At 35.4% G+C, this 57,671-nt stretch carries 41 protein-coding genes (2 of these 41 cut by a window edge); 9 read left to right on the top strand and 32 right to left on the bottom strand.

What is annotated here, in order from left to right:
- Positions 1-477: the final stretch of a hypothetical protein gene (locus tag FF52_RS23805; RefSeq protein WP_052017614.1), read on the top strand. It extends 945 nt beyond the left edge of the window; the window shows 477 of its 1,422 coding nt (coding positions 946-1,422); the start codon falls outside the window, past its left edge; its stop codon occupies positions 475-477.
- Between the two features lie 25 nt (positions 478-502).
- On the opposite strand, the gene FF52_RS22400 is transcribed toward FF52_RS23805, so the two are convergent.
- The 24 genes from FF52_RS22400 to FF52_RS22290 all read right to left on the bottom strand — a co-directional run bounded on the left by FF52_RS22400 (position 503) and on the right by FF52_RS22290 (position 29,863).
- On the bottom strand, positions 503-712 hold the full coding sequence (locus tag FF52_RS22400; protein WP_008469188.1) for a hypothetical protein: 210 nt from the start codon (positions 710-712) through the stop codon (positions 503-505).
- Between the two features lie 30 nt (positions 713-742).
- The gene (locus tag FF52_RS22395; RefSeq protein WP_008469187.1) at positions 743-1,201 is read right to left on the bottom strand and encodes an RNA methyltransferase; all 459 of its coding nucleotides are present in this window, start codon (positions 1,199-1,201) and stop codon (positions 743-745) included.
- A gap of 147 nt (positions 1,202-1,348) precedes the next feature.
- Entirely contained in the window at positions 1,349-3,406 is a 2,058-nt protein-coding gene (locus FF52_RS23485; protein WP_008469185.1) for a DUF4157 domain-containing protein, read from the bottom strand.
- A 44-nt stretch (positions 3,407-3,450) separates the two neighbouring features.
- Complete coding sequence (locus FF52_RS23270; RefSeq protein WP_008469183.1) at positions 3,451-4,011, bottom strand: HNH endonuclease; 561 nt, start codon at positions 4,009-4,011, stop codon at positions 3,451-3,453.
- Positions 4,012-4,065: 54 nt separating this feature from the next.
- Complete coding sequence (locus FF52_RS22380) at positions 4,066-4,845, bottom strand: GH-E family nuclease (protein WP_008469182.1); 780 nt, start codon at positions 4,843-4,845, stop codon at positions 4,066-4,068.
- A gap of 28 nt (positions 4,846-4,873) precedes the next feature.
- Positions 4,874-5,449 carry a hypothetical protein gene (locus FF52_RS22375; RefSeq protein WP_008469181.1) on the bottom strand — a complete coding sequence of 192 codons (576 nt, stop codon included), beginning with the start codon at positions 5,447-5,449 and terminating at the stop codon, positions 4,874-4,876.
- 6 nt (positions 5,450-5,455) lie between these two features.
- Entirely contained in the window at positions 5,456-6,823 is a 1,368-nt protein-coding gene (locus FF52_RS22370) for an ATP-binding protein (protein ID WP_008469180.1), read from the bottom strand.
- A complete protein-coding gene (locus FF52_RS22365; protein ID WP_008469179.1) occupies positions 6,813-7,736 on the bottom strand; it encodes a hypothetical protein in 924 nt (307 codons plus the stop codon). Before FF52_RS22365 ends, FF52_RS22370 begins: the two co-directional genes overlap by 11 nt.
- Positions 7,737-7,803: 67 nt before the next feature.
- Positions 7,804-8,643, bottom strand: coding sequence for a hypothetical protein (locus FF52_RS22360; protein WP_008469178.1), 840 nt, complete (start codon positions 8,641-8,643; stop codon positions 7,804-7,806).
- Between the two features lie 12 nt (positions 8,644-8,655).
- Positions 8,656-10,602, bottom strand: coding sequence for a hypothetical protein (locus FF52_RS22355; protein ID WP_008469177.1), 1,947 nt, complete (start codon positions 10,600-10,602; stop codon positions 8,656-8,658).
- A gap of 239 nt (positions 10,603-10,841) precedes the next feature.
- Entirely contained in the window at positions 10,842-14,537 is a 3,696-nt protein-coding gene (locus FF52_RS22350; protein WP_008469176.1) for a contractile injection system tape measure protein, read from the bottom strand.
- Positions 14,521-17,235, bottom strand: coding sequence for a hypothetical protein (locus FF52_RS22345; RefSeq protein WP_008469175.1), 2,715 nt, complete (start codon positions 17,233-17,235; stop codon positions 14,521-14,523). The genes FF52_RS22350 and FF52_RS22345 overlap by 17 nt, the downstream gene beginning before the upstream one ends.
- Positions 17,235-20,954, bottom strand: a complete 3,720-nt coding sequence (locus FF52_RS22340; RefSeq protein WP_008469173.1) for a baseplate J/gp47 family protein — start codon at positions 20,952-20,954, stop codon at positions 17,235-17,237. The genes FF52_RS22345 and FF52_RS22340 overlap by 1 nt, the downstream gene beginning before the upstream one ends.
- A complete protein-coding gene (locus FF52_RS22335) occupies positions 20,951-21,385 on the bottom strand; it encodes a GPW/gp25 family protein (RefSeq protein ID WP_008469171.1) in 435 nt (144 codons plus the stop codon). The genes FF52_RS22340 and FF52_RS22335 overlap by 4 nt, the downstream gene beginning before the upstream one ends.
- Entirely contained in the window at positions 21,378-21,677 is a 300-nt protein-coding gene (locus tag FF52_RS22330; protein ID WP_008469168.1) for a PAAR domain-containing protein, read from the bottom strand. The genes FF52_RS22335 and FF52_RS22330 overlap by 8 nt, the downstream gene beginning before the upstream one ends.
- Before the next feature lie 115 nt (positions 21,678-21,792).
- On the bottom strand, positions 21,793-23,592 hold the full coding sequence (gene vgrG / locus FF52_RS22325; RefSeq protein WP_008469166.1) for a type VI secretion system tip protein VgrG: 1,800 nt from the start codon (positions 23,590-23,592) through the stop codon (positions 21,793-21,795).
- Positions 23,592-24,266, bottom strand: a complete 675-nt coding sequence (locus tag FF52_RS22320) for a hypothetical protein (protein ID WP_008469165.1) — start codon at positions 24,264-24,266, stop codon at positions 23,592-23,594. The genes vgrG and FF52_RS22320 overlap by 1 nt, the downstream gene beginning before the upstream one ends.
- A 216-nt stretch (positions 24,267-24,482) precedes the next feature.
- Positions 24,483-24,653: a DUF5908 family protein gene (locus FF52_RS23700; protein ID WP_157498672.1), complete on the bottom strand. Its 171-nt coding sequence runs from the start codon at positions 24,651-24,653 to the stop codon at positions 24,483-24,485.
- Between the two features lie 6 nt (positions 24,654-24,659).
- Positions 24,660-25,130, bottom strand: coding sequence for a phage tail protein (locus FF52_RS22315; protein ID WP_008469164.1), 471 nt, complete (start codon positions 25,128-25,130; stop codon positions 24,660-24,662).
- Entirely contained in the window at positions 25,117-25,587 is a 471-nt protein-coding gene (locus FF52_RS22310; RefSeq protein WP_008469163.1) for a phage tail protein, read from the bottom strand. The genes FF52_RS22315 and FF52_RS22310 overlap by 14 nt, the downstream gene beginning before the upstream one ends.
- Positions 25,588-25,636: 49 nt before the next feature.
- The gene (locus FF52_RS22305; protein ID WP_008469160.1) at positions 25,637-27,214 is read right to left on the bottom strand and encodes a phage tail sheath family protein; all 1,578 of its coding nucleotides are present in this window, start codon (positions 27,212-27,214) and stop codon (positions 25,637-25,639) included.
- 36 nt (positions 27,215-27,250) lie between these two features.
- Complete coding sequence (locus tag FF52_RS22300) at positions 27,251-27,937, bottom strand: hypothetical protein (RefSeq protein ID WP_157498670.1); 687 nt, start codon at positions 27,935-27,937, stop codon at positions 27,251-27,253.
- Positions 27,938-28,068: 131 nt separating this feature from the next.
- Positions 28,069-28,638, bottom strand: a complete 570-nt coding sequence (locus FF52_RS22295) for a Pvc16 family protein (protein ID WP_008469155.1) — start codon at positions 28,636-28,638, stop codon at positions 28,069-28,071.
- 364 nt (positions 28,639-29,002) lie between these two features.
- Entirely contained in the window at positions 29,003-29,863 is an 861-nt protein-coding gene (locus FF52_RS22290; protein ID WP_008469154.1) for a helix-turn-helix transcriptional regulator, read from the bottom strand.
- A 735-nt stretch (positions 29,864-30,598) separates the two neighbouring features.
- Between FF52_RS22290 and FF52_RS22285 the strand changes: the two genes are divergently transcribed.
- Positions 30,599-30,841 carry a hypothetical protein gene (locus FF52_RS22285; RefSeq protein ID WP_008469153.1) on the top strand — a complete coding sequence of 81 codons (243 nt, stop codon included), beginning with the start codon at positions 30,599-30,601 and terminating at the stop codon, positions 30,839-30,841.
- Between the two features lie 12 nt (positions 30,842-30,853).
- On the opposite strand, the gene FF52_RS22280 is transcribed toward FF52_RS22285, so the two are convergent.
- From FF52_RS22280 to FF52_RS22265, 4 genes are all read right to left on the bottom strand, one after another.
- Complete coding sequence (locus FF52_RS22280; RefSeq protein WP_035692225.1) at positions 30,854-31,357, bottom strand: DNA-deoxyinosine glycosylase; 504 nt, start codon at positions 31,355-31,357, stop codon at positions 30,854-30,856.
- Positions 31,358-31,375: 18 nt separating this feature from the next.
- On the bottom strand, positions 31,376-31,927 hold the full coding sequence (locus FF52_RS22275) for a GNAT family N-acetyltransferase (RefSeq protein ID WP_035692222.1): 552 nt from the start codon (positions 31,925-31,927) through the stop codon (positions 31,376-31,378).
- A 126-nt stretch (positions 31,928-32,053) separates the two neighbouring features.
- On the bottom strand, positions 32,054-33,043 hold the full coding sequence (gene bioB / locus FF52_RS22270; protein ID WP_008469150.1) for a biotin synthase BioB: 990 nt from the start codon (positions 33,041-33,043) through the stop codon (positions 32,054-32,056).
- A 108-nt stretch (positions 33,044-33,151) separates the two neighbouring features.
- Positions 33,152-33,622, bottom strand: coding sequence for an Lrp/AsnC family transcriptional regulator (locus FF52_RS22265; protein ID WP_008469149.1), 471 nt, complete (start codon positions 33,620-33,622; stop codon positions 33,152-33,154).
- A gap of 188 nt (positions 33,623-33,810) precedes the next feature.
- Here FF52_RS22265 and FF52_RS22260 point away from each other — a divergent pair, with 188 nt between their 5' ends.
- The 6 genes from FF52_RS22260 (at position 33,811) to FF52_RS22235 (ending at position 46,239) form a co-directional block, all read left to right on the top strand.
- Positions 33,811-34,626 carry a DUF1338 domain-containing protein gene (locus FF52_RS22260; protein ID WP_008469148.1) on the top strand — a complete coding sequence of 272 codons (816 nt, stop codon included), beginning with the start codon at positions 33,811-33,813 and terminating at the stop codon, positions 34,624-34,626.
- Between the two features lie 39 nt (positions 34,627-34,665).
- Positions 34,666-36,219: an aldehyde dehydrogenase family protein gene (locus tag FF52_RS22255; RefSeq protein ID WP_008469146.1), complete on the top strand. Its 1,554-nt coding sequence runs from the start codon at positions 34,666-34,668 to the stop codon at positions 36,217-36,219.
- 69 nt (positions 36,220-36,288) lie between these two features.
- The gene (locus FF52_RS22250) at positions 36,289-38,295 is read left to right on the top strand and encodes an MGH1-like glycoside hydrolase domain-containing protein (protein ID WP_008469144.1); all 2,007 of its coding nucleotides are present in this window, start codon (positions 36,289-36,291) and stop codon (positions 38,293-38,295) included.
- A 197-nt stretch (positions 38,296-38,492) separates the two neighbouring features.
- Entirely contained in the window at positions 38,493-40,625 is a 2,133-nt protein-coding gene (locus FF52_RS22245; RefSeq protein ID WP_008469143.1) for a beta-galactosidase, read from the top strand.
- A 136-nt stretch (positions 40,626-40,761) separates the two neighbouring features.
- Positions 40,762-43,059 carry an aminotransferase class III-fold pyridoxal phosphate-dependent enzyme gene (locus FF52_RS22240; protein WP_008469142.1) on the top strand — a complete coding sequence of 766 codons (2,298 nt, stop codon included), beginning with the start codon at positions 40,762-40,764 and terminating at the stop codon, positions 43,057-43,059.
- A 231-nt stretch (positions 43,060-43,290) separates the two neighbouring features.
- The gene (locus tag FF52_RS22235; RefSeq protein WP_008469141.1) at positions 43,291-46,239 is read left to right on the top strand and encodes an FAD-binding and (Fe-S)-binding domain-containing protein; all 2,949 of its coding nucleotides are present in this window, start codon (positions 43,291-43,293) and stop codon (positions 46,237-46,239) included.
- 516 nt (positions 46,240-46,755) lie between these two features.
- On the opposite strand, the gene FF52_RS22230 is transcribed toward FF52_RS22235, so the two are convergent.
- The 4 genes from FF52_RS22230 to FF52_RS22215 all read right to left on the bottom strand — a co-directional run bounded on the left by FF52_RS22230 (position 46,756) and on the right by FF52_RS22215 (position 55,262).
- Complete coding sequence (locus FF52_RS22230) at positions 46,756-48,807, bottom strand: hypothetical protein (RefSeq protein ID WP_008469139.1); 2,052 nt, start codon at positions 48,805-48,807, stop codon at positions 46,756-46,758.
- Positions 48,808-48,820: 13 nt separating this feature from the next.
- Positions 48,821-50,257, bottom strand: a complete 1,437-nt coding sequence (locus tag FF52_RS22225) for a hypothetical protein (protein ID WP_008469137.1) — start codon at positions 50,255-50,257, stop codon at positions 48,821-48,823.
- An 89-nt stretch (positions 50,258-50,346) separates the two neighbouring features.
- Positions 50,347-52,047 (bottom strand): RagB/SusD family nutrient uptake outer membrane protein, encoded by a 1,701-nt coding sequence (locus tag FF52_RS22220; RefSeq protein ID WP_008469136.1) that lies wholly within the window; start codon positions 52,045-52,047, stop codon positions 50,347-50,349.
- A gap of 20 nt (positions 52,048-52,067) precedes the next feature.
- Positions 52,068-55,262, bottom strand: a complete 3,195-nt coding sequence (locus tag FF52_RS22215) for a SusC/RagA family TonB-linked outer membrane protein (RefSeq protein ID WP_008469135.1) — start codon at positions 55,260-55,262, stop codon at positions 52,068-52,070.
- Between the two features lie 903 nt (positions 55,263-56,165).
- Between FF52_RS22215 and FF52_RS22210 the strand changes: the two genes are divergently transcribed.
- Positions 56,166-57,671 carry the 5' portion of an alpha-galactosidase gene (locus tag FF52_RS22210; protein WP_008469134.1) on the top strand. It continues 696 nt past the right edge of the window, so 1,506 of the gene's 2,202 nt are visible here — the first part of the coding sequence; the start codon lies at positions 56,166-56,168; the stop codon falls past the right edge of the window.

Raw genomic sequence — 57,671 nt, 5'->3', positions numbered from 1 at the left:
AATTACACTGCCAAATCGTTTGTAATCAATAAAGATTTAACCATAAGTATTTTTGAAATGCGGTTTTCCAAAATTTATAAAAAGCTGAATGAGGGTTATAAAATTACCCCTGAAGGGAAAATCATAAGTTCTAAAACCAGATCTGAAAATAGGAGAGAAGCTAATTCTTGGTCAGGGAAATACACTTTTAAGAGAACAAATAAAGATGAACTGGTAACCAGTTTTTCAATAGACATAAAAAGTCTAGACGATATTGCCATTGTTTATATTGGTGATGGAGAAAAACCAGAATTGTATAAAAATCTTAAGGCAGAAAATATAGCTGAGGATAAAATTAAAATAGTATTCAATAAAAAGTATAATGAACTTGGAATTATATACATTCAAAAAAATGATAAGCAGTATATAATCTCAGGAGAGTCAATAGCAAACATTAATCCAGGGAATGATGAGTATCCGCTTAAGAAAGTGGATTAAGAAGTTTGCCCTTATAATATTGATTTCATGATGTATAATTAAAGATTCCTTTCAGCAGAAATATAAAACCGGTAACAATAAGAACTAGTGCAGCAAACCAGCCTTGCAAATCTTTTGAATTTGAAAACAAATCAACATTCTTTCTAAAAAAGCCATTGTTTATTTTGCACAGCCATTTTGAATAAATCAAACCGACTATAAGTACGGCTAATGGCAAAAGAATGTTTTCTATCATGTTTTATTTCTATCTATTGGTAGGCTTGTTTTAAGAACGCGGTTTAGACAAATTTCTATCGTACATAACAATAGTTCCCGCCACGGCAACGTTCAAACTTTTTTCCGATTTAAACTTTACTAAATGATGGCACTTTTCCATTACTTTTTTTGATAAGCCATGATCTTCTGCGCCCAATATATAAACACACCGTCTAGGATGTTCGAATGTTTCCAGATCAGCAGCCTTTTCAGATAATTCAACGCCAACTAATCTTGCTCCTTTAGGTAAGTTTTCAAAAAAAGCTTCAAACGTATCGTAATGAAAATAAGGAATTGCTTTTACTGCGTCGTGTGTATCGCAGGCTTGTTTGGCATATCGATTTCCAATGGTAAATATAAAAGTAGCACCTAAGTTTTGAGCCGAGCGCCACAAAACACCTAAGTTTTCTGGTGTTTTACCATTTTGTATTCCTATGCCGAAGTATTCATTTGTAAAATTATCATTCATACGGGCAAAAGTACAAACTGTAGGTACATAAATCAATACTTTATGAAATGAAAGGATATTCTTTATTGAAACAAAGCCTTCGAAAAATTTAATAATTGATATTAAAAGAATTAGACTTTATTGAGGCGTTACAATTAGTTAAAATAACTATCTTAAAAAAGCATCAGTTGTTGCATTTGTCCTTAATTCGGCTAAGTGTAAAGTTTTATTGCCAGAAACAGGTATATTAGCATATGTATCTTTACGAACACCATCGCCAGTACCAAATTTTTCGGCAAGGAAATCTGTTTTTGCATTAACGGTTGGTGTTTCGTCATGGTTTTCTAGGCGTTCTGCAATTTTGGTTAGACAAGTAATAGCCTCTCTTTCAGCCGCTTTTTTAAGACTTGTAGTGCCGCCTTTAACAGCAGTATCTAGCTTAGTATGCGCTTCTCTCATAGCTGTAATGCCTGTGTTTTCCCCTTTAACTTCTTTTGGAGGCGTATATTGAGGTATGCTTGTCAAGATGTCTCGCGCTACTTTATCTTTTTCAGATAATATAATGCTTCTTAAATCATTTTGGGCTTGATGATTTCCTTTCACTGCCGCCAAAGTTATATTAGGTACATTATCTTTAACCCAGATACCATGTAAATCTTTGACATGAGAATGTAAATCACCGGTAAACCAAGGTTTTCTGGTCTTTGCAACTAAACTCAATGTTGGAATAGCTATAGCATTAGAAATACCTTTGGCTAATAACAATAATGCAGTATCTATTTCAGTTTTCGGAGATTCTAATCCTTTATATACCTCACTATCATGAAAACGCTTAAGGATTTTATTATAAACAGCTTCTTGATTATTGTCTGCTCCTGGAGAATCTTTTTGGAACTGTTCGGTTATCTCATGTGGAGTAAGTGCTATGTTTAATTGATAGCCGATTTGGTTTGTTTTTCCTGCCCATTTATTTCTTGCTGTTGCAACTCTAATTAAGCCTGCAGATGCAGTCCAATTCCATCCAGTACCTATATGATCATTGAATGGTAAAGCATTTACATGAGTATTTGCTGTGGCATGTGTGCCTCTAAATGCAACTAAAGCGTTAATAAACAAAGTATGAACTTGTGATATGAATGCTTTGTTTATTATTCCATTTGCTCCTCCTGCTAAGAGAGGAGGCGCAACTAGTTCTAACTCTTTTTGAGCATCTGTTTCTAATATAAAGGAAGTATTAAACAAAGGGCTAAAAGGGGCAGATTTTCCTACTTCTGTATGCGAAGGAACATCAACGGTATTTGGAGGTGCTAATTCCCATGTTGCAAATTCATATTCAAAACCGAAACTGCGGTGTACAGAAAGTATAGCTGACATAGGTACTGCATTTTCAGATAAAAAATTCTGCCATTCTTTTTGTGCATCGAGTAAAGCGGTTAATCCGCCACCCGTGTTCTGAGATTCTCTATATAAACGTCTTGCTTTGATTTTAGTAGCCTCGTCTGTTATATTAGCGGATGCTAAAAGTGGATCTATAATAGGATCTATATTTTGCCTTATATGTTTCCAACCGTTTCTTATCGAGTTAATTAATACTGCGTTTCCTTGCAGATCCGTATTTGCTTTTCCTCGTTGTTCAGATGTCAGGTCATCACTTTCTACTATTTGCCCCGTTGCGTGAGTATCTGGATAATAGGTTCCGTTGTCTAATTTAATACTTACGAGCTGACGCACTGTTTGTAAATTTAAAGAATTGGTATAATGAGCATTCTTTTGCGATCCATTATCTACAAATTGTAATGCTTTCGCCCCCATGACATCAGCCTCCTTTTCCAAACCTTTGTCATCATTTACATTCACTTTACCTTTCATCTGTAAAGTAGGCTTTACTCGCCCTTGTTTTTGCTGTACCACATGCCAGGCTTCATGAGGCAAATGTTTTTCTTGTCCGGAAGCTAGATGAATATTTGTTCCCTGCGCATAGGCATGAGCATTAAGTTGGACAGGTTTGTCTGAGTTGTAATGTACTTTAACATCATCCATAGAATGACCGGAGAGGTTTTCTATGCCTGATTTTAAATTGTCTGGCAAACCAGTATTATTGACTTTTTTTTGTAAAACAGAAACGGGACGATTGTCTTGAAGTTCTCTTGCCTTATTTTGAATAACTTTTTCGTCAGCACTATTTGCGGCAGATTGCGTTTTCGTTTTATCAGTTGAATATTCCATAAAAACCAATTTTAATTGCTATTAGTTATTGCTAGATTTAGGTTTTATCTTCTTTTCTTACTTGGTCTGCGCATATAATTTTTTGCAATTTTTTTTCTATGCAGTGCATGATATTTCTTGAAACCTGTTACTCCTACATTTGCTCTGTTTCCTCTGGATGTATTGCATGTTCCGCAAAAAATTCTGCCGTTTCTCATGTTATTTTTACCGCCTTTTGATGCAGGTTGTATGTGATCAACGTGAAATTGTCCATCGCCCATTCTCCTTCCTTTAAAGGTAGCATAGTGTATTTTTTTGTGTTGGAATCCACAATTAGTGCAGGTATGAAAACCTCCGTTACTCTTTTTATTTGCCGCTAATTTTTTTTCGCGTTGCTCTTTGGTGAAATTTATCCGTCCCAATTGCACAACATTAGAGTTAAAATTGGCAATCGCCTGATTAGATTTTAACTGTCTAACGGAAATATTGGTATTGGTTAAAGTTGAAGACGAAACACGATTGTCGGCCAAGTGAAAAGTGTTGCCAATAGTATTTCTATTAGGAGTAAGACTGTTTGCTGCACCTTGATGATCATTTTCTTTTGGAACTTCACTATAGCGATTCATAATGCTTTCTTTTTGTTAAAATTGCGATGAGAAATATAGTCGAATATATAGTTTCTAAGCTATTATGCCAGAACCGCCTGATCCTGAATCAGGATCATAACGAAAATCTTTATAAAAACCTTTATTTTCAGGTTCATCATCTGGTGTGTGGTATCCGTCTTCTTCATCTTCACTTTCGTAACTCACTTTTTTCTTTTTCTCATATTTATGGCTTTCATTGCATTTTTTGCACAAGGCTCTTAGACGATCAGGATCATTATGATCTTCTCTTATTTCTGAATCAGTTGCACCTTTTGATTTCAAGTCGCGCTCACGTGGCGCCCATGGCGGATAATGGTCTAATGTTAAAGCCCGTAGTTCGTGAGGATTGCCGCTTTGGCTTGTGTAGGCAAATCGGGTTAGTTCTAGTTTTTTGCTTCCTTTCTTTTTATAAGCAAGCGGTCTTCTGCAGCCAGGACAAGTATAAATTGCATCAAAATTGCTATTTACATTAGTACGTTCATGGGCTGTATGTTCGATAACGTGATCCCTTGTATCATTAGGAATATGATATCTTTTTTGTTTTTTGGCTTGTGGCGGAACATAATCACCGCTGCCATCGTCGTCACTTTCTGAGTCTTGCCTTTTTCTTTTCTTCTGATTCTTTTTTCCATCACCGCCTTTTAACTGTGTAACCGTGTTAGTGTTATCTGTTAATGTGTTCTCTTGCAGTTTTTTCTGTACGATAGAATATTCCCGATTGTCTTTTAATTGAGCAGTGTTATTACTGTGAGTAGCATTCGCAGCAGCAATAGAGGATATATTTTCGGATATTTTTTTGTGTTGTTGCGTCATTTTCTTCTTTTTTGAATTGGATAACTGCTTATTCTTCCGAGTTTATTTGATCTTTAAACGATGTGACTTTTACAGGACCAATACCACCTAAATAATGGATTGCTGAACAAAAAGGATGATTGTGAATCATAGTTTTTAAGCTCTCAAGGTTTTGATCAAAATAGGGGAGTTTTACTTTTCTTCCTGTAATGAGCTTTATGAGATGATCATTTTCTAAAGGATAAATTTTAAAAAGAGGTTTTCGTGCAGCATAAAAAAGACTTTCGTCATCAGCAATAAAAGAAATTTCTCCACGGTTTTCTTTTAGTTTTTGAGGATTGGTTTTTAATAAATGAATAATCTTAGCCTCAATTTTACTCACCATTTCGTCTACACTTTTTTCGGTAGTTTGTACAACCAAATAAAGATGTTGGGTCGTGATAAGATATCCGTTTATGAAAAAAAAGATTTTGTCGTCGAAATCATTTAAAGCCATTGCAATGATGGTGTTGACATAATTGGAATCGAAATATTTTTTCCAGTTTCCAATTTTAAGCGTCACTTTATGACGATGCAATTGTGGCGCAGCAACTGCAACTTTTTTTATGTTTTCATCTTTTTTCATAATGCGTCAATTCATTTGAGTAACCATAAGGGTTTTGTTCTCCTTTTTAAATTCACGTCTAATGCCTTCCAATAAATCTTGCTGACTCACTATAGTTTCATTCTTCTGAATGGCAGCCAAAGCGCAAAATCTCAAAATATTGATAATTGCGCCGCCAGCCAATTCATAGTTTTCGGCAATATTTTCGATATCAATAGCAGGATCAAGTTGACATTTTCCTGAAAAGGCTTTTTCCCACAATAGCATTCTTTCTTCGGCGGTTGGCATTGTAAAATGAATCATCGATTGAAACCTTCTCGAGAAAGCTTCGTCCATATTTTCTTTTAAGTTGGATGCCAGAATAACAACTCCAGGGAAATCTTCAATTCGTTGCAGTAAGTATCCCGTTTGCTGATTGGCGTGCCGATCGTTTGAAGAGGAAGCATTGGTTCTTTTTCCGAAAAGCGCATCGGCTTCATCAAAAAATAAAATCCAATCTTTGTGCTGTGCAACATCAAATATCTTGGACAGATTTTTTTCGGTTTCACCGATATATTTCGAAACAATCATAGAAAGATCGACTCTGTACACTTCTCTGTTTGTACTTTTTCCGAGTAAAGTTGCCGTAAGCGTTTTTCCAGTTCCAGGAGGTCCGTAAAAAAGGGTTCGATAGCCAGGTTTTATTTTGTTTTCAAGACCCCATTCTTTCATAAGAGTTTCGCCATGATTAAGCCAAGCATTAATTTCCATGACCTGATTCATAACATGTTCTTCGAGAACCAAATCGTCCCAGTTTAAATTGGTCGAAATTTGTTGAGCTGGAAACGAAACACTATGTTCCAATTTAGGTAAAGTGCCCGTTATGAAAAAGTTTAGCCAGCGTTCATTAATCGAAAGAACCTGATTCAGAATAGGAACATTAGATTCTGAAGTTTCCAAAACCAAAACCTGTTCTTTGGCAAGAATATTCGATGTGTTTAAAATGTTGAGCAATTCAATTCGTAATTCTGGATTAACAGCTGTAATCAAAAAAGAAAGCGTTTGGCCTGTTGGCAGAAAACCGCTATGGTTTTTATTGACAACACCGCCAAATTCAGTAAAACCACGATCATACATCGCATTTTTGCTAAAGAAAATATCTAGAACTTCAGGTTTAATCTGTGGGGCTAGAATCAAAGCAAGAGTAAGTCTTTCGTAGAGATTCAGATTCCATTCCGCTAATTTTTTATAATAGACACTTTCTTCAGTATCTGCATCGGCTTCAGGCAATGGAATATCTTGCCATCGGTTTTCGTGGCCTTCTTGAAGCAGATAACTGCAAATAACCTGATCGATTACCTTTTGCAGCCAATCCATTTCATTATACAAAACCAAAATATTGGAATTAGTTTCCATACGCTCCGAATAGTTTTTCTACATCGTCCAAATTAGCATCAGCCCATTTAAAGTATAACAAAGCCGTATTAGGATTTAATTCATTGCATTGCAGCATATCCAAATAAAAACCTTGTGCATTTTGCATAATCATCTGAGTATTGTAATCAACATCATTATGAAAATTAGAATCAAAAAAAGAATCTGTCCAAGCGCTCACATTGTTTTCTCTGGCAATAAAATCACTAATGAAATACGATAGTTTTTCATCTTGAACGACTAATTTTTTAGCCTTAAAATAAGCGGGTTTTCTTTTGGTTTCTCTATGATAATATTCAATATCTTTTGACTGGATTGTTTTGGTTTTAGAATGTCCAAAAATATCTGTCAGACCAAAGTTTTCTGCTTCACAAGCCAGTTCCAATTCTGCATTAGCTTCGCCAGCTGTAGCGAGAGTAGTGTTTTTAGCTGTTGCACTTTCTGTTACTACGTACAATTCTCTAAAAGAATATAAGGTCTGCGTCAGTTTTATAATTAACTGCTGCTGGATTTCGTTCCAATTGTTAATTTTTACAGATTCTGGTTCTTCGGCTTTAAAAATGAAACTTCCTTTATGGGCGAAAGCCAGTATTTGTTTGCTAAATTCAAAATCGCCTTCAATAGAACCATGTGCAAGCGATCTTCCAGAATAAGGTTTTGAAATGCCATCGCTAAAAGTCCAATTGGCGTCATTTAAAGTAATTGTGCTGCTAATATCTGCATCTTGATGCGATATAATGCCATTGCGATAAATGTTTCCCAGAAGAATGATTTCGCCATTTTTGATTTGGAAATAATCACCAGGAAAAAGACTTTTATTCAACGGTTTTGTAGGCAGAAATCCTCCTGTTTTTAGATAAAACTGTCTGTAAAAATTCTTGTTAGTATGATTCATAACCTTAAAAAATTAGAATTAAAGTCCACTGAATGCAGGAATGAAACAGTGGACATTTTAATTTGTCTTAAGAAGCATAAGCCGCAGCAGTTGCAGCAGCTAAACTAGATTGAAGCGACTGAAGTTTGATTTGCGCTTTGCTTAAATTGCTTGTTGCAATAACCAATTGTCTTCCAGTTTCGTCATTGGCCGTATTGGCTTTTTCGTAAGCAATCTGAGCATTTTTATACGCATTGTATATTAATCCTCTAATCGAAGAATCAGAAGGAGAAGGTGCAGGCAAAGTTGCTTCTAATGATTTGCTGTTTGTTAAAGTAAAATACAATTTAGCAGCCTGTTTAGTCTCGAGAGTAATTGCTTCCTCAGATTCAAGAACAGAAGCTTCTGCTGCCAACGTAGATTTTAAAGCAACAAGCGTAAGAGCAACTGCATTGTTAGCATCTGTGCCTGCGGTGTTGATTCTGGTAATTAAATCATCAGAAATTAAAGGATTAAGTGCTTTTTTGCGAATTACAAGATTAGACAGCTTATTAATTATTTCCACAGAATAAATCAATTTGCTAATCAAATCGCTAATCCAAATGCTTACTCTTTTTGAATCCTGAGTTGCAGTTGCCGTTTTTGAAAAGGCATTCTCTGAATTAAGCGCCAAATCGTATGCATTTTGAACAACCTGATCTAATAAGTTTTTATTGCTTAAAGTATGAGAACGATTACTTTCTGAAACCAATAAATAACCTTGATATCTGGTTGCTTTTTCATTCAGCGAGTTTACAATGGTTTGCTGCTGCTGAACAATTGCTGTTGCATCAACCACTTGATTTTTAATCAAGTCTAGTTCAGCTTTTTTCTTTTCTGTAATTCCGTATCTCTGCAAATTAGGACTTGGTGATAATATAGTTTCCATATAGTTGAGGTGTTAAATGGTTGATGATTTTGAAATTTCTTTTGTAGAATAAGGTATTGGCGTTGTGTTTTGCCAATCTGAAAGACTGTTGGCGTATTTCGCTTTAGAATTTTCACTGCCATTGTAAAATGACAATACAACAGGAATATAACTTTTGTCTTCAACCAGTGGGTTTCCAAAATTATCGGTAGTGGTACTACCAATATGTACATTAAATTCTTGACCAGAAGCTGCTTTGTGGTGTTTAGCACTGGTAAAGTTGCCCGCAGGAATATTTTCTGCTAAATTTAAATTGAAGAAGAAAGCTTTGCTATTTTTAACCGGCTTAGGAGAATTCTCTTTAACGTCTTTCAGTTTAGCATTTAAATCGGTTAATTGACGATTTGCTATGCGTAGTTTCTCTTTAGCATCAGCCAGAGCACTTTTTAAACTAAGACTTTTTTGTTTGTCTTGATCTGTTTCTTTGTCTTTTTTAGTTCCTTCGGCATTTGTCTGACCAGCAGAACTGTTTAAGGTATTTATCTCTTCGGTAAGAGATTTAATTTCTGCGTCGACAGTTTTAATTTCTTCTTCTAACTCCTTTGTTTCAATGTCACACTCAAAGTTTATCAGATCTTCATTTGTAGCGATGTCATCAGGATAAGGCAAAAAGAAACATCTGTAATCAATTTCATTTGATTTTAAGGCTTCTTCTTTGTCAACCGTAAAAATGATTTCAGACAAATGTTCAGAAGCATTTCTAGAATTAGTAATATTCTTAGCGCTTTTTAAAGTGTAGGTTAACGCAAACGTCTCAGAAGGCGCAGACAGATATTCATCAAACGTATTGATTTCTTTTTTGTAGTTTTCTGTAAAGATGATTAAAAGAAAAGCAACATAATTTTCGCCAAGCACTAGAGGATCATTATCAGAATCTCTAAGTTCTTTATAAGCGATAGTCGATTTATACTTTCCTTTAGCATCTGGATGCTGAGAAGCAGGAATACTTTTGCATTGAGCTGGATTGCCCACCAACAATTCTGCATTAGAAGCGCTAAAAAAAGATTTTTTGCTGTCTTTTACCATAATGATGTTATAGCTTAAAACAGGATTTGCCAATCCTTTGTTTTGTGTTCCAGGATCTCTGTCTTCTGGCGAAAAAGGACTTCTGTAAGCATCAAAATATACGCTAAAAGTGCCCGCTGCAGGATCAAACTGCTTTGGTACTTCTACAACCAAACTTTGGTTAAATAATGCATTGTTATAGTTATATGCTTTTTTAGAAGCATCATATTCTACTTCACTACACTTTATAGCACCTTCTGCAGCTCTTGTGGCAATACTTGCTTTAGCTTTTGTGTCATTATCTGCCGTTAGTACAGCAGTAGTTGCTGTTAAATCAGCAGTGGTTACCTGCAGTAAATTATTGACAGAGGTATTCGTTAACTTAGCGCCGTCAGCAACTGTTGAGGTTGAAACTTCAGAAATCGATGCTGTGGCTTCCATCGCAAATTGCGAAGTCTGTTCGGCAATATAAGCCGTTTTGTTAATCAGATTGTAAGCCTCAAGAGCCTGCTGGTAAATTTGAGTTCCATAATCTGCAGCATTGATAATGCTATAAATGCTTCCGATATCACTTGCCAAACGGACAATAGAATTTGACGCAATTTGAATGTTGGAGGCACAAACCGCCATATTGCTAACGGCTTGTGTGACATACGTTTTTTGCTGATTTGCAGATAATAATAAGTTGTCTGCCATGTTCTTATTCTTAACAACTACATTATTTATATGTTGCTGTTCTTTGTACATTTTGGTTGTTGCGTCTAGTTTTTCCTGCGCAACAATTTCAGCTCCCTCAGCATAATAAAGAGTAAACATTGAAGTGCTCAATTGTGAACTCAATTGTTTTTTGGTCATCTCCTGACTTTCTAATGATGACAATACACTAGAATGCAGATTTTCATTGTAACTGTTCATAATAGTTTTTTTAGTTGATTAATTTATATTTCAAGATCGTATGCAATGGTTTTAATTTTCAATTCATCATTCACAATCGGAATCGGATTTTGTCATTTCGACTGAAGGGAGAAATCACACAAGAAAATCCGTTTTCGTAATCGACAATCTTTGTCGATCAACTAGTGTGATTTCTCGTTCCTCGAAATGACAAAAATGTGCTGACTAACGTAAGCGTGAATGATTCTTAAAAAGCTGTTTCAATAAGGCCAAATGACATGCAAAGGTTTATCCATCCAATGGTATTTCATAATCGAAAAGGCAAAGGGAGATCTGTTGATCAAAATATCATAAGCCCTTTTCTCTACAGTAAGTTCCCATTTGTCTTCCAGTTCTACCAGAGTTCCGTCGCGTACAAGCCAGTTTCCTCTAAAGCCATCTATGGAAGAATCTCCAATATCTGGCCAATGCGAAATAGCTGCTTGTATTAACCCGTTTATTAATTGCTTTTCCTGATATGATATTTCTACAAAATCTGGTACTGTGTCTGTCAATGGTAAACCGCACAAAACTTTATTCAATGGCAGATAAACTTCTTCGGTTTCCTGCATTCCTGTGATGACGTACTGTAAATACTGCACAGCTCTAACCTGATGTTCGTTGCTTATAAATTTATTCTCTGATGTAAGATTCAATCGAGCAAATAGCATTGCGATATAATCGTTCAAGAGCACAATTCCTGCGTTTCTAACCTCAACACCTTGTTTGAGGTTAGTTTTTGGTTTTTCTTTAATTTTATTTGATTCCATTTTTGATAGTATTTCGGTTTGTTTTAAGATTGGCGAAGTTTGTTTTTCTGTTCGAAGAATTTCTTTGAAACCAAGCTGTAAAGCGGGTGGAAATTGATAGATATATTTTTCCATGTCTGCCAAAAAGTTTTTCTTAGCAATTCCTTTTTTAGTCACCACTTCCCAGATTAGTTCATTCCATATTTTATCAATCGCGATAAGTCTCCAATTGTCATTGACAACAGCTTTTAAAAGTTTTCGAAGCAAAAGATGCGGCATTTCTTTAGAAGCCAAACCTTTCATTGCTACAGATCCCAAAACCTGATTGAATTTTTCTAGAATTCTCAAATACGATTCTCTGTTTTTATCCAATTGGCTTACGGCATTGCACAAATTATGAAAGCTGATATTGCGGCAAAGCCAATCCATTTGAGCTTCGGGAATAAATTCTTTTTTCATTATTCTAAAGAAAATCTGAGGCTCTTTTACCATAATGAAATTCAGAACATCTTTGATTTCTATTGTTTTAGAAATGCTGAAATCAGTAGAAATCTGACGTTCGATAATAATGGAAGAAATCCATTTGTATTTTTCTTTTTCTGATAATACTTGAATCTCAAAAAATAGGTCTGAGCTGATAGATTCTGAAATTCCACTAGAAAAAGTATAACTTGAAATCATTTCGCTTTCAAAAAAATGTTCTAATTCTGTTACAGAGTTTGCTGATTCAAAAGATTTTGTTTCGTTTTGAAACTGTATTTTTTCTTTTGCAACAGTCTTTTTCAAATACAATTTCAGTTCTTTCTGAAGCAGTTTTTCAAATAAGATTCCATTACCTTTATAAGCCCAATATTTTAAAATGGTATTCCAGAAAAGCTCGTTTAATTCCCAAGTGATTTTAGTTTTTGAAACCGATTTTACGGTATTAATAATGACAGCAGATGTTTTCTGAATCCAGTTCTTTTTCAGCGCAACACCATTTGTCAAGAAATAATGCAATAGATTTTCGCTTTCCTTTCTGTCTTGTTTTCGCAGTTCTATAAAACCCGAATCATTAAAATTGGAAGTCAGTAATTGCGCTAATTCTTGCTGATCTTGTTGCGATGTATTCTGAATGAGCAATGCAAGCGCAACGGTATCGATTGAACTTGTATTTCTTAATTGGTTCAAAAATGTCTTTTTGATGGCAATTCCAAAAGATTTAATTCGTTTGGACTGAATCAGTTTTGTGATAAACTGAAAATAATCGTTGCGTCTTGTGTCGGTTACTTTTTTGGATAATTGCACGATAATAGTTTCCAGAAACAAAGAGGAATTATGTTCGGGATGAAACAGTATTTCCTGCATTCCGAGAAGTAATAAATTATCCGTCATCAATTCTTCTGGAAAATCATATTTATCCTTTTCGTTCAGAATTTCATAAACAACCTGAATGGTCTGTACGAGTTTTGTCTTTTTATAATTGGCAGTTTTTACCAATAATTGCAGCATTTCACGATTAAGGACCAACGGAAGTATTTTCTTTAAAACTTCTTTATTTCCGTATGAAAGCATTACCTCAAAAGCCATTTTAGGATGCAATAAAATGGTTCTCGTAAGTGATCTTTGCAAATCAATAAAAAAGACACTTTTGGTGCTGTTTTTCTGTAATTCCAGTTCTAATTTGGCAACAAGATTCTTAAAATGAACAGCTGGATAATTAGAATTATTACGGTTTATTTCCTTGCAGTAAATCGCATTAAGATTGGTATAAATGGTTGCCGAATTATTGTTTTTTACCGCCGCAGGAATTTTAGCATTGGTAAACATCGCCAATAAATGTTCGTGGCTCAGATTATTTTTTCTACCTAATTCCTTAATGCAGAAAAGCAGAAACGCACTATTGTCAGCATTTTTATTTTTAATTAAAAAAAGCATTCCAATTTCCCATAAAGCCTTACTGTTTGTTTTGAGTTTAAAGGTTTGGCTCAGTTTATTCAAATACGTTATCGATTCCATTTGAAGAAGCGATGGAGTAGTGTCTAATCTTGAAAAAAGTACTTTTATAGAAGTTTCATTTAAATCCTGAAGCAGAGAAGCAAGCAGGTTTTCTTCTTTAAAAATAGGCTGAATAAGGGCATCAAATTTGGTTTTGTTTTCAGTGCTTAATGCCACAATTAATTCGTTCAAATTGTCTTTGTCTGCCTTAAATTTTCGGCTGTTTTTATTTTGAAGTAATTGTTCAAGTAAACTCCAATAATTTATCTTATAATCAGGTAAATGATTTTCAATTTTTTGTGTTTCATATTCCTGAGTCAGTATTTTTAGGCAAGCAATAAAATTGTTGTTTTGAGAAGTTTTATCAGAGAGTTTTACAATCGTATTTTCAATCAAAACAATCAGTTCTGCATAAGCAATATTGTAATGATTTGCCATTTGCAGAATACTGCTTTTCATGAAAGCGAGCTTATTAAATAGAGTGCCGCGTTCCAGCAATAAAAAGTTAAGAATAAAGAACCAAAGATTCTTTTTGAAACTGATTGTACTCGTCTGAATAATAGTTTCCTTAACCTGAATGTTCACCATAATGGAGTTAAACTCAATTATCGAACTGCTATTATTAGGTTCCAGAGCTGCAATTATTTTGGTTATATTTTTTTCGTCAAACTGCCATGCAATTCGTTTTCTAACTTCTTCATGCGTCATTCCGGTTTCCTTGATAATCGCAATAACCTCAGCAAGATTATTCTGAAGCAATTCTGCCATAATTTGGTTTACAGAACCTTCTTTGTTCTGATAATTCCATGGCAGATAACCTTCTAACAAAAAGACCATCAGATTTTCCAGAATCGATTTTTCTTTATTGTAAACCGCGATTCCATTTTGCTTCTGACTATTTTGATACAGAATTAATTCGGCTATTTTTTCTCTTAATAAATTCCGTATTTTTCGACTTAAGTCAAATTCGAGATCGCCATAATCGCAAGAGCCAAGATCAAGTTCTAGCGATTCAATTCGCCAGCTTTGTTCCTGCGGACATAATTCATTAAAAATAGTGGCGACTTCTCTAGGCAACGAGATTTTGCTCCAGGCGCTCAAACGTTCCTGAAGTCTGTAGCTTTCTTTTTTCTGGTCAAAAGTTGTGTCCCACTTTAGACTCGATACAATATGGCTATTTATTTCTTCCATTTTTCCTTCCTAAAATTGAGGTTAAACTATTGATCAAATTCACTGAAGAAATCTCAGGATTTGCCGTTTCTAAATCATTTTCCTGTTTATTGAATAAATCCTGAGTGTTTTTGAAGCGCAAGCTGTCATGCCAATTGCTGTAATTTGGTATTAGAGTTTCCAATTCTTGAAGACTTACAAACAGACATTCGCATTTTATGTTTGTTGGAAGGCATATTGAAAGAAACAGTTTTAAACGTTTTTTGAACGCAGTAGTCTGTAATTCTGGAATAAAATCTGGAAATATTAAAATTGCATTTTTCTTAAAAAGTTCATCATTGATTGTGATTCCGTTTCCAGAAGAAACGGTAATACGAAATGCATAATCAGATGATTTACTTTTTGTATAATCAGGAGTTATTACAGATTGAGAATCGCTAGAAACCAAAAGATATTTCTCCGAAGCAAATTCCAAATAACCGTTTTGAAATTGAGTATCCAAAACAGTTTGGTTCAGACTATTTAGAATATAATTGAAATTAGTTACTGATTGAAAATCAATATTCTGAATTGTGTAATTTAAACTGTCACTTTGCTTGGTAATTTCGATACTAAATTTTAGCTGACTTAAAAGAATTGAGGTTTCAATAAAGATGCTGCCTTTTCTTTTTTCTTTAAACCAATATACTTTTTGTATAGTTTTATTGACGTTCAATTGGTCTTCTATAGAATTTTGTGAAGCTTCAAATTGAGCCGTCATAAAATTGTTATATATGTTTTTTAATCCGAAAAGGAGATTCAGTTTTAATTCAAATCCCGAAAAATTGCTGAAATCGGTTTTGCTTAATTTTTCTTTTTTATTGAGATGTTCTGATTTAAAAATAAAATCAGACGTGTTTTCATTGATGTAATCGTAATGATCGTTTTTAATATTGAGATTATGAGTCGGAGTTATTTTTGAAGCCGTCAGAAAATTGCAGGCTTTTATTCTATTATACGTTAGTAAATCAAGGTTTTGAAGATATAGACTCTTCAAAATGATTTGATCTTTTTTCTTATTTCCCGTATAAATTGTACCAGCAATTATGACATCAATAACTTTAGGCGATTCGCCGTGTCTCGCAAGCAAATGATCTAAAATTGTATTTCTTCTTTCAAAATTGACATCTTCTTCCTCCATGATTTTCATCATTCCAAAGATGTAAGCATTGTAAGGATCTTGCTGATATTCTAGCCAGCTTTTTTCTTTTAGTTCTTTTTTAGTTTCGTCGCCATAAGTGTATTCAAACACATTATTGTTTTTTAATAAAGGCTTGATATGAGGAACGTTGTACAGTGACTGATAAAAATAGCTTGGAGAAAACATTTTGTACGGAACAGGATATTCTAAATGTTTTTTCTCATACTTATCTTTTAGCGCATAAAAAGCATCTTTGTCTGATGGCGAACCGCATACAGAATTGGTAAAAGAAAATAATTTTGAAACATTGGCCAATTGCGAAAACTGATTGGCCAAAACCTGATCAAATAGAGTTAAATAGCCTTTTAGCTGACGTGATTGCGCGACTTGTATGGGAGCAGAATCGTCTTCAATTTTATCGTCGCCAATGCCATATTGCTGCGGAAATGTATTTTGGATAGAATAATAGCTGTTAATGTCTCTGAAACTGCTTTTTGGTAATTTTATCGCAGGTTTGTCATTTAAACTTATCGCTGTTCCTTGATATTTACTGAGATTAATTTGCAACGGACTTAAAGCATCAGTCTGAACTTCTTTTCCATTACTGATTAACAATAGTTTTTTCTCTCTATAAGAAGCCAGAATATCTATCGCTATTATTTGACTGACAGTTGATTGTAATGCTTGAACATGATTATTGTTCTGATAAAGCTGAACTCCTGAGACTGAAATAATACCGGCTACAGACTCAATTACCGGAATTAGATCGATAGTTTTGAGAGTATCTTTTTTATCTACTATTGATTCACTTAAAATCCAGCCATTTTTAAGATAAGGGCCATCATATATTTCGGCAGCGTTATATCCATCTTCTTTTAAAGCATCATAATTTACCTGAGCTATTTTCGGAAAAATATAAGTGCGAATTTTGTCCTGCAGTTCTAATAAAATGGCTTGTTCGTCTGCGTCTTTTTCAATTTCAATTTTTCCGCCAATCAAGCAGTTTTGTGGCTGCAGAGCAATTGGCATATTAAAAAGTTCGCCAATATTTCGGCTTTGGTTAAGGTAATAAAATGACGATTTACAAATAGTATCTCGCTGAATGCTATAGGTAATATCGGGATTTATATAAAGATATACTTGATATACTCTGCTAAATGGTGGAAGATTGTCATTGTAAGTTACTATTTCGGCATTATAAACTTCTTCGATCCCGTCAATGATGTATTTTTTGTAATCATCAATTGTATAGGGCGAAGTGGTCAAGATTTTATAAGGAAGATAGAACTGATTTTCTATTTCCATTTTCCCTGTAGAATCGGTCAAAATATCGGGAATAGAAAAATCGATACAATAACCTAGTTCTGTAAGCGCATAACAAACCTGATCTAAAATGGTCATTCCAGGATCGCTCGGATTAAAGTTGGTCCATTCTGTACCAATATGATTTTGGATATAATCAATAGCTTCGTCTTTCAGAAAATTGAAATCCTGATGCGGCGGAAGCTGTGTTTTTGTTATTTGATTATTAGTATCCATTATATCAGATTTGAAATATTATGATTGGGAGCAGAAACTAAAAGCGTTGCTTGTCCGTATGGCATTAAAGTTTTTTTTTCGCTTTTTAAAGCGGTTTGCACTCCTGTAATAGGATTGATGTAATAGCTTGAAAAGGATACATTTTCGACAGAAAGGACTCCTTCAATATTTTGAACGAATGTGTTCACTTTGGCATCAACAAGCGGTTTGTCGATTTCGATTTCAGAAGGGCAATTGGAAATCCATGGCGATAAGTACTTCTTTAAAGCTAGATTTACATTTTTGTTTACCAACGTTTTCTGATAGTTTGGATCGACTATAATGGAGATATTGATGCAAACATATTCCAAGTTAAAATTGGAAACGTTCAGATTTATGAACGGCGACGAATTGGCGTTTAAATATTGTTTTACTTGAATCTCAAGTGCATTTGTTACCAAAGGAATAAAAGCGTTTGAATCGTTATCTGACGTTATTTTTTTGACTAAATAAACATTAGTGCTGTTGTCGCTTTTTTTAGTAACTACTTTTGAATAGTATACGGTATCAAATTTTTCGGCAATCAGCGTATAATAATCGGTTAATGTGCTTGCTCTGTTTTTGGTTTTAATGCTATTGCTTACTCTTTTGTTTCTATCGGTTTTGTCTTCCGCGGCTTTTCCTCCAAAAGAAGCGAATGGCTGAATGATGGTACCTATTTCTGGAATCTTGGTTTCCGGTTTTGTGATTGCATTAGCCTCTATCTGCGGACTTTGTATATCGGTCAGAAATGAAGTTCCTGTTCGTTGTACACTAAAACCGTTGGTTTGCATAAAAGTGGTTTTAGAAAACGAAGAAAGATTGCCAGTAGCCGCAATAGAAATCCAGTTTTTGGTTCCAGGCATTATCGTGCTGTTATTATTGCAATCTGCGGGAATAGGAATTTCTATAATTCCAGAACATCTAAATTGGCTGGTTTGATCAGATAAAGGCTGAATGTTTTTCCATCCTGAATCACTTAAATAGTAATACATTATGTCATTCTGATTGGTAAGCGCGGTAGAATTTCTGGCCAACTCAAAATAGAGATTCAAAGTGCTGTCGCAAATCAGATTATCTAGTTCGATAAATAAAGCGCCGTTATAATTAAAAGAAGGATAAAGCGGAAAACCTTTTGCGGCATCGTTTTCAGAACTTCCAATGATTTGGGTATTAAATGTATTGGTTTGGTCAGCTGTTTCACTATCAAATACGGTATAGTTTGAAAAAGGAGCATATATAAAATACTGCAACGGATAATCGCCAGCTGTGCCATCAAGTTTGTAGGTTACGCTAGCATTATAAATGGCAGAAAAGGTTTGTATTTTGGGTGCAAAAGGTACATTGGCGGCGGTAATAAAATCTGTCACTTCTTTGTCTTTAGCCATGGCAAGTTTATTGCCATTTTGTAAAGCAATACTAGCCACAACATTTGCATACAATTCTGAGCCAAAGCCATATTCAGGACTTGATAAAGTCATTTTTATAAATCCCGATGAACTTTCTTCGGTAAACTTTAAAGTTTCTTTTTGAATGTTTGGATCGGGCTGCAAAAGCTTGACGCCATTTTGCGCAGCATTAGATTTTGGATCGGGTTTAGAATATACATAATAAGTGCTGGAGGTGTTTAGAATATTATTGATAGCATTTATTGGCTCAGGATCAAATAAATAAACAGATTTAGGGATTTCATCAATAGGAATAAAAAAATTGTCAATATCACTGTTTTCAATTTTGGTCATTTTCAGGCCTTGCCATGATTTGTTTTGAATAATATTAAAATCAACAGTAAAACTGGTGTTTGTGAATTCGCTTGGAAAAACAACATCCTCCTCTGGTTTAGATAATATATTTCTAATTGTTCTTCTAAGTCCTGCTTTTGGAGTTGTTTTAGTTGGATGCAGATATTCATTATATTGCTGATAATATACTTCAAAATCAGCTGGTCTTTTATCCCAATCTATTTCTACAATAAAACTGTCGAGAGGTTTGCTCAAGATTTCATTGTTTCCAATAATAAAATTGGCATTTACCAGCGGAATTGGTCCAAAAGGAGTGTAGGGATTTTTTGTGCTTAATTCACCAAAATCATTATACAATTGAAAGGTTTTTACACCCGTTACTTTTAAAGCAATAGTTATCGAAGTAATTTTAGGAGGCTCTTGCGGATTTGGGACATTCTGAAATAAAATCTTCATCATTGGCCAATCGCTTTTCAATCCGTCAGGATTAACCAAAAAAGGTTCGATTGAAGCTACTGTCTCGTCAAGAACTATCTCTATCGTAAAAACAGTATTTTGCTTTGTAGCGTCTGCTGTAAAATCTGCAGGAGCCAAATTCAGTTTTAGCCATTCTTTTTGTGTGCTTAAAAAATAACTTGCTTCTTGCAGTATTTTTATATCTATTGGAGAATCAAATTCTAATGTCAGATTTACTGTTCTTTCTCCTTCACGCAATAATAACATTGGCGAAGCAAAACCAATTCCGATTAAAGAATGACTTAGAGAAAGATCATCTGAACCGAAAGTTTCCCAACTGATTGCTTTATTTTCTGCGTCTAATTGAATTTCTGTTGGCTTATCAACAGTTTGTAAATTATAAGAGGCATTGTTTTTATCTTGATAAGAAAGCTTATGCACGCTTGCAATTGTAGCAGGATTTAGGTTTACATTTTTTTGAGAAGCAAACAGAATAGGATTCTTTTGTGCATCGACGCCAGCATTAAACAAAGTTCCAGCTGGCAAAGTATATACAGCTGTTGGCTTTGTAAGCGTCGCACACAAAAAGGTGTGATCGGCAACTGCAGGGAGTTTAGTCTGTTTTAGAATATCTTTATAATAAAAATCAAGATGTTTTTCAGAAAGACCATTCATGCGATCTTGCTGTACTTTTAAAATATTTACAAAAGAGCGCAAAAGAACGGTGTCTGGAAAATGTCCTTTTTTAAGATTTAATTTTTTGAATTCTTTTCCCGCATGATGAATTATGGTTTCTAAAAACTGAAATAGCTTATCTCCAATTTTGGTTAGAATATCTAGACTAAATGCCGTTATTGAACTTGTTTCCTGTAAAACGGAATGTTCTGTTTCAAATCCGAAAACCTGCCAAAAAGGAGTTTTGTCTTTATTGATATACCAAATGCTTTTGTCAAAAGAGTTAAAATCTTGCAGAGGCGCTGAGGCAATAAACAAACCATCTACAGATAGTCTGGATAAATATTCTCTAAAAGACTGAATTGCCCAGAAATCAATGCTTAATCTTGTTTTAACTTCTTGTAAAATATAAGTTTTAAGATCGTAGATTTCGCTATTTCTCAGCATATAATGCGTCCAGCGTTCTATAATTTTATAAATGGCCGTAATGCGGTCAAAGAGGTTGTTTAAAGCATTTGAATGCGGAATTCCGCCGTTTTCGTTTTGTACTAATCTTTGAATTTCGGTACAGCTATTTTTATAATCTGAATGCAGTTTTTTGTAGTTTGTTTTTGAAATCGAAGCCATCAGAAAAACAGGATCTTTTAGCAAAAAAGTACTCCAATTGCCATAGATGGTATTGCTGTCATTATAGAAATTGATCAATTTGCTGAATTCTGTCAAAAAGTACAGCCAGTCTTGCTCGGTTCTTCCGTCTATTAAATGCGGACTTGGAACGAGTGCTTCGTTGAGAGAATTTATAGCGCTATTTTGATCAATTAAAATCATTTTTTCTTGTCTAAGTTTGTTCCTTCTTTTACATAAAATGGGAACACATAGTTGTGTCTTGTATTGGTTTTTGAATAGATGTAGCTAATCAGTATTTCTATTTTTCCGTTTGCAACATCAGTCGATGCAACTTTTACATCTTGTACTAATATTCTTGGCTCGTAACGCAGTAGGGAAAACTTGATAGCTTCAATGATTTCGCCTTTAAGCGTGCTGTCAATTTTTCTAAACATAAACTGCTGTATTCCAGAACCAAATTCAGACTCAAGAGTGCGTTCGCCTTTTCGGGTATTTAGAATAACATGAATAGATTCGTTAATGTTGGTTTCATTAGCAGACAAATTCAGCTGATAGTTATCTGCAGAGAAAGACACGGGAAATGCCCATCCTGAACCTAAAAAGGCAGTTTCATTATGTTCCAAATTATCCACCGATCATCACATTAAATGCTCCTAGCATAATTGAGCCTCCGTGGGCTGTTGTATCTCCCATTCTTGCGGCAGGCATGCCACAAATCATAACTGTCGCAGATCCTTTTATAATAGAATCTGGAGGTCCTACACAAACCAGTGTATCGCCAACTTTGGCCGCTGGTAATCCGCCGATTAAAACGGTTGGTGCACATGGTCCTACGATGGGTCCGCCTACATGCGGAACTGGTGGCACTCCCGGAGTAACCATAGGACATTGATGAAAGTCTGTAAGTCTTGCTGCTGGTGGCATAAGTTTGTTGTTTATGGTTTGTTGTTTGTTGTTTGTTGTTTCTGGTTTTTGTTCATAGCTTTTTAGTCATAATTGGGCATTAACTATAAACTATAAACCATCAACCACAAACTGATTAATTAATCATTACCATTGCGCCTTTCAAGGTCAATTGCATTCCTCCTGAGACTTGTGCCATTTGTCCGCCTTGAGCGCTGTATTGCATATCTGCATTTTCTTTGATGTTGAGGCCTTTTATAGCAACATCTCCGCCACTTGACTGTATATTGACACCTTGATTTCCTTTGATGGTAACATTTTGATTTGCCGAAATGTTGATGTTTTTTTGGCTTGTCAAATCGATACCGCTGTCAGACATAACAATACTGTTATTGTTTTCGTCCTGAATGGTGATTTTCTTGTCTTTATCGCTAATGATGATGGTGTTTTTATTGGGTGTGGCAACAGTCCATACTTTGTTTTCATCATTAAACTGCACCGATATTCCTGATTTGGAAACAATAGCTTTTATTGAGTTTTTCTGATTTGGGTCTAAACCTGTATAAGGTTTTATGCTTGTACTGCTGTAGACGCTTCCGAGAATTATAGGATAACGCGGATCTTCATTTATAAAACCCAGAATGACTTCGTCTCCAACTTCGGGCATGAAGAAAGCTCCAGCTCCGCTTGTCGAATAAAAATTGGTAAGCCTTGCCCAGATTCCTTGCCCTTTTGGATCCAATAACGGAACATCTACTAAAACTCTGTATTGAGAATCAGGATCTTCATACATCTGTTTTACAGTTGCGTTAAAAAGGCCTTTCGCTCCAGGAACTAGACCAGAAGCCGGCGGTGCCATAACATCTGGTTCTTCGGTAAACCAAAAAGGAGAAAGCCCCAGTGAAACCTCAGTAATCCAGTTTCCTTGCGATAAATCGTGTACAACTCCTGCAATTAAGTAATCGCCATTAAAGCGATCTCCAAGACCGGCGAAGGTCATATATTTTCCGGGATCAACTAAATTTGTGCCTTGAAATTTGGCTTCTCCCATTATTTTAGAATATTCACTTTTAATAATCTGTGCTTTCGACCAATTAGTCAAATCAGCAGTTTCTAGCGGGGCAGAAGTCTGCAATTGATAGGTCGAGAGTCCGACAACTTCAGAAAGTTTTTTTGTAGTTAAATTTCCTGATCCGCTAACATCTGGTGTTGCATTACCCGTTACAATGGCTTGGGTTTTAAAATCCCAGCTATTGGCGGCCACATTTCCTAACTGAGTAACAGCACTTAATTTGGCATTAAATTCAAGCAAAGTATCACCATACGTTACGGTAAGCACCGATGAGGTGTTTTTGTCGGGCGGAAATACAGAAATTTTTCCGTTTAATGTGGTTACGATTAGTCCATTTGCTTCGGCAAGAGATAAAAGATAATCCCAATCGGTAACATAAAATTGTACTTGTTCTGGCCAAGTTGTGCTAGTAGCAGTAACATCTGCACTTAATCCCGAATAGTTTCCTATAAGAGACGTCATAATATCACTATCTTTTTGTTTTGAGTAAGTAAGGCTTTTTCGGCCCACAATCATTTTTATGGCGTTGTCACGGCATTCAACTTCTAAAGCAGATCCGACAAGATTATCAATACGGATGGTCTGGCTCATGATTACACCAGAAAAAATAACTGCGTTGGTATTATCATATCCAGCTTCAATGCTGATTGATGCTCCTGGAACAAAAGTAGCAGAAGAACTGGCGTCAAATTTACCAGTATTAGGTTCTCCGTCTAGAATGGTAACTTTTGCAGAAGCAATTCGGTTTACTTTTTTTTCTATATGAACAGAAAGCACACTTAGTTCATCGGCTATAGGCGAGCCATTGACTTTCACGACAAATGTTGCGATTCCGCCACTTTTTATTTCGGTTGAGGCACTCATTAATTAGAAGGGTTTATAGGTGGAAAAATTAATTTGTCGATACCATTTAGGTTTCTGAATTTGTTAAGTTTATTATACTCTGCGACCTGTATGTAATACGAATCATCGTTCCATACTTTCTGGCACAGCTGTGGCAATGACATTCCTTCGGAAACACTTACAATGTGGGTAAGATCTGGAGATTCTGGAGCATCTGTTCTAGTTACTGTCTTTGGAGAAATGTAACGGCTAAATGACAGCGATATCTTAGCTCTAAGCGGACTTCCGTCTGGTTTGAATAGTGTGTAAGAGATGTCAATAGAATCGAGTACTCCGTTGAATGTGATATTCTGTCCCCATTGTACTTTTACAAAATTCGGACGGTGTATTTTTCCGTTGTAAGTGTAAATAATCGTTTCTAAAGCAGTTATTTCTTTGGCCATATCGGTACGTTTGGCATCTATAATTCCGGTACAGTCTATTACCATTTCAAAGCTCAGTTTATCGCTTGGAGTGCTTTTGTACTTTTGCGAAGCCGAACTTGTTGCGGGTGCTTGCTGCTCGTTGTATTCGATGCTTTTCTGTATTTTGATATTATCAGGATTAATCATAAAGGCATACGGACTTCCAGAGAATTTGTTTTGAAATTCTTCGTCTGTATATCCCGTAATTTTCATTAATTCTAAACTTGCCATTGGTTTGTTATTTTAAGTTTAAATTTTTTAAAGCCTGTTAAGTATTTTCTCTCGCAGATTTCGCAGATCATGCAGATTTTTTTTTAATCCTTTTGATTGTGGTTAAAATTATTTCACGCAGATTTTAAAATGGATTTAAGCAGATTTTGCAGATTTATTGTTTTTAATCTTTTTAATCTTTTTAATCTTTTATCCCCATAGCTATCGGGAGTGGCTTTACCGTTTATAGCTATTCTGCTGATTTTTCTCTGCAATTAATCTTTTACATTCTTCCAGCAGCTGTTTTCTCAAAATGGAAAATTCTCTTTCTTTGGTCAGAGCCAAATTCTTCGCATTTGTTGTTACGATTTCCGTTTTGATAATGAGTTCTCTTATTTCGATTGGCATAAGGGTCTAAGTAAAAAGTTTATTAAAGTTGGTATCCTTAGAAATGTCAAAATAGGTGTAAGCTAGTTCAATAGATTCTATCGCAATGTTGCTTTCCTGAGAGTTTAAGTCAGAAACAGAATATTTTACAGGATAAGCGTTGTTAAAAGTCCATTGCATGCATACTACACCAGAGGCATTGAGCAATTTTAAGATCACATTTTTGGGCTGTATTGGGTTTGATAATCCTTGATCGATGCAGTTGGCGCACCAATTGACCAACTGAGATCCAGCAGGTACCATAGCTCTTTTAAGCACTAAGTTCTGACTGTTAGAAATGGTTGGGAGGCGATATTTAAATCTATTTTCGCCTCCGCAAACAATTTCTTCTACGCTTAGTTCTTTAGAAATTCCAGATACCTCTTTGAAAGCCGCATCTACACCCGCAAAAGAGAGTGTAAAATAAAAGCTTACAGGATAATCATTACTTACCGCCATTTTTAATGATCAGTTGTTCGTGTGCAATTTCTATAGTGTCTACCGCAACCTCGTTACCGTCAGATTTTAAATCGGTGCTGGTAATTTTGGTTGGCCAAGCATTGTTTAAAGTCCATTGCATGGTTACACCGCCTTTTTCGTCCAATAATTTTATTAGAACGGTTCTTCTTTTAATCGTATTCATTACGACTTGCTGATGCCAATCCCAAAAAGTATTATCGTTTACAAAAATTCCGCGTTTCATGGTTACGTTTCCATATTTGGTAATGCCGGGCATTTTTTCTACAGAAAAAAGAGGACTGTTACTTTTGCGATATTCTATAATTTGATTTTCGACATCCATTCCTGTAACTTCCTGAAAAGCTACTTTTGTCAATTCTGTTCCAAGATCTACTTCGAATCTAAACTTTGGCATGGGCCATGTTGCGCCTTGTACGCTTCCGTCATCTGTTGCCATATTATTTTATTTTAAATTAAAAATTTGCTTAATTAAGAGTATTATTTGATTAACTAGAAGTTGCCATTTGCTGTTGAAATGTCAGAACGATAAATTCGGCAGGATGAACAACAGCAACTTTTACAGTTACATTCATGAAACCATTTAGTATATCATCTGCAGTCATTGTCGAACCTAATCCGCAGGCTACAGAAAAGGCTTCAGAAGCGCTCGCTCCCTGTAAACCTCCTTGTTTCCAAATCGAACTAAGAAAACTGCTGATCATTGAGATTACAGCTTCCCAAGTGTTTTTATCATTAGGCTGAAATACATAAGCCTGAGCCGCAAGTTTGCAAGATTGCTCTAAGAAAATCATAGTTCTTCTCACAGGAATATATCTCCAATCCTGACTATTCCCGTCAAGTGTTCTAGACCCCCAGATTAAAATGCCTAAACCGTTAAATGTTCTAATCGCATTGATCGATTTACCAGAAACAGCATCAACGTTTAAATTGGCTTGCTGGCTTTCAGAAAGAGAAATCGGCAATGAGGATACGCCCACAAAAGAAGTATTTGCAGGAGCTTCCCACGGACCAACAGCGTTATCAACAGTAGTAATAACTCCTGCCATAGCTCCACTTGGAGGAAGAATATTAGCATCGGCCAAAATATGCTTAATCATAAGAGAGTAAGTCTGGCTGGCAATAAGCAATGCATTGTGATTTTGCGTCACAGTCAAAGTGCTTGACGGACTTTGGATATTGGCAATAATCGATGCAGCGGCTGGGTTAGGAGCACTTGGTGGATTAAGAACTGCTTCAAGCTGTTTCAAATCTCCGCCAAACAAATTTGTATAATCAATATCAGAAGTTTGCATTATTGTAGTTCCTATAAAAGGATAATAAGCCATTCCATAGTTTAACCCAACAGAACCTGTATTCATTCTGAAATTGGAAATATCCTCTGTATATAAAATAGGATCTGGAGCATCACCGCCAATAATGTCAAATAAGCACATTGCAGTCTGCATTTGTGTAGCCTGTAGAAGCATAGATTGCATTAGAGTTCCATTATTTTCTACGCTTAACAAAGTAGCTTCTGGGCAAATGTACATGGTCGGCTCTTGTTCATTCAGCAATAAAGAAAGACCTTTTGTCAAATCATTCAGCTGTACATTTGGATTTACAACTGGAATGCCTGGAGTTCCTGCTTTTTGTGACGGAGGGCCATAAGAACCAACAGAAACAATATAAGCATCTCCACCGCCATTTTCATAAAATAGTCTTACGCTATTGTATAAATAATACACCGTGTTAGGATCTGGAACAATTGAATAATACGTTCCTGCAATCAGCATGTAGTCTCCCTTTAGGGGCTGACTCTTTTCTGCTACCAGATAGTATTCAGGGCTGTATTGTTTGGACGGACTTGCTGGCGCAGGTGGATCCGGCAAACAGAAAAAAGCCTGAAAATCAGCAAAAGATGTGATTTTTACTGGCACATTCGTATACGATTTTCCTTCGTATGCGGCCTGTGGTGTGTACCCTATAAATGCTGGTATAGCCGTAGCAACTCCAACAACAGAATTGGGAAAAGCATTTAATTCTTGAATGTAAACACCAGGAGTTTGAATGGTAGATAAATTCATTGATTTTAGTTTTTAATGTTCATTTTTAATAGTTTTTTATAGATAGATATACATTGGTGATGCGACCTCGTTTTGGTCGCTGTTCTCGATAATTCCGACTCGGGAGACATCTGGACAGGGAAGTCCTTTTATAATTATTTTAGGCTTTGTATTGTTTTGGTTTGCCAAAGCTGAACTGCTTACCAAATCAAATCTATACTTTGGTTTTTCGCTAAGCGTGATATAAGTTTTATTGGAAGTAAACAATAATGCCGATTCTCCAGTTTGGATTGTTACATTTTGAGGGCCGTCAAATTGTATGTTTTCCTTTTCTGTAATCGAAGGATTATTGAGCTGCACAGCATTTTTATTGATAAAATAATATTGCCATTGTGTTGCTCGTGCAGTAAAGTTTATTTCAAAAAGTGGAGAATTGGCAGATAATATATCTTCGAAATAAATTTTTAAATGGCCAAAATGAGAAGATCCCGGTTTGTTTTCTAAAGTCTGATTCAATAGTATTTTACCGTTATTGTTTAAGTTTTTAGGATCTTGACTAGAGTAGGCAATAGCTCCGATCCAGTTCATAGGCAATGTGGTAAAGAGAATAAAGCTTGGATTGCTGCATTTGATATCAAACTCAAAATAATTTTGCTGCGTTGTCGTAGAAATATAATTTAATAAGTCTGATAATGAAGATTTTGTGTTAGAATACAAATCAAATCCGTTGGAGACAACATTCATTTTGAATCCGAATTTTTTTAATGTTTTGTCAGTCTTATGATTGGGAATAAAGTGGAGACAATTGCATTTTCCATTATCAAAAAAAGTATGATAAGTCGCAATGCTAAAGATTTGTATGTAATTGCTCTGTATCATTTGACGATATTATTACTGGTATTTTTTACAGACGGTATGATTTCCATAATTTCGTGAGCCTGAACTTTTATGAGTTTCATTTTGTAAATAATCGAAGGCTGATATTTCGCTGCCATTGCTGTCCATAAACTGTGCATCTGGTGGTAAGAGATCTTTTCGTATTCAAATTCTAATCTGCTCAAACCATCTGGAATAGAAGAGGAGGATGAAGCATCGATGTAATTGTTAATCTGAAAGAAGACAATTATTGCGTCAAGAAATTTTAAAGATTCTGTATAATCCTCAAAATTGCTGCTTATGAGCAAGTCTATGTTATATCTTTCTGTTGGATTAAAATTGGAATAGTTGCCGCTTTCTAACTTCTGGTTTCTGATATAAAAAGGCTGATTGGTTTCTTTTTCAATATTTATAAGAGATAAAACCACTTTGTTCTGATTTGCTTTTGGTAAAGTGCCGCTTGGTTCGATGAGATAATTCAAGACGGTTTTGTCTTCGGTTAAACCAAAACGGTTTTTTAAAAACTGTCCCAGTAATTTATTCGTAAATTGAAGTGCCTGATTGATCATCGCATTTAACTCTTAGAATTAATTAAGTGTCATAGCTGGGAAATTAGCTATTGGTACTTGTAAAAGTAGCTGAGAATTAGATTTGTACGAAAAATTAGCAATATACTTTTTGTAGACAGAGCAGGAAGAGATTATCTGTTTTTTGTAGACAATATGTAGACAAAGTTTTTTTTGTCTATGCTTTGTTACAGATTGCAGTTTCGAGCTCTAAAATTTCTTGCTATACTAATAAAAAGATTTTTAGAAAAAGTATAGATTTAAAGAAGTATAAAATATAAAAATTGAAAGCACGAAGCTGTTTTTTGTAATGCTGAGGTACTGGAAAAGCATACAAAAAGTGAAGAAAAAATGATGGAGGAAAATTTTAAGAAACTGTTCTTAAGTATGAAATAATATCATCTTCTTTTTTAAGCGTTAATTTCTTTTTCAGACGATATTTATGAGTTCGAACACTATCTTGATTTATGCCAAGAAGATTGGTAATATCATTGTTGCTCATATTCATTTTAATATAGCAGCAGTATTTTAAATCTCTAGAGCTTAAAGAAGGATGTTTTTTGGCAAGAGCCAGAAGAAAATTAGGATTGGATTGTTCAAAATAGATTTTAAAATCATCCCAAAGTTTATTGTCGTTCGCAACTGTTTTAATCGAATTTACAATAGACATTAATTCAATTCTCGTCGCATTGTCAACATTAGGATAGAGATAAGAAATACGCTCTTTTATTTTTAATAGAACTTCAACTTTCTGGTCAAGTTCCATTACATAATGGCTTAATTTATCTGAATCGTTCTGCTGAATTGCGGTTTCAGCAAACGATGTGGCAGATTTACTTTGTGATTCTGTTTTTTTTAAGAGAAAGATAGAACGTATTCTATAAATTAAAAAGTCGGTATTTTGAATCTGATTATGCGGATAAGTGAAAACAATATTTTGCTTTGACCAGCATAAGGATTCGCATTCATAATTTTGAGTCAGATATAGAATTGGAAGATCCCTTTTGTCAGAACTGAAATTGGTGTCATTTAAAACAAGTTTGTTTTGTTTAAAACCCAAAATTACCAAATCAGGATTTAAAGAGTTTATCGTATTCTTTAAATCAACTCCTCTCGAAACTGTGACAGTAGAAAAAGCATAATCGGAAACTATAGATATGGCATTCAATATCACAGTCAATATAGTGATATCGTCACATCCAATTACTATAGATTTTTTTTCGAGCATCTTTGGGGGTGTTGTTGCTTCTTATGAAATAGTATTGCTAATATTTCATACGAAATGAAAAATAAATAATAACATTTTCTTGCCATAAAGCCGATTTAATATCCAATAGAGCTTAACTAATAGTTTATACAAAAAGTCATTTCTCTAGTAAACATTAAAATGGTTTTATAACTTGATTTAAATTCAATTAAAATATTTGGATTAAATAGCGGCTTGTAAAAAGGAGTGTAAATTTATTTAATCTATAGGAATATTACTATGAGTAGTATTACGTGTTTTTGCATTTTCTGTGTTAATTAACATTTTTTTTAAGGCAAATATCAATTTTGCCAAATAACCGAGTTTGTTTTGACTTATTGAACTTATGTAGAGATGTTTATAATATAGATTAAGCTGCGCCTTTATGATATTCTTTTTGTATTCCATTGGTTGAATTCCACTATCGTAGGGTTTTTGCCAATGATGATGAGGTACAGATTTATGTGTATCATGTGATAAACAACCTAACTTTTTCTTGTTTCATTTTAACGGTTCAAGGTTCATTTTACTATTTCTGGTTTCAGATTATAATCTGAAACCATTTCTATTGTTTCAAATAAGAAGATTAAAGTTTTTCACTTTAATTTTAAGTATTATTTCAAAAGCAGTTTTTCTTACATAAAAGAAGAGCTGCCACCAATTGAGTATGTATGAACTTATAAGGTAAAATAAAGTATTAATTTAAATACAAAACCTATGGCCGCCATTCCTGATGAATTGTACAATGTTAAGTTTGCAGCGTATTTTGATTCAATGAAAGAATTGTATATACTCGATCAAAAATTTAAAGTAATATGCGATGCTTATTGCGCAAGCACGGCTAAAACTGAGCTTTATAAGGATAAAAGCGAAAAAAACTTTCGACGCAGAATGAAATTTGAGAATCTGTCAAGGGAGTTAGAAGAAGAAATTCTTTTCTACATTATGCGTAATAGGTAATTGTTGATGCTATTAATCTTTACTTTCTGAAAGACTTATTTTTGATACGACTTTCCATTGTTCCATTTTTTCAGCTGTAGTTAATCCTGCATTTAGTCCGCTAGTGGAAGGGAGAGTTGTATAAGTAATTCCATCTTGCGGTACAGTAAGTTTGTGAAAGTATTTTGCGGCGGCTTTGCTTTCAAAAAAGACATATTTTATGTTAGGAAACTGTTTGTGCAGATTCTCAAAATCGTTAATAGTTTCTTCTGTTATTTTCGCGTCGCTGCTTCCTTCTCTTTTGCAGCTTTTAAGGACATTCCAAAGGCCAATATTGTATTTTTTGACCAGCGCTTTACGATCTTCATAAGACGTGCTGAATTCTTCTTCAAAAATAGCAAAGAGAATTTTCCAGAAAAGATTGCCTCTGTTAGCATAGTATTCTTGCTTGGCAATAGATTGCTCACCCGCCATGGTGCCCATAATTAGGATAATTGTGGAATTGTCTATTAATGGTGGGAGGGCGTGTTTGTACATGTTTTTGTATAATAAGTATTATTTTCTCTCATCCCATTCACGTTTCAGCATGGCGTACTGAAACTCGCTTCCCCATTTTCCTTTAAAGAAAATATTTTCAATAAAGTGTCCTTCTTGTTTAAAACCAGTGCTTTTTAATAGATTAATAGAAGCAATGTTTTCTGCATCTACAATTTCAACTACTCTGTGAATTTGTTTTTTATCAAATAGAAAAGCTAAAATGCCAAGTAAAACCTCTTTTGCAAAACCTTTCTTTTGTTCAAGATGAGAAATCGTTATTCCAATTTCGGCAATTCTTGTGTCGTATTGGTCGAGTTTAATGGCACAATCGCCAATAAGCTGTTTAGTTTCACTATTTTCAATTCCGTATTGGACCCATTCTCCAGCTTTTCCAAAATGCTTTGTTGCGTTTTCTTCAATGAAGTTTTTGGCTTCTTCAATTGTCATAACATCAAAACCTTGATATTTGGTAACCTCAGGATTTGAACGATATATATGAAAATCGGATAGATCTGATAATTTTAGGTGTCGTATATTAAGTCGTTTCGTTTGTATATTTAATATTTCCATTGAGTAAATTTCTGCTCGTAATAATGCATTCCAAATATATTTAAATATTTTTTGAAATACGATCTAAAGAAACGGCGCAGTTCAGAAAGCTTTCAGAACTGCGCCGTTTTTATATTTCTCAGTATTTTAAACCACCGAACAAGCACTTTTATTTTCTTTAACCAAAGGCTTAAGTCCAAGATTTTGAAACATCTGCATATCTTCAGAAAGACCTGGATTTGGCGTCACCAATAGCGTTTCGCGCTCTCCCGTAAAAATAGAATTGGCGCCTGCCATAAAACACCAAGCTTGTTCTTCTTCAGTCATTTCGATACGTCCAGCGCTTAAACGTACAATAGACGCAGGCATCACAATACGCGCTGTGGCAATCATTCGAACCATATCCCAAAGAGGCACTTTTGGGTTATTTTCTAGCGGAGTTCCTTTTACTCTCGCCAAAGCATTTACAGGAACAGATTCTGGATGAACGGGCATGGTAGCTAACGTTAAAAGCATAGAAATTCTATCACCATCAGATTCTCCAAGACCAATGATTCCGCCAGAGCAAACCGTGATTCCTGCTTTTCTGACGTTGTTAATCGTATCCAAACGCTGATCAAATTTACGAGTGCTGATTATTTCATCATAATAACTTTCAGATGTATCCAAATTATGGTTGTAAGCATAAAGACCTGCTTCTTGAAGACGTACAGCTTGTTCTTCGGTAAGCATTCCGAGCGTGCAGCAAACTTCCAGTCCAAGATCGTTTACACCTTTTACCATTTCGATAACGCGATCAAAATCTTTGTTATCTCGAACTTCACGCCAAGCCGCAGCCATACAGAAACGAGAAGAACCGCCCTCTTTTGCTTTTTGCGCATGTTCCAATACTTTTTCTGTAGGAAGAAGAGCTTGCACTTTAATATCGGTATGATATCGCGCTGCTTGTCCGCAGTAAGAACAGTCTTCTGGACAGCCGCCTGTTTTTATAGAAAGTAATGTGCTAACCTGTATTTCTGAAGGTTTATGAAACTCTCTATGTACAGTAGCAGCCTGATAAACCAATTCTAATAAAGGCTGATCGTAGATTGCTTGAATTTCTTCTTTTTTCCAGTCGTGTCGTATTTGCGTGCTCATTTTATTTGATATGCTTTAATGATTTTTGGCCAAAAATATCATTTTACTGTATCATCAAAATGTACCACTTTTTATATTTTGAGTAGTCCGGTTAGAAAGCTGTATATTCTAAACAGGAAGATTTTTCTCAAATGCAGAACCAAAAGAGAAAAAAGAATCGGTGCTTCCAACGCCTTCAATTTGGTGAATTTGTTCGTACAATATTTTACGAAGTTCTTCATTGTTTGCCGCTACAATTTTGATAAATAAAGCATAATTGCCCGAAACCCAATGGCATTCTACCACTTCAGGAATCTGCTTTAGTTTTTCTGCAATAGAGTATGAAAAATGAGCCTCTTTTGTAACAATTCCGGTATAGGTAATCGTTTCAAAACCAACTTCTTTTGGATCTAATTTTACAGAAAATCCAGTTATTACGCCAGATTCTTGCAGTTTACGGACTCTTAAATGTACCAACGAATTGGAAATGTTTAATTCTCGAGCCAAATCAGAAAAAGCAATTCTACCGTTTTCGCTCAGTTTCTGTATAATTTCTCTATCTAAAGCATCAATATTTTCATTCTTTTTAATCGTTGCCATAAGCTATGCTGGTTTATGGATTCTATTATTTTGACAATTCTTTCGGTCAAACTCGTTTTCAAAGTGTCAAAATTACAAAAAAAAGAGTTCAAAGTGTCGAATTGTAAATAATCGTACAGGTATAATGTTATAATAACAGTATTATCTATAGATTTGTGTCATTATAACACTATTTAACAAACTTAAAAATGGATAAGAATCAACTACTTACGAAACTTTGGGAGCAATATATTGAGATTACTCCATCTGCATTGAAAATACACGAATTACTGGAAGAAAAAGGTGAAGAAATTTTAAATGACCATATTGCAATTCGTACTTTCAATGATAAACGTGTAAATATTGAAGTATTAGAAAAAGCTTTCATAAATGTTGGCTACGAAGCAAAAGGGGAATATTATTTTGAAACCAAAAAATTATACGCCAAACATTATGAAAGTGCTTTAGATAAAGATGCGCCAAGAATTTTCATTTCTGAATTAGAATTAGAAAAATGCTCAGCAGAATTGCAGGAAAAAGTACAGCAGCTTTTAGACAGCTGTGATCAAAATGTATTCAACGACCCTAATTTGGTTTTAAGTGGAGCGGTTTGGAAAGGAAATTCGCAAGCGGTTTACAAATCATTGCTAGAAGAGTCTGAATATGCGGCTTGGATGTATGTTTATGGTTTTAGAGCCAATCATTTTACAATCAATACCAATGCTTTAAAAGGATTTAAAACTTTAGAAGAATTAAATAATTTCTTAGAAGCTAACGGATGGGAACTGAATGCTTCTGGCGGAAAAATTAAAGGAACTCCAGAACAGCTTTTGGAACAATCAAGCACATTGGCAGATTTGTACGATGTTGATTTTGAGGAAGGAACATTAAAAGTGCCATCATGTTATTACGAATTTGCGTTGCGTTATCCAATGTCAAACGGGGAATTATATCAAGGTTTTGTGGCTTCATCGGCAGATAAAATATTTGAAAGTACCGATGTAAAGCTTCAAAAAACAATATAATATTCAGTTAATAGAAAACGCACAACTAAAAAGTTTATAATGGCAATTGAAGAATTAGAAACTACAATAAAAGAAGCTTTAAAAGAATTAAACATAAAAGACATAAATGAAGGAACTTCAACAGGAATGAATAATTTTTCAAGTGGAGAAATTCTAGAAAGTTATTCTCCTGTTGATGGAAAATTGATTGGAAAAGTTAAAACAACAACAGCAGCTGATTATAAAAAAGTGATGGAATCGGCTAATGAAGCTTTTAATCAATTCCGATTAATTCCTGCGCCAAAACGTGGCGAAATGGTACGTCAGTTTGGTGAAAAATTACGCAAGAATAAAGAAGCGTTAGGAAAACTGGTTTCATACGAAATGGGTAAATCTTTGCAGGAAGGTTACGGAGAAGTACAGGAAATGATTGATATCTGTGATTTTGCGGTTGGACTTTCGCGTCAGCTGCACGGCTTAACGATGCATTCGGAGAGACCGGGACACAGAATGTATGAGCAATATCATTCTCTAGGAGTTGTCGGAATTATTTCTGCATTTAATTTTCCAGTTGCCGTTTGGGCTTGGAATACCGCTTTGGCTTGGGTTTGCGGAGATGTTTGCGTTTGGAAACCGTCTGAAAAAACACCGCTTTGTGCCGTTGCCTGTCAAAATATTATGGCAGAAGTGATAAAAGAAAACAATTTGCCAGAAGGAATTTCGTGTTTAATTACGGGAGATTATAAAATAGGAGAGTTGCTGACTAATGATAAACGTATTCCGTTAATTTCGGCTACAGGTTCTACTAGAATGGGTAAAATTGTGGCGCAGGTAGTTGCAGGACGTTTCGGTAAATCATTATTAGAATTAGGAGGAAACAATGCCATCATTGTTACGCCAGATGCAGATTTGGAAATGACGATTATTGGTGCCGTTTTTGGCGCCGTAGGAACAGCTGGACAAAGATGCACTACTACACGTCGTTTGATTATTCATGAGAGTATTTATGATAAAGTAAAAGAAGCTCTTGTTTCAGCATACAAACAATTGCGCATCGGAAATCCGTTGGACGAGAAAAATCATGTCGGACCTCTTATTGACAAACAAGCAGTTGAATTGTATAATGAAGCTTTGAAAAAGGTTGTCGCGCAAGGAGGAAAAATTCTGGTTGAAGGCGGTGTGCTTTTTGGTGAAGGATACGAAAGCGGTTGTTACGTAAAACCCGCCATTGCAGAGGCTGACAATTCATTTGAAATTGTGCAGCACGAAACTTTTGCGCCTGTATTGTATTTGTTGAAATATTCTGGAACGGTTGAAAATGCTATTGCAATCCAAAATGATGTGGCTCAGGGATTATCGTCTGCGATTATGACAAACAACTTAAGAGAAGCCGAATTGTTTTTATCAGTCGCAGGTTCAGATTGCGGAATTGCAAATGTAAATATCGGAACATCTGGCGCTGAAATTGGTGGTGCTTTTGGAGGTGAAAAAGAAACTGGAGGCGGAAGAGAATCCGGTTCTGACGCTTGGAAAATTTACATGAGAAGACAAACCAATACAATCAATTATGGTGTTGGCGTGGCATTATCTCAAGGGATAAAATTTCATTTATAAAATGAATTTTGCCAGTAAAATAACAAGTCCTATATTTAAATAAAAAACACTTCACAAAAATGAAATAACATGTACAAAAAGAAATTTTTTTTGATTCTTGTATTCTTTTTCATCATCTCGTCGGGCTGGTCTCAAAAAGGCTTTTCAATTTTAGAATCAGCTAAAAACAGTATCAATTTTAAAGGAAATCCAACAAATGCTACAGACAGAAAATCTCTCGCGTTTTCTGATAAAGGCGCTTGGTTTGCTTTCGGATTTTTAAATGCTTCAAATGTTCAAGCAGGATTTTCGGGGCCTTTTTTAATGACCGAACAAAACGGCGTTTGGTTAAGCTCTTCTTTCGTTTCATTGCAATTAAAAGACGAAAAAGGCCAAGATATCATCGACTGGAAAAGTTTTTTGGTAGCACAAAACAGTTATAACAGCCATTTAGAACAGCAATTTAAGAATGAAAAAATAGATGTAAAACAACAATTGGTGTTTTTATCTGGTCATTCGACATTGCAAAGAACAAGCATTACCAATAAAACGGCAAAGACAATTACGCTTTTTCCGTCTTATAATGCATCTCTTTTTTTAGATGATTTGCAATTATCGAATGAGAAAAATACTTTAAGAATTGTTTCTTCAAAAAGTATAGCGGTTGGTTATATTCAGTTTCTAAAATCAAATCCAGAAATTGAAATTACGAAGCAAGGATATAAGGCACAAACGGAGAAACTGGTTTTAAAACCAAACGAAACTAAAGAGATTATCGTTTCACAAACTTTTATTTTTCCGCAATATTCTTGGAAAACGGAAAACGAAACGATACAGAAAACGGTATTCACTACACTGTTAAACAACACACAAAAAGAAAAAGAAAAACAGCTGGCACAACTTATTGCCAAAAAGAAAAACATTTACAAAGATCACAGTTATTCAGATTTGATTGCAAAATTGGTGCTGACTTTACAGAACAACACCAGAATTCCAGCAGAAGGATTAAAACACGGAGGTCTTTTTCCGAGTTACAATTACGAATGGTTTCATGGTTTTTGGGCTTGGGACAGCTGGAAACATGCCGTTGCAGTAGCCAATTATGATGCCGAATTAGCCAAAAATCAGATGCGTGCTTTATTTGATTATCAGGATCCTAATGGTTTTATTCCAGATTGCGTTTACAGAAACAATCTTCTTGAAGAAAATAATTATCGCAATACAAAAGCGCCACTTGCTGCTTGGGCTGTTTGGAAGATTTATGAAAAAACAAAAGATGATAATTTTATAAAAGAGTTTTACCCAAAGTTGACTTTATATCACAATTGGTGGTACAAAGAACGCGATCACGATCAAGATGGTTTATGTGAATTTGGTTCGACAGACGGAACTGTGATTGCTGCAAGATGGGAAAGCGGAATGGATAATGCTGTACGTTTTGACGATAGCAAAATCTTGAAAAATGGCGAAAAAGCGTATTCATTAGATCAGGAAAGCGTTGATTTGAATTCGTTCTTATTTGCTGAGAAAGACTATCTCAGTAAAATGGCATCAGTTTTAAAATTAAATGATGAAGCTAAAAAATGGAAGAATGAAAGCGATGCATTAAAACTCAAAATTCAAAAGCAATTTTGGGATCAAGAAACGGGTTGGTTTTACGACACAACAATTGATGGCAAAACATTGATAAAAGCAATGGGATGCGAAGGATATTGTCCGATTTGGGCAGAAGTCGCTACTGCCGAACAAGCCAAATCAGCAAAAAATAATATGGTTGATCCAGCGAGTTTGAACACTTTTGTGCCTCTGCCAACATTGGCCGCTAATCATCCTAAATTTAAACCAGACAACGGATATTGGAGAGGACCTATTTGGCTTGACCAAAGTTATTTTGGCATCAACGGATTGGAAAAGTATGGATACACAAAAGAAGCAAACGAACTGGCATATAAACTGATGCACAATGCGGAAGGCGTTATGGACAAAGGAACTTCTATCAGAGAAAATTATCAGCCCGTAAACGGAAAAGGATTGGAAGCTTACAACTTTAGCTGGTCGGCTTCGCATTATTTAATGCTGCTTTTAGAGGATAAATAATATAAAGCGTTGGTTTTTAACACATAGAAACATAGTTTGCTAGACTCATAATTGTAGCGGTGAAAGACGTTGTACTTTTCTTAAGCAAACATAGCTATGTGTTAGAAACTAGTTTCTTTCACTTTATCTTTTTTAGAAATATAACTATGTTTCTATGTGTTTAATTTAATAAATCAACAACAACAAAAAAAAATAACATGTCTAACCACAAAACTTTAACCAAAATTATATTAGCAGGATTGCTTATGGCAAGCTGTAATTTAACACCTGTTTTTGCTCAGAACAAAAAGGGGCCGGTTTCAGAAAAACAGGATCCGCAACGTTTTTTCTCCAAACCAGATTTAATGCAGATTGGAGTTTATTATTATCCCGAACAATGGCCTAGAGAACAATGGGAACGTGATTTAAAAAATATCAAAAAACTGGGTTTTGAGTTTACGCACTTCGCTGAGTTTGCATGGACTTTTATGGAACCTGAAGAAGGAAAATACGATTTTAAATGGTTGGACGATGCATTGGCTATTGCCGAAAAACAAGGCTTGAAAGTCATCATGTGTACACCAACGCCAACTCCTCCAGCATGGATGGGAGAAAAATATCCTGAAATTTATCTGGTAGATGCAAGCGGACGCAGAAGAGAACACGGCAACAGAGCCAATCAATCTGTTTCTAATGAAAAGTACAGAGAATTTGTGGCTAAAATTGTTACTGAACTTGCAAAAAGATACGGCAATAATAAAAACGTTATTGGCTGGCAAGTTGATAACGAACCAGGAGCACCAGACGATTTTAGTCCGTCCGCACAAAAAGGATTTCAGAAATGGCTGAAAGCGAAATACGGAACAATTGAAAAATTAAATGCTGAATGGGTGGCGAGTTTCTGGAGCATTAGATATAATAATTTTGAGCAGATTGCGATTCCAAATGCAGAGATTTATTTTGAAGACAAACTAAGTCCGCATGCTGTTTTAGATTTTAAACGATACACAGCCGATTCTCAAGCAGAATATTTGAATTTGCAAGCAGAAATACTTCGAAAGTATATTGATCCAAAACAATGGATTACTACAAATTATACCAATGTAGTTTACGGAGCAGATCCAAGAAAAACAGATAAAATGGATTTTGCCACCTATACGATGTATCCTGTAAGCGGAAGAAATACGTTAGGCGGACAAAATTTCAGAATGGGACATCCTAATAAAATTTCGGAAGCAAATGATTACTATAGATCTATAAATGGCGTTACTGGAGTAATGGAAATGCAGCCGGGACAGGTAAACTGGGCAAGCATTAATCCGCAACTGCTTCCAGGAACAGTCCACATGTGGATTTCTCAAGCTTTTGGCGGAGGCTGTTCTTTTACTTGTACTTACCGATACAGACATCCTTTAGGAAGCAGCGAAATGTATCATGATGGAATTGTGGGAACAGATGGCGTGACTTTGACAACTGGCGGTAAAGAGTTTGTACAATCAATTGAAGATATGAAACTGCTTCGCAAAGAATACAATCCCAAAGCAGTAATTCAACAAGAAATAGCGAAAAGAAAAACGGGATTTTTATGGAGCCACGAAAATCTGTGGGATTTAGAAAACCAAAAACAAACAGAATTTTGGAGTACTTGGAGACATAGAAACATCTATACTTCAGCAGTAAAATCGACTGGTGCGCCAATGGATTTTATCACAGAAGAGAGCGATTTTTCTGCTTATCCTTTCATCGTTGCGCCAGCATATCAATTAATTGATCAAAAACTGGTGGACAAATGGACGAAATATGTTGAAAATGGCGGAAATTTAATCCTTTCGTGCCGAACTGGCCAAAAGGATAAAAACGGTCATTTCTTCGAAGCTAATTGGAGCGGACCAATTGTGCCTTTGATTGGAGCAGACGTCGAATTTTTTGATATGCTCGTTGAAGATGTAAACGGAACTATAAATGCTGGAAACAATACTTATAAATGGAATGTTTGGGCAGATGTTTTAAATCCGAAACAGGGAACTGAAGTTTTGGCTTCTTATGCAGATCAGTTTTATAAAGGCAAAGCAGCGGCGATTACCAGAAAACTTGGTAAAGGAACCGTTACTTATATTGGAACAGAAAGTAAAGAAGGAAATTTGGAAAGGCAAGTGGTACGAACTGTATACGAACGTGCAAAAGTTGCTATTGAAGATTTTCCAAAAGGCGTATATGTAGAATGGCGTGATGGTTTTTATGTGGGTGTGAATTATACCAATGAAACGATAAATCTGCCAATTCCTGCAGGAAGCAAAATATTGGTAGGGAAAAATCCATTAGAACCAGCTCAGGCTGTAATTTGGAAATAAAAGTTTGCCACGAATAATTTTTAATAAAATTGCCACGAATTACACTAATTTACACGAATTAAAGACTTGAAAAATTAGCGCAAATTCGTGCAATTAGTGGCTAAAAAAAAAACAAAAACAATTTAATAGAATAGCAATGATTTTTTCAGAAACAGTTATTCAGGACTTAGTAAAAGAACATTACGGATTAAATGTAGCCGTAAAAGCATTAAATGGATATGACGAATTGAATTTTCTCTTGTCCGATGATAAAAACGAAAAATATATTCTAAAGGTATCAAATGAAAGTCATTCATTTCCATTTTTAAAGGCACAAGCTTCAATTTTGAGGCATCTTGGCAATAGTGCTATTTCAGATTGTTTTCAGCATTTTTGCCTTAATAAAAATGGCGAGGGACTGACTGAGATACTAACAGATTCCCAAACCTATCATATTAGAATTCTCAACTTTCTGGAAGGTACTTTTTGGGTAGACGAGAAGAACAAAAACAGCGAGCTCCATTATAATCTAGGTTCTTTTTTAGGTAATATGGATGCTGTATTAGCTAATTTTTCGCATCCAGCAATGCATCGCAATTATACTTGGGATATTAGCCGTGCAAGTGAAGCAGGAGATAATTTAAAGTATATTGTAAACCATGAAAGAAGACGTATTGCTGGCTACTTTTTATTGCAGTTTGATACAGAAGTATTGCCACAATTACACCGATTAAGGCATGCCTACATTCACAATGATGCCAACGATTATAATGTTTTGGTGAAAGACAATCGCATTAGCGGACTGATTGATTTTGGAGATATGGTTTACACGGCTTTAATCAATAACCTTGCGATTGCCTGTGTGTATGCGATGCTTGATGAAGAAGATCCATTAGCTGTAGCGGCAAAAATTGTTGAAGGATATCATAATTCGTATGCACTTACCGAGCAAGAATTGGATCTTTTGTATTATTTAATTGCAGGAAGACTTTGCATTAGTGTAACTCAATCGGCTTACAATGCATCGTTAGACAGTAACAACGAACACCATTTTGTTACCGAAAAACCAGCTTGGGATTTGTTATATAAATGGATAAAAGTAAATCCAATCAAAGCGCAAGATGCGTTTAGAAAAGGGTGTGGTTTTGATGGATTAATCAATGATAACGATTATTCTGAGCTTCTTGAAATTAGAAAACAGAAAATAGGAAGAAATTTAAGCATTGGTTACAAAGAAAAATTAAAAATTGTAAAAGGAGCTTTGCAATATTTATATGATGACAAAGGAAGAACTTTTGTTGATTGTGTAAATAATCCATCGCATGTTGGACATTGTCACCCAGTTGTGGTTAGAAAAATGCAGCATCAAATAGCGACTTTAAATACAAATACCAGATATTTGAATGACGCCATAACGGATTATGCGCAAAGGTTGACGGCAACTTTACCTGAAAAACTAAGCGTTTGTTATTTTGTCAATTCGGGTAGTGAAGCCAATGATTTGGCTATTCGTATGAGCCGTCATTTCACCAAACAGAAAGATATTATCGTACTCGATCACGCTTATCACGGAACTTCGACAGTGGCAATGGAGATGAGTCCATATAAATTTGACAGCAAAGGCGGTTCTGGTCAAATGCCTTGGATTCATAAAGCAATTAATCCAGATTTGTATCGAGGTCCTTATAAATATGGCGATGCAGAAGCAGGAGAAAAATATGCTGCAGATGTACAGCTAATTATCGAAAATTTAAAGAAAGAAAATAAGGCGCCAGCAGTTTTTATCTGTGAAACTTTATTAGGAGTCGGCGGTCAAATTCCGTTGCCAGAAAACTATTTAAAAACTGTATATGAATATGTTCGTGCGGCAGGAGGAGTTTGCATTGCAGATGAAGTTCAAGTTGGTTTTGGAAGAATTGGAGATCATTTCTGGGGATTCGAATTGCAAAATGTGGTGCCAGATATTGTTGTCTTAGGAAAACCAATAGGAAACGGGCATCCGTTGGCAGCTGTAATTGTAACCGAAGAGATTGCAGAAGCTTTCAACAATGGCTTGGAATACTTTAATACTTTTGGCGGTAATCCTGTTTCTATGGCTACAGGATTGGCTGTTTTAGATGTAATTCAGCAGGAAGAAATGCAGCAGCATGCATTGGAAACTGGTAATTATTTGATGGATGGATTAAAAAAATTAATGCATAAATATCCTATCATTAGTGATGTTCGAGGACACGGATTATTTATTGGAGCAGAAATGGTTAAAGACAGAATTACCATGGAACCCGCTATTCCCGAGATAGATATTGTAGTCGAAAAACTGAAAGCAAAAGGTTATTTGTTAAGTAAAGATGGGCCTCTGCACAATGTTTTAAAAATAAAACCGCCAATGCCGTTTAATAAACAAAATGCTGATGAAATGGTTGAGTTATTAGATATTGCATTAAGCGAATTATAAACGCAATATTGTCATTTCGACCGAAGGGAGAAATCACACGAGGGATTCGACAAAGATAGGTGATTTTGATTGAGGAGTTTCTTGTGTGATTTCTCCCTTCGGTCGAAATGACAAAATCTTCATTGGGTTTCTGAATTGTATTTTCAAAATAATAAAAAGCACCAAACAAAGATTATTACTGACTTTAATCCATTTTCGGATAAAAGGACACCGATATAATAAAATATTAAAATGAATAATAATACCCTCCCAAAGATTTCTGCAAAACTTGAAGGTTTAGAAAAGCAATTAGAAGGAAAATTATTTTACGATCATACCATGCGTCTGCTTTACGCAACAGATGCAAGCGCTTACAAAGAAATGCCTTTGGCTGTAGCGATTCCGAAAACTAAAGAAGATATTCAGAAAATTATTGCTTTTGCTAAAGAAAACAAGAGCAGTATCATTCCTCGTGCGGCTGGAACTTCGCTGGCTGGACAAGTGGTTGGAAACGGAATTGTGGTCGATATTTCGCAAGAATTCACCAAAATTATTTCGGTAAATCAGGAAGAAAAGTCGGCTTGGGTGGAACCTGGAGTAATTCGCGATGAATTGAATCTTCATTTAAAACCGTATAAACTTTTTTTCGGCCCAGAAACTTCTACTAGTAATCGATGCATGATTGGTGGAATGGTGGGAAACAATGCCTGTGGAGCCCGATCCGTTGTGTATGGATCTACTCGCGAACATGTGCTTGAAATACAAGGATTTTTGGCAGATGGAAACGAAGTTGTTTTTGGCTCTTTGACCAATAAAGAATTTGAAGATAAATACAACGGAATTAATGTTGTGAGTCCCTTAGAACAGGCTATTTATGTTCAAGCTAAAGAAATACTATCATCTGAACATAACCGAAATTTATTTGAAGCTAATTTCCCAAAGAAATCAATTCCAAGAAGAAATACAGGATATGCTTTAGATTTATTGGCTGATAGCAGTCCGTTTAATGATACTGATGAAAAGTTTAATTTTTGTAAACTAATTGCAGGATCTGAAGGAACGTTGTTTTTTTCTACAGCCATAAAACTGAATCTGGTTGATGCCTTAAAACCTTATTCAGCTTTGGTTTGTGTTCATTTTGAAAGCATTCATGAATCTTTAAAAGCCAATATTGAAGCATTGAAGTTTAATCCGGATAGTGTAGAATTAATCGATCATTATATTCTGGAATGTACCAAAGAAAATATCGAACAAAGCAAGAATCGTTTTTTTGTGAAAGGCGATCCTCAAGCTATTTTAGCGGTTGAATTTTTAAGAGATTCGCAAGAAGAAATAGACGGCGTTGCCAAAGAGATGGAAGCTTTGATGCGTTCTAAAAATCTCGGATATCATTTCCCCATTGTTTACGGTGAAGATACCAATAAAGTTTGGGCATTAAGAAAAGCAGGATTGGGCTTATTATCTAATATTCCCGGTGATGCCAAAGCTGTTGCAGTAATTGAAGATACAGCAGTTGATGTAAATGATCTGCCAGATTTTATTGAAGATTTTAATGCTATTCTAAAAAAGAGAAATCTCAATTGTGTGCATTACGCACATGCTGCAACAGGTGAATTACATTTGCGACCAATTATAGATTTAAAAACTCATGAAGGAACAGCACTTTTTAGAACTATTGCAACCGATATTGCGCATTTGGTAAAAAAATACAAAGGCTCGCTGAGTGGAGAACATGGAGACGGAAGGCTTCGAGGTGAGTTTATTCCGCTAATGTTGGGAGATGAAATTTATCAATTATTTGTTCAAATAAAAAAGGTTTGGGATCCGTGGGGTGTTTTTAATCCGGGGAAAATCGTGAATACGCCTCCTATGGATACAAGTCTGCGATATACGGCTGGACAGGATACGCCAATGCCTGAAACTTATTTCGATTTTTCGGAACACAACGGAATTCTTCGTGCCGCCGAAATGTGCAATGGATCTGGCGATTGCAGAAAGACAGAAAAGAGCGGAGGCACAATGTGCCCAAGTTATATGGCTACCCGAGACGAAAAACATACTACAAGAGCGCGTGCCAATATGTTGAGAGAAACCATTACTAACTCAGTTAAAGCGAATAGGTTTGATGATGAGAACTTGCTCGAGGTTTTAGATTTATGCTTAAGCTGTAAAGGCTGTAAGTCGGAATGTCCTTCAAACGTAGATATGGCAAAATTGAAAGCTGAAACTTTACAGCAATATCATGATAAAAACGGTGTAAAATTCAGATCTAAACTGATTGGAAATACACCGAAAATAAATCAATTGTTTGCCTCGGTTCCGTGGCTTTATAATTTGTCAACCAAAGGAATTCTCGGATATTGGATGAAAAAAAGTACTGGTTTTGCTGTAGAAAGGCAATTGCCTTTGATGCATAAAACTACTTTTGGAAAATGGATAAAAAGTTATAACCAAATAGGTGATTTTAGAAATGGAAATGTCTATTTGTATAATGATGAATTTCTCAACTATTATGATGTCGAAATAGGGCAGACCGCTGTCAAGCTTTTCAATAGATTAGGATACAAGGTTTTAGTTCCAGAGATTGGTATAAGCGGAAGAACATATCTCTCAAAAGGAATGCTAAAAGAAGCACGTGAAATTGCAGAACAAAATATTATAGATTTTGAAAAAGCGATTCCAAGTGATGGTATTTTGATTGGAATTGAACCTTCGGCTATATTAACTTTTCGTGACGAATATCCTGATTTATGTCGTGGAGATTTGAAGGCAAAAGCGAAAACAGCCGCGAAAAGAACTTTCTTGATAGAAGAATTTCTAGCTCAAGAATTAGAAACTGGACGTATTACATCGGATAGTTTTACAGAACAGACAGAAAGAGTTCGCATGCATGGGCATTGTTTTCAAAAAAGTTTATCTTCCTTAGTGCCACTTAAAAAGATACTTTCTCTTCCTAAGAATTATACAGTCTTGAATATTCCAAGCGGCTGTTGCGGTATGGCAGGTTCTTTTGGTTACGAAAAAGAGCATTATGATATTTCGATGAAAATTGGAGAACTGGTTTTGTTTCCGACAATTAGAAAAGAAGAAACAGCTACTTTAATTTCTGCATCAGGAACGAGCTGTAGACATCAAATTACTGATGGAACGGGGCGAAAAGCATTGCATCCGGTAGAAATATTGTTTAAGGCTTTGAAATAGAGATAGATTTATTATCGTTCTAATATTCTGTAGAGGCGCACTGCAGTGCGTCTCGCGTACGTTTGTCCTCAAAGATTTTCCTGTTGCACATATACTGAGCGTAGACTCACTGCGGTGCGTCTCTACAGATATACTGTATTTATAAAATAATCTGCTAAATCTGCAAGATCTGCGTGAGGCATTTTTATTTATATTTTTCTCTCTCGCAGATTTAGCAGATTTAGCAGATTTTTTTGTTTAAATCTGTATATAAATCTATTGATATAAAAAACAAATCTCCTTGATATATTGGGCGTAGATGCACTGCGGTGCGTCTCTACAGATATACTGTATTATAAAATAATCTGCTAAATCTGCAAGATCTGCGGGAGGCAGTTTTATTTATATTTTTTTTCTCTCGCAGATTTAGCAGATTCTATTGGTTTAAATCTGCGTGAAAAAACTACTCGAATAAAAACAAACCTCCAAGATACATTTCGGAGGTTTGCTTCAAAAACAATAATTCCAAAAAAAAAATTATAACTTAATATTTATGGTATTACCATCTTTAATAACCTTATTGATCGCTAGTTTTTTTCCGTCAGTTATTTTTAACTTTAGATTTTTGCCAGCTCTTTCAACGGTAATATCAAAATCACGTTCAAATGCATGAATATGCTTTAGTTTCATAGTAGACCAAGATTTAGGAAGTCTTGGCGTAAAATCGAAACTGTGCAAACCTGTCGGACGAATACCAAATAATCCTTCTGTAAAAATTCGGCAATACAAACCGCTTTCAGCCGAAAGGTGACGCTGATCGCCTTCTGGATATGCTTCTACAGGATATGGCACGTGATCTCCCAATAAACGTCGGTTAGAATAATAATGCAAGAAATCTAGCGCTTTGTCTGTTTCGCCAGCAGCTAGAACGCCTCTTAAAGCATACAAAGTAGAACGATCCCAGAATATTTTATCTCCGGCAACACTTGCCAAACCATCTTTAGTCCATAATCTAGAAGAAAATAAGGCATCTATAGTTCCGTCTTTTCTATCATAAATTCCCATTGTAAGCGGAGTACAGATCCAAGCTCTTAAAACATCATTTTCTTTGTAATATTTGTACGTTTCAAAACCTTCAACTTTAGCTCCAAAATACTTTTCTATAGCGGTTCTTAATTTTTCAGCTTCGGCTTTATATGCTTTTAGCTGCGTTTCGTTTTTCCCTAAAACCTTGCCTAGATAAACGGCAGAATTTAAAGCATCATAATACAAAGAAGAAGTATTAAGATTGGCTTTTCCTGCAGGAAGACGCCCCTCCAATTCATCAGAATCTGAAGCAACAACGCCATCTGAATTTATTTTTCTGCGACAATATTCTAAGCACCATTCAATTAATGTCCATAATTGTTTTGCTTCATCTGCATTCCCTCTAGAAAGTGCGTAACGAGCAGCTCCGTAAGCAATCATAGCGCCATCTCCGCGATCTCCTGCGCCAGCCCAAATATCTGTTCCTTCTGCCACAATCGAACTCGGAATAGGTTTGTAATCTTTATTCATGAATTTGGCAAACTGAAGATAGGCATTTAATGAAGCCTTGTTTCCATAGTCATATCCTAAATACGGGAAGAATGGACCAATATATTCCGCTTGATCGTTTGCCCAAATGGCAGCATAATACGATTCTCCGCCTGGACCGTGCATTGGACCGCCTTTGGTTTCAAAAATACTTTCAGCCGCTCTGATTTTCGCGAAAGCAAATTCGGTATTCAAAACCTGATCTGGCGTTTCCAAAATCAATTTGCTCCATATTTCGCTAATCAATTCTAAACGTTTGCTTTTTTCTTCTTCAGCGTTTACTGCAGTAACGGTTTCGTTTGCTTTTACGCCTGAATAAACAACAGAAAAGCTAACCGATTCATTTGGTTTCAGATTAAAATTTCCATTATTAATAAGATCTGCATGAATAGTGTAACTGCCTTCAGTTCCTTTTGCTGGATCTGTAGTATAAACTGCATTTGATTTTGGAATTTCTACTATGCAGTTTTTTTCTGAGCTGTTTTTAATGGTGTAAATTTCGTTATAAACCGCCAAAGACGTAGAAGTAAAAAATTGTCTGGTAAGTTCAAGTTTATCTGTTTTGCTTTTGACGAATAAGGTTCCATTAAGAGTCAATGAAACCGTTTTTTCTGCTGCAATCGGTTTGTAATTTACAGTAACAAGATCAAAAGCATCTTGTGCAAACTGACGCGTTAAACTCGCATGCGTATTATTAGGAATGGTTCTCAGCATTGGCCAAACCAAGCTGCGGGTTGCATGAAATGAACCATCTGCCGAAACGCCATATCTCAGAACGCACGAGATTCTTTTACCACTCATTTCGATATGATCATCATGCGGAATGCTATTGTTTATTTGCCAAGAAATAGAACCGTCGGTATTAATTTGCCAACGTTGATCTTCTTGTGAAAATGCTGTATTTGCTATAAAGCATAAAGCAATAAGAACCAATAAAAAGGATTTAAGTTTTTTTCTAGAAGATATCTTCATAGCGTTTGATTTTAAATTGTATCCATTGTATGAGTAGTACATTGGACGAGTTGTTTTAGCGACAGGCCGCCGTTATTTTCTGTCCAGGATTCACACGAATTGTAATAGCAGTGTAGGGATTTCCCTTGTTGTCCTTTTCATGAATTACGGCAGCTTTTTTATTATTTATAAAGATAGAAGTATAATTCCCAGGGAACATTGCTTTCCATTCTATAAATTTTTCGCCTTTGTTGTGTAGTGTTGTAGTGGTTTGTTTTTCGTGTTTTACAGCTAATGTTGTCTGTAACACGGGTAAATTGTCGACCTCAGAAATGCTGTCTTTTTTTCCTCGATGTATTGTTGTTATTGTTTTTTTCGATGCATCTGGCTCTATGCCCATACAGCCATGTATGATGCCTTCAATTACGCCGTATGAAACTTCAGGATATTCTCTTCTTTTGGTTTCAGGATCGGTTAAATGTAAAATGTATTCGTATGCTTTGTCTTCGTAACCATATTTGTATAAAAGGAACGGAAGATAAGAAGCATTTTCTACATTGCTTTTTTCTGAAAGAATGTGTTTAATTGTCTTTTCAGTTCTGTCTGTATCTGCCAAAACATCGAACCATAATAAAAATAGTTCGCCCGCATCTTTGCTAAATTTACCATCAGCGGCATAAATTACATTGTAAGCCGATGCATTTTGATCCCACCAGATTTGTTCGATCTGTTCTTGATATCTAATCGCCTTTTTTTCGAAAAAAGCAGCTTTTTCAAATTGTCCTTTTTCTTTTAAAATAGAAGAATAGGTAAGTAATCCTTTGTAAATGGCTGCAACCAAATCGACCCCCATTTTTAAACCCGGAATGCCTTCGGAATAAGAAGCTAGTCCACGGCATTTATGAAAATCATCTTTGACGTTAAATGAAACAGGAGTGTTTACAAATTCTGGTCTGGTTAATAGCGAATCGGCTTCTAAAATCCAGCGCTCAATATAAGCTGTTGATGATTTTTCGAAGAAATTTTCAAACTCAGGATTTTTGATATAATCTTCATCGCCTGTCCATAAGTACAATCTCCAACAAGCAAATATGACATCAAAATTGCTATTCAGATTATACCAGAATTCTTTATCATTTCTGTAATCTTCAGGAGCTGGTTTCCCGTATTTATTGATTTCCCAATACGAACACCAGTCTTTACTTTCTGAAATATTTTTCGCAAAAAGTGAAAGCATGTTTTTGTTTTCCTTACTCAATCCAAGGATTTCTGCGCCAATGCTTTGATGAGAGACATCGCGCATGCAAAATGCAGATCGGGAAGGCAGAGCCGCTTCATACCATGGTCCAACAGGATCGTTCGAATCTCCTTTATAGCTCAGAGCCATGCTTTTTGCACGTTCAAATGCCAGCTGGAGTGCAGGTTCTGTAGACTTGAAAGTAATTGTTTCCTGACTGAATGAATTCAGAAAGAAACAGCAATTTGCCACACAAACCATAAAATGATTTTTCATAACGCTATTTTCAATTTGGATTGATTTCTAGAGACATTTTAAAAGCAAACCCATCCCTCTAGATGGGTTTGCTTAATCGGTTATAGTTTTTAATTATAACCAGGGTTTTGGGGTAAACCTGTTCTGTTAATTTCATCTCTCGGAATTGGGAGCAAATAATGCTGCGGTTTGAAAATCCTTTCCTGGACTTTAGCGTAGGTATAGGTTTTAGATCCGTCACTATTTTTGGTAATAATTACTCCCATTAAAGGTTTATTTTCAGTTTCTTCGGCTATTTTCCAACGGCGAACGTCATAGTAACGGAATCCTTCAAGACATAATTCCACTTGTCTTTCGTTACGAATTTTATTCTCTAAAGCTGTTCCAGTCAAACCTAGTAACGGATTTGTAATTCCTGCACGCTGTCTGATCAAGTTAAGATATTGAATGGCTGTTCCTTCGTTTCCTAATTTAAATTGCGCTTCGGCATAGTTTAGATAAATTTCTCCTAAACGAGATATAATCCAAGCTTTATTAGTTTGTGTTTCATTATTGTAATTGTACGTTGTATCGCAATATTTACGGAAAGTGTAACGTGTTTTACTTGCGTTCCAAGTATCCCAACCTTGTGGAGAATCTAAACCGCCTTCGTAAAATTCGGCTTTATTTGAACTTCCTGCATCGTAACGATCTTGAAAGAATTCAGGTTTTCCGTAAGCACGTCCGTCATAAACGATGTTTTTGTAAAAACGAGGATCTCTGTTTACATAAGGTTTTTGAGGATCATAACCAGATGTTGGATCTGTAATGTCTTTTCCGTCAGCTGTTCCATAAGCGTCAATATGGCTTTGACTTGGAGCAAAATTGGCCCATCCGTGAAAACCGCTTGGCGAATTAAACATTTCTACGCCATTAAAAGCACTCCATTGAGGATCTTTACTAGATAAACGGCAGAAGATAATTTCTGAATTGTTTGTCGTAAATAGATCTTCGTACTTTTTATCGTAAAGAGAATACATGTTTAAATCCATAACTGCTTTTGCAGCGTCTGACGCTTTTTTCCATTTTGTTAAATCATTAGAAGGATTCCATTGCGGACTTGCTGCATAAAGTAATGTTCTTGATTTTATAGCTAAAGCTGCGCCCTTTGTTACTCTTCCTAAATCTTTAGCAGTTAAAGGAAGCAATTCAGCAGCTTTGTCTAATTCTGTAACAATAAAATCGACACATTGGTCATAAGTGCTGCGATCTACTTTAAAATTACTGTTTAAGTCGAAAGGCGTAGTAACAAGAGGAACTCCTCCGTAATCACTAATTAATTTGAAATATGCATAAGCTCTTAAGAAAAGCACTTCACCTTTTAATCTATTTCTCCAAGCTTCGTCTCCTGGCACGTTATCAATTCGGGACAAAAAGATGTTGCAGTTTTGAATGGTAGCATAAGTAGGTTTCCAAGTGTTGAAATCTCCCGCGTTGTCTGGTGTAAGAGCTCCAGAATTTAAATTCCACACATCATAATCGTTAAAATTATTGAATGCTTCATCACAAGCAGTAGATAAAATCCAGCTGCGGTTGGTTCTGTCGTTCCAGTTGTGCTGCGTACTTGGTAAAACGGTATAGAGATTATTAGCAAAAGCTTCGGTAAGTTTTAAGTCATTCCACACATTTTCATCTGTATAAGAATCCAAAGGCGCTTTATCTAACGGGTCTTCACTACAAGATGTTACAGTGGTAACTGCGATAAAAAGAGCAGCTGCAATAAGAGCCTTCTTTTTTATATTTATTAGTTTATTGATTTTATAATTTTTCATGTCTTGATCTTTTTACCTTGTTATAATTCAATACTTACACCGATTCTGTAAATACGGGTTTGCGGATAATTTACTCCTGTCGTATTATTGGTCTCAGGATCTAAATTGTACTGTTTCATGTGGTCGATAGAAAACAAATTGGTTCCTCCCGCATAAAATCTCGTATTTAATATTCCGAATCTAGACAAGACTTTTTCTGGTAATGTATAGGAAATCTCCAAAGATTTTAATCTGAAGAATGAAGCGTCTCTTAACCAGAAGTCAGCTGGAATATTGTTTCTTGGATCAGAATCATTGAAGGCAACAGGGTATTTAGAATTTGGATTATCAGCAGTATATCGGTCTTCGTATAACCATCTTGGTGGTGCCACGATAGCGCCTTGAGCTTGCGGAAGAATCATTTGTCTCGCTTTTGCCTGTCCTGTCCAAAGCATATCTACAGAAAAACCTTTGTATTCAGCTCTGATTGGAATACCATAAGCAATTTTTGGCGTTGCCGATTCAGGAATTCTCACTTTATCATTAGAAGTGATGCTTCCGTCACCATCAATATCTTTTACCCAAAGATCACCCGGTTTTGCTCCTTCAAAGTGAGGAGAATTGTCAACTTCTGCTTGAGTACGGTAAATTCCGTTGGTTTGATATACCATCCAAGAATCAATAGCTCTTCCAGTTGATTTTTGCCAAGCTGGAATATTTGCCGCTTCATCGCGGAATAATACTTCACTCTGTGCATAAGTAAAATTGAAACCAACACTATATTTAAAACTATTGATATTGTCGGCGTAGTTAATAGACCAATCAGTACCTCTGTTTACCGTTTTTCCAATATTTTCTTTAGGAAGAGATAATCCTGTGTATAATGGCACAGAAGCATTTCTAGCTGCAAGAATGTCAGATCTTTTATTACTGAAGTAGTCAAAAGTCGCTGTTAATTTATTTCCAAAGAATCCGAAATCAAAACCGATGTTTTTAGAATCTTGAATTTCCCAAGTGATATTTGGGTTTGGAGTGGAAGAAAGATAAATACTGTTGTTTAATGTATAATCTGATCCAAAGTAGCTGTAAAGCTGCTGATCTGTTGTTAACTGATATCTTGTCAAGAAAAGATATTGGTTAAGATATTCTACACCATTAATAGTTTCTCTCAAATCGTCATTACCCATTCTTCCCCAAGAAGCTCTAATTTTTAGTAAATCAAATCCTTTTATATTGTTTTTGAAGAAAGGCTCTTCAGAGATTTTCCAGCCTGCGCTTATAGCCGGGAACATACCCCAACGCGTTGACGAAGGGAAATTGAATGATCCGTTATAACGTGCAGAAACTTCGGCAAAATATTTATCATCAAAATTGTAAGCCACTCTTCCAAGGAAACTTTCACGTCCGTCCTGATAGGCGCCGCCAGTAGCGTTTTGCCCTTTAGTGCTTCCAGTAAAAATCTGATCCAATTGATCGCTTAACAAATCTCTTCTGTAAGCATACGTTTGGGTTTTGTCCATTGTAGTCTGCTCGTAACCTACAAAAGCATTAACAGAGTGTTTATTGAACTTACGATCGTAAGCTAATTTTGCGAAATATGTATTTTGATTTGCAATTCGCTCATCCTGCATAACACTAGTTATACTGGTGCTGTTTTTTACGTTATTGTAACTATCATTTGTTTTGTCATACGAATAAGCATCCCATGGTTTTGTAAATCTCTTTTCACTACGCACATTATAGTCAAATGCAGCGTATCCGCTAAGAGATAGTCCTTCAGTTATTTTTGGCAATTTCAGCTCAAATCCAATTTTAGGATTTACAATTAAGTTTACCACGTGATCATAACCTGCTGCTGACGAAGACATTAAAATTGGGTTTCTACCATTTGTGATACCAGACGACGGAAGTCCATTTTTCCAGTATGCAGGAATAAAAGGATACATACTAACTGTCTCGTGCATAATGCTTCCAATGCTTACCGCAGGAAAGTTTCTGTCTTCTTTACGAGTAGCGATATCTAAGTTTACTTTAAAGTTTGAAGTAATATTAACATCAATATTAGATCTTAAATTGAACTGTCTGTATCGCTCGTCGCTATATCTAAGATTACTTTCTTGGTTTAAATATTGTCCAGAAAAGAAATATTTAACCTGCTCGTTCCCACCATTTACAGATAGAGAAAGGTTGGCTTGCGGAGCATCTTTTCTGTAAACTTGTTTTAACCAATCTGTACTGGTATAATTAGGATCGTTTCCAGCTTTGTACTTGTCAATTTCTGCCTGAGTGTAAGGAAGCGTTGTGCCTTTATGAGCATTCAATTCGTTGTAATACGTCATGTATTCCCAAGAATTAACTCTTTCGCTCATTCTGGTTAACTGCTGAATACCATACGATCCGTCAACTTTAATCGTTGGAGCACCTACTTTTCCTCTTTTAGTCGTTACTAAAATTACTCCATTTGCAGAACGAACTCCATAAATAGCTGCCGATGCATCTTTCAAAACCGTTACAGATTCGATATCATCTGGGTTTATTCTGTTTAAATCACGATCAGGAATACCGTCGACAACTACAAGCGGACTCGTTCCTCCGCCAAATGAGTTAAAACCTCTAATTAAAAGGCTAGAACTGTCATCACCAGGTCTTCCAGAACGGTTATTGGCAATTACTCCAGACATACGTCCGGCGATTCCGTTTGATACGTTTGCAGATGCATTTTGAGTCAAAACACCTCCTTTAATCGAAGCAATTGCTCCCGTTGTAGAAGCTTTTTTCTGAGTTCCGTATCCAACGACAACCACTTCATTTAAAGTCTGATTCTGTTCTTCAAGCTGAATGCTTACAGCGTCGTCAGCGCGGACTTCTTTTGTTAAAAATCCGGTGTAAGAAAAAACAAGAATACTGTTGGAGTCTGGAACTTCAATAGTAAAATTACCGTCAAAGTCTGTTGTTGCCGTTATTTTTGTTCCTTTTACAAGAATGTTTACACCAGGAAGCGGTTCTCCTTGCGGGCCTGTTACTTTTCCTTTTACTAGTTTTTCTACAAACACTGAAGCTTTGCCATCTTTTGCCAAAGTTAGATTACTGCCCAGTTTAGTGGAGAATTTGGTTTCTGTTAACTCAGCAGCAAAAGAACTCTGTAGAGTGAGTGCTAATAAGGCTCCAGATGTTAGTTTGGTAATCTTCCATGTCTCAGAAGAAAGCCACTCTTTTGTCGGTTTTTGTTTGGTCATGTTTTAGTGGTTTTTGTTAGTTAGTAATTTATTCTCGTGGTCCGTTTTCATCTTTTTCATTTTGGAGAAACAGAATGCCTTGAGCTCGTGCAGATTGTTTATGAAAAAGAGATAAATGTGAAAACCAAAAGTATAAATGTTTCTAAACCAGCACATACCAGTACCTACCAGTTTTTTGAGATATGCGTAAAAAACATGCCTTATTTAAGATAATTTAAAAATTAAAGTGGATAATATATGCATAAAGTGTAAGTTAAAGTCAATTAGACTAATAGATGTGAGTTTTTATTGTTATTAAAAGCTTATTGTTCTGTTTGATTCTTAAAATCAATTTTTGGAAAAAACAATGGAGATTTTGAGAAGTCAAAAAGTGATTATTTTGATTTTTAAAAGTGGATAATATAGTATCAGAATTTTTTTTGCAATCTAATTTTTGATTTTTTACTCGTTTTTCTTTTGTTGACCATACCAGTCAGCGTTTTTAAGCTGATATGTAAGAGTAAACTTGTTTATGTTTATTCGTGTTTTACGATTCAGAGCGATTTTTAGGTAATAAAATATCAGAATCGGTAAAAAAGCCTAAAAGTTTTATCAAAAGCCTATTTTGGATTACTTTTCCAAAAAAGGAAAATCTAAAGGCAGAAATATGGATTTAATTATATTTTGCTATTTTTGGAATTCATTTTTACATTGATATAAAAGGTTTATTAGAGCTCAAAAAAACTTTTTCTTATGAATTATACCAAATAGAACCTTTTATTTATGGGTATAATTAAATGAAATTTCTCTCGTGGTTTAATTGATAAATGTGATGTTCGGAGTTTTAAGATGAATTACAATTGATTGTATTGTGATCTTTTAAAATCTCCCCAAAAAACATTATTTATTATTAATCAAACTTTTATGAAAAAAGCACTTCTCATATTAGTCTTAACCATTTTGTTTTGGAAGACTAATGCACAAAATGATCCCATTGCCATTGAAACCCAGAATACAGCATTAATTCTAAAGGTGGCAAAAAACGGTTTGCTTTACCAATCGTATTTAGGGACAAAACTCGAAGCTTCGGCATATAATGCGCTTTCAAAAGAAACCGAAAGAACATTTGTTATCAACGATGGAAATCCGTTGCTAAATCTAAGACATCAGGCGTATCCAACTTACGGAACCGATAATTTGTTTGAATCGGCTATTCGAATAACGCATAATGATGGAAATCCTGCTTTAGAACTGGTTTATGTTAATCATCAAACAAAAAAATTAGATAGCAATACGACTGAAACTAGTATAAAAATGAAAGATCCAGTTTACCCTGTCGAAGTGACATTGCATTATAAAGCTTTTTATAAGGAAAATGTTATTGAACAGTGGACAGAAATTGTGCACCGCGAAAAGAAACCTGTAACGCTGTACAACTACGCTTCGTCTATGCTACACTTTGATGCAGATAAATATTGGCTGACTCAGTTTCATGGAGATTGGGCAAAAGAAGTAAGAATGCAGGAAAGCGAATTAACGAGCGGTGCTAAAGTAATCGATTCGAAGTTGGGTGTAAGAACCAATATGTATCAAACGCCAGTTTTCTTTTTAAGTTTAAATGAAAAAGCTAAAGAAAATACTGGAGAGCTTGTTGCTGGAACCATTGCATGGTCTGGAAATTTTAAGTTTACTTTTGAACTGGACAATAAAAACTCTCTTAGAATCAGTTCTGGAATTAATCCGTTTGCTTCAGAATATAACCTTCAGCCTGGAGAAGTATTTACAACTCCTTCTTTTATTTATACTTTTTCAAATAAAGGAAAAGGACAGGCTAGCAGAAATTTACATTCGTGGGCAAAAAATTATGGCGTAAAAGATGGAGACAAATCTCGCTTGACTTTATTGAACAATTGGGAAACTACTTTTTTTAATTTCGACGAAAAGAAATTAACCGAAATGTTTGAAGATTCTAAAACATTGGGTGTCGATATGTTTTTATTAGACGACGGTTGGTTTGGAAATAAATATCCGAGAAGCGGAGATAAATCTGGATTAGGAGATTGGCAGGCAACCAAAACAAAATTGCCAAATGGTTTAGGTTTTCTGATGCAGCAGGCAGAAAAAACAGGAGTTAAATTCGGAATTTGGATTGAACCCGAAATGGTGAATCCGAAAAGTGAGTTGTATGAAAAACATCCTGATTGGATTTTAAAACTGCCAAATAGAGAAGAAAGTTATTACAGAACACAATTGGTTTTGGATTTATCGAATCCTAAAGTGCAGGATTTTGTGTTTAAAACAGTAGACGACATCATGCAGACCAATGGAGGAGTGGCATTCTTTAAATGGGACTGTAACCGAATGATGACTAATGCATATTCTATCTATTTAAAAAATCAGCAGTCACATTTATTTATTGAATACACGAGA

The sequence above is a fragment of the Flavobacterium sp. F52 genome (assembly GCF_000278705.1).
In the GTDB taxonomy this organism is placed as follows: Bacteria; Bacteroidota; Bacteroidia; order Flavobacteriales; family Flavobacteriaceae; genus Flavobacterium; species Flavobacterium anhuiense.
The sequence above is the reverse complement of the archived record's forward strand: the minus strand, read 5'-3'. Positions and strand labels throughout refer to the sequence as shown.

What these genes read in the sequence shown, in the direction of transcription:
- FF52_RS22310 (WP_008469163.1), bottom strand. Translation starts at nt 25,587, where the DNA reads ATGGCAACAGATGACGGAAGCGTACAAGGCGCAACATGGCCCATGCCA.
- FF52_RS22340 (WP_008469173.1), bottom strand. Translation starts at nt 20,954, where the DNA reads ATGATTTTAATTGATCAAAATAGCGCTATAAATTCTCTCAACGAAGCA.
- FF52_RS22305 (WP_008469160.1), bottom strand. Translation starts at nt 27,214, where the DNA reads ATGAATTTATCTACCATTCAAACTCCTGGTGTTTACATTCAAGAATTA.
- FF52_RS22365 (WP_008469179.1), bottom strand. Translation starts at nt 7,736, where the DNA reads ATGAATCATACTAACAAGAATTTTTACAGACAGTTTTATCTAAAAACA.
- FF52_RS22275 (WP_035692222.1), bottom strand. Translation starts at nt 31,927, where the DNA reads ATGGAAATATTAAATATACAAACGAAACGACTTAATATACGACACCTA.
- FF52_RS22355 (WP_008469177.1), bottom strand. Translation starts at nt 10,602, where the DNA reads ATGAACAGTTACAATGAAAATCTGCATTCTAGTGTATTGTCATCATTA.
- FF52_RS22400 (WP_008469188.1), bottom strand. Translation starts at nt 712, where the DNA reads ATGATAGAAAACATTCTTTTGCCATTAGCCGTACTTATAGTCGGTTTG.
- FF52_RS22345 (WP_008469175.1), bottom strand. Translation starts at nt 17,235, where the DNA reads ATGGATACTAATAATCAAATAACAAAAACACAGCTTCCGCCGCATCAG.
- FF52_RS22250 (WP_008469144.1), top strand. Translation starts at nt 36,289, where the DNA reads ATGTACAAAAAGAAATTTTTTTTGATTCTTGTATTCTTTTTCATCATC.
- FF52_RS22395 (WP_008469187.1), bottom strand. Translation starts at nt 1,201, where the DNA reads ATGAATGATAATTTTACAAATGAATACTTCGGCATAGGAATACAAAAT.
- FF52_RS22350 (WP_008469176.1), bottom strand. Translation starts at nt 14,537, where the DNA reads ATGGAAGAAATAAATAGCCATATTGTATCGAGTCTAAAGTGGGACACA.
- FF52_RS22285 (WP_008469153.1), top strand. Translation starts at nt 30,599, where the DNA reads ATGGCCGCCATTCCTGATGAATTGTACAATGTTAAGTTTGCAGCGTAT.
- FF52_RS23485 (WP_008469185.1), bottom strand. Translation starts at nt 3,406, where the DNA reads ATGGAATATTCAACTGATAAAACGAAAACGCAATCTGCCGCAAATAGT.
- FF52_RS22220 (WP_008469136.1), bottom strand. Translation starts at nt 52,047, where the DNA reads ATGAAAAATTATAAAATCAATAAACTAATAAATATAAAAAAGAAGGCT.
- FF52_RS22255 (WP_008469146.1), top strand. Translation starts at nt 34,666, where the DNA reads ATGGCAATTGAAGAATTAGAAACTACAATAAAAGAAGCTTTAAAAGAA.
- FF52_RS22295 (WP_008469155.1), bottom strand. Translation starts at nt 28,638, where the DNA reads ATGATCAATCAGGCACTTCAATTTACGAATAAATTACTGGGACAGTTT.
- FF52_RS22375 (WP_008469181.1), bottom strand. Translation starts at nt 5,449, where the DNA reads ATGAAAAAAGATGAAAACATAAAAAAAGTTGCAGTTGCTGCGCCACAA.
- FF52_RS22360 (WP_008469178.1), bottom strand. Translation starts at nt 8,643, where the DNA reads ATGGAAACTATATTATCACCAAGTCCTAATTTGCAGAGATACGGAATT.
- FF52_RS22290 (WP_008469154.1), bottom strand. Translation starts at nt 29,863, where the DNA reads ATGCTCGAAAAAAAATCTATAGTAATTGGATGTGACGATATCACTATA.
- FF52_RS22320 (WP_008469165.1), bottom strand. Translation starts at nt 24,266, where the DNA reads ATGGCAAGTTTAGAATTAATGAAAATTACGGGATATACAGACGAAGAA.
- vgrG (WP_008469166.1), bottom strand. Translation starts at nt 23,592, where the DNA reads ATGAGTGCCTCAACCGAAATAAAAAGTGGCGGAATCGCAACATTTGTC.
- FF52_RS22230 (WP_008469139.1), bottom strand. Translation starts at nt 48,807, where the DNA reads ATGTACTACTCATACAATGGATACAATTTAAAATCAAACGCTATGAAG.
- FF52_RS23700 (WP_157498672.1), bottom strand. Translation starts at nt 24,653, where the DNA reads ATGCCAATCGAAATAAGAGAACTCATTATCAAAACGGAAATCGTAACA.
- FF52_RS22240 (WP_008469142.1), top strand. Translation starts at nt 40,762, where the DNA reads ATGATTTTTTCAGAAACAGTTATTCAGGACTTAGTAAAAGAACATTAC.
- FF52_RS22370 (WP_008469180.1), bottom strand. Translation starts at nt 6,823, where the DNA reads ATGGAAACTAATTCCAATATTTTGGTTTTGTATAATGAAATGGATTGG.
- FF52_RS22330 (WP_008469168.1), bottom strand. Translation starts at nt 21,677, where the DNA reads ATGCCACCAGCAGCAAGACTTACAGACTTTCATCAATGTCCTATGGTT.
- FF52_RS23270 (WP_008469183.1), bottom strand. Translation starts at nt 4,011, where the DNA reads ATGAATCGCTATAGTGAAGTTCCAAAAGAAAATGATCATCAAGGTGCA.
- FF52_RS22235 (WP_008469141.1), top strand. Translation starts at nt 43,291, where the DNA reads ATGAATAATAATACCCTCCCAAAGATTTCTGCAAAACTTGAAGGTTTA.
- bioB (WP_008469150.1), bottom strand. Translation starts at nt 33,043, where the DNA reads ATGAGCACGCAAATACGACACGACTGGAAAAAAGAAGAAATTCAAGCA.
- FF52_RS22245 (WP_008469143.1), top strand. Translation starts at nt 38,493, where the DNA reads ATGTCTAACCACAAAACTTTAACCAAAATTATATTAGCAGGATTGCTT.
- FF52_RS22315 (WP_008469164.1), bottom strand. Translation starts at nt 25,130, where the DNA reads ATGGCGGTAAGTAATGATTATCCTGTAAGCTTTTATTTTACACTCTCT.
- FF52_RS22280 (WP_035692225.1), bottom strand. Translation starts at nt 31,357, where the DNA reads ATGTACAAACACGCCCTCCCACCATTAATAGACAATTCCACAATTATC.
- FF52_RS22300 (WP_157498670.1), bottom strand. Translation starts at nt 27,937, where the DNA reads ATGAATGTTGTCTCCAACGGATTTGATTTGTATTCTAACACAAAATCT.
- FF52_RS22265 (WP_008469149.1), bottom strand. Translation starts at nt 33,622, where the DNA reads ATGGCAACGATTAAAAAGAATGAAAATATTGATGCTTTAGATAGAGAA.
- FF52_RS22380 (WP_008469182.1), bottom strand. Translation starts at nt 4,845, where the DNA reads ATGACGCAACAACACAAAAAAATATCCGAAAATATATCCTCTATTGCT.
- FF52_RS22260 (WP_008469148.1), top strand. Translation starts at nt 33,811, where the DNA reads ATGGATAAGAATCAACTACTTACGAAACTTTGGGAGCAATATATTGAG.
- FF52_RS22225 (WP_008469137.1), bottom strand. Translation starts at nt 50,257, where the DNA reads ATGAAAAATCATTTTATGGTTTGTGTGGCAAATTGCTGTTTCTTTCTG.
- FF52_RS22215 (WP_008469135.1), bottom strand. Translation starts at nt 55,262, where the DNA reads ATGACCAAACAAAAACCGACAAAAGAGTGGCTTTCTTCTGAGACATGG.